This window comes from Streptomyces sp. CB03238, from assembly GCF_002099185.1.
GTDB lineage: Bacteria > Actinomycetota > Actinomycetes > Streptomycetales > Streptomycetaceae > Streptomyces.
Genome location: NZ_NBCN01000004.1, coordinates 113912 through 171369 on the forward strand (window position 1 = coordinate 113912; position 57458 = coordinate 171369).

The following is a 57458-nucleotide window of genomic DNA, read 5'->3' on the forward strand; positions in this document are numbered from 1 at the left end:
TCTTGTCGTCGACCCAGTACCAGGAGCCCGTGACGGCGGGCGTGGAGCGGACCTTGAGGGAGCGTTCGACGGCGGCGCGGCCCTCCCTGGTGGTGACCGGGGCGCTGAGTTCCGCCGTGAGGGGCTGCCCGACGCCGTACTTGCCCGCCTCCGGGCCGAATTTCACGTTCAGGAGCCGTTTGGCGGGCGCGGTCTCGAAAGTCAGCGTACGGGCGCCAGGAGCGCCCTTGCGGTCCTCCGTGGCGACCCTGACGGTGTAGCGGGTGCCGGCCACCAGAGGAGCCGTGGAGCGCCAGCGGCTGCCGTCGGCGGAGAGTTCGCCCGCGAGGTAGTGGCCGGCCGTGTCGACGGCTGTGACGTCCGTGATGCGGCCGTCCTTGCCCTTGGCGGTGACTTCGAGGGGCTTGTCGAGAGCCGCCTTGGCGGTGCCGGACGGGGTGTTGAACCCCACCTGGCGGGCCGCGTCGTACGGCTCCGCCGACAGGGGGTGGCCGTCCGGGCCGCCGCACGCGGTCGCGCTCGCGCCGGTGACGGCGACCAGCAGGATGCAGCTTATGGCGGTGCGCATGCGGGGCGTGTTGCTCATAACCACACCGTAGGAAGGTATGCCCACAGTGGCACGCGGGATGACTCCGAACGGATGACCACAAACGGGGGCCCGGCAACCTCCGTACGGAGGTTGCCGGGCCCCTGCGTCCGAGCGACGGACCTACTGGTTCTGGTTCTCGCCCCGGTAGTACTCGAAGACCCATCCCCACAGACCGATCAGGATCAGCGGGGCGGAGAAGTACAGGAGCCACCAGCCCAGCGCGATGGCCAGGAAGGCGAACGCACCACCGATCGCCAGGGAGAGCGGCTGCCAGCTGTGCGGCGAGAAGAAGCCGACCTCACCGGCCTCGTCCGCGACGTCGGCCTCCTTGTCGTCCTGGGCCATGGCGTCCACTCGCCGGGCCGTGAAGGCCAGGTAGTAGCCGATCATGATCGCCAGGCCGAAGGCCAGGAACAGCGCCGTCGTACCGGCCGGCTCCTTCGACCACACGCCATAGAGGATCGCCATGGCGAGGATGAAGATGCCCAGCCAGATGAACATCTTGCCCTGGATCTTCACTTGCCGACCTCCTTGCCACCGAACAGCGCGGTGTCCTTCTGCCCGTGGTTCTCGAGCTGGCCGACAGCGGCGATCTCAGGGTGATGCAGGTCGAAGGCCGGGGATTCCGAGCGGATGCGCGGCAGCGTGAGGAAGTTGTGCCGCGGCGGCGGGCAGGAGGTCGCCCACTCCAGCGAACGGCCGTAGCCCCACGGGTCGTCGACCTCGACCTTCTTGCCGTACTTGGCGGTCTTCCAGACGTTGTAGAAGAACGGCAGGATCGACAGGCCCAGCAGGAACGAGGCGATCGTGGAGATCGTGTTCAGCAGGGTGAAGCCGTCGGCGGCGAGGTAGTCCGCGTAACGGCGCGGCATGCCCTCGGCACCGAGCCAGTGCTGCACCAGGAACGTGCCGTGGAAGCCGATGAACAGCGTCCAGAACGTGATCTTGCCGAGGCGCTCGTCCAGCATCTTGCCCGTGAACTTCGGCCACCAGAAGTGGAATCCGGCGAACATCGCGAAGACCACGGTGCCGAAGACGACGTAGTGGAAGTGCGCGACGACGAAGTACGAGTCGGAGACGTGGAAGTCCATCGGGGGCGAGGCCAGGATGACGCCGGTCAGACCACCGAAGGTGAAGGTGACCAGGAAGCCGATCGTCCAGAGCATCGGTGTCTCGAAGGACAGTGAGCCCTTCCACATGGTGCCGATCCAGTTGAAGAACTTCACACCGGTCGGTACCGCGATCAGGAAGGTCATGAAGGAGAAGAACGGCAGCAGCACACCGCCTGTGACGTACATGTGGTGCGCCCACACCGTCACGGACAGACCGGCGATCGCGATGGTCGCCGCGATCAGACCGATGTAGCCGAACATCGGCTTGCGGCTGAAGACCGGGATGATCTCCGAGACGATGCCGAAGAACGGCAGGGCGATGATGTACACCTCTGGGTGGCCGAAGAACCAGAAGAGGTGCTGCCACAGCAGCGGGCCACCATTGGCCGCGTCGAACACATGGGCGCCGAACTTGCGGTCGGCCTCCAGCGCGAAGAGCGCGGCGGCCAGCACCGGGAAGGCGAGCAGGACCAGCACACCGGTCAGCAGCACGTTCCACGTGAAGATCGGCATCCGGAACATCGTCATGCCGGGCGCGCGCATGCAGATGATCGTGGTGATGAAGTTGACCGAGCCGAGGATCGTGCCGAAGCCGGAGAAGGCCAGACCCATGATCCACATGTCGGCGCCGATACCCGGCGAGCGGACGGCGTCCGACAGCGGGGCGTAGGCGAACCAGCCGAAGTCGGCCGCACCCTGGGGGGTGAGGAAGCCGGCCACCGCGATGATCGAGCCGAAGAGGTACAGCCAGTACGCGAACATGTTCAGCCGCGGGAACGCCACATCGGGCGCGCCGATCTGCAGCGGCATGATCCAGTTGGCGAATCCGGCGAACAGCGGCGTCGCGAACATCAGCAGCATGATCGTGCCGTGCATCGTGAACGCCTGGTTGAACTGCTCGTTCGACATGATCTGCGTACCCGGACGGGCCAGCTCGGCGCGCATGAAGAGCGCCAGCAGACCGCCGATGCAGAAGAAGGCGAACGACGTGACCAGGTAGAGCGTGCCGATCGTCTTGTGGTCGGTGGTGGTCAGCCACTTCACGACCACACCACCGGGGTGCCTGCGCCGCACGGGCAGTTCGTTCTCGTACGGCTCACGCGAGCCGTCGGCTGCCGTGGCGGCACCCTGAGGTTCGTTGAGGATGCTCACAGTTGGTTGCTCTCCGAGTTCCTGGCCGAGTCGGTGATCTCCATGCCCGCCGGGATGTAACCCGTCTGACCCTTCTCGGCCAGCTCCTTCAGGTGCTGCTGGTAGCGCTCCGGCGAGACGACCTTGACGTTGAAGAGCATCCGGGAGTGGTCGACGCCGCACAGCTCGGCGCACTTGCCCTTGAAGGTGCCCTCCTCCGTCGCGGTCACCTCGAAGACGTTCACGTTGTGACCGGGGAAGACGTCCTGCTTGAACAGGAAGGGGACGACCCAGAACGAGTGGATGACGTCACGGGAGGTCAGGATGAACCGGACCTTCTCGCCCTTCGGCAGCCACAGGGTCGGGCCGGGGTTGCCGTTCTGCGGATTCCGCGTGCCCGGGATGCCGTAGTCGTAGACGCCCTCGGCCCCCTGCGGGAACTGCTTCTGGTACTTGTCAGGAATGACGGCGAGTTCCTTGGCGGGCGCGGTGCCCGTGTCGGCCTTGCCGTCGACGTTCTCGATGTAGTTGAAGCCCCAGCTCCACTGGTAGCCGACCACGCTGATGGTGTGGGCCGGCTTGTTGGAGAGAGCCAGGAGCTTCGACTCGTCGCGCGCGGTGAAGTAGAAGAGCACCGAGACGATGATGAGCGGGGTCACCGTGTACAGCGCCTCGATGGGCATGTTGTACCGGGTCTGCGGAGGAACCTCGACCTTGGTGCGGCTGCGCCGGTGGAAGATGACGCTCCACAGGATCAGGCCCCAGACGAGGACGCCCGTGACGAGCGCAGCCGCCCACGAGCCCTGCCACAGGGAGAGGATCCGGGGAGCCTCCTCCGTCACTGGGGTGGGCATTCCAAGGCGGGGAAAGTCCTTGTATGTGCAACCGGTGGCGGTCGCCAGGATCAGGCCCGCAGTCAGCACCTGCGGCAGCTTCCGCCGCATCGGGCGCCGCGACGAGCGGTCGGAGCCGTTGGGACTCACGTAGCGCCTTCCCGAGAGTCTCGCCCGCGCGGTCGGCTGCGGCCGTCACGCTGGTCGGTCGCCGGCCCTGACGCGGGCAGGGGTTTGGATGTTTATGCGGACCAAACCCTACTGGACGCTATTTGGGGTCGCGCGGGGAGGGTGCCCAACGCGCCGCAGGGCCCCTCTTTCGGGGAAGCGGGCCCGGTTCCCGGGCGCCTGTTCGACGTGTCGGCGGCCGCCGGCCGCCGCGCGCTCCGGGGGCGGATGGGCCTCCGGGGCGGGGAGCCCTGGAGTCGGCGAGAGGTTCGGGAGTTGGCGGGGCGCCGTGGAGTCGGCGGGATGTCCCGGAGTTGGCGGGGCGCCGCGGAATGGGCGGGGTGCCCCGGCGTTGGCGGGGCGCCGCGGAGTTAGCGTGGAGGCGTGCCCTACTTCGATGCCGCTTCGTCCGCCCCCCTCCACCCGGTCGCCCGCCAGGCCCTGCAGGCCTCGCTGGACGAGGGGTGGGCCGATCCCGCCCGGCTGTACCGGGAGGGGAGGCGGGCGCGGTTGCTGCTGGACGCGGCGCGGGAGGCGGCCGCGGAGGCGGTGGGGTGCCGTCCCGACGAGCTCGTGTTCACCCCCTCGGGGACGCGGGCGGTTCACACCGGGGTTGCCGGGGCGCTCGCCGGGCGCCGGCGGGTGGGGCGGCATCTGGCCGTGTCGGCGGTGGAACACTCGTCCGTGCTCCACGCGGCGGCCGCGCACGAGGCGGACGGCGGGGCGGTGACCGAGGTGCCGGTGGACCGCGCCGGGCGGGTGGCGCCGGACGCGTACGCCGCCGCGCTGCGGGACGATACTGCGCTCGCCTGCCTCCAGTCGGCCAACCACGAGGTGGGCACCGAGCAGCCGGTGGCCGAGGTGGCCCGGGCGTGCCGGGAGGCGGGGGTGCCGCTGCTGGTGGACGCCGCGCAGTCGCTGCCCTGGGCGCCGGTGGCGGGCGATTGGTCACTGCTCACGGCAAGTGCCCATAAATGGGGCGGCCCCGCGGGGGTCGGGCTGCTGGTGGTACGCAAGGGTGTGCGGTTCGCACCCCAAGGCCCGGCGGACGAGCGCGAGTCGGGCCGGGCGGCCGGGTTCGAGAACATCCCGGGGATTGTGGCCGCGGCCGCCTCGCTGCGGGCGGTGCGCGCCGAGGCCGAGGCGGAGGCCGGGCGGCTGCGCGAGCTGGTGGAGCGGATCCGGATGCGGGTGCCGCAGCTGGTGCCGGACGTGGAGGTGGTCGGCGATCCGGTGCGACGGCTGCCCCATCTGGTGACGTTCTCGTGTCTCTATGTCGACGGGGAGGCTCTGCTGCACGAGTTGGACCGGTCCGGTTTCTCCGTTTCCTCCGGTTCGTCGTGTACGAGTTCCACGCTGACGCCCAGCCATGTCCTGCGCGCCATGGGCGTGCTGTCGGAGGGCAACGTCCGGGTGTCGCTGCCGTTCGGCACGGCGGAGGCGGACGTGGACCGGTTCCTGGAGGTGCTGCCGGGCGTGGTGGCCGGGATCCGCGAGCGGTTCGGCGCGCCGGCCGCCACGCCCACGACCGGGGGCGGGGAGTCGCTGGTGGTGGACGCGCTCGGCAGGCGGTGCCCGATCCCGGTGATCGAGCTGGCCAAGATCTTCGGCGACGTCCCGGTCGGCGGCACCGTGACCGTCCTCTCCGACGACGAGGCGGCCCGCCTCGACATCCCGGCGTGGTGCGAGATGCGCGGCCAGGAGTACATCGGCGAGCACCCGGTGGACCAGGGCACGGCCTACGTGGTACGCCGCCTGACCTGACACGACCCGACCCGGCGTCCGGCCCCACCCAGCCGGGGTCGCCGCCCGGCCCACCGACCCGCACCCGGGCTCGCCGAGAACAGGCACCGCCCCTGTCCCGTTGTGCCCACCCTCCCCCAAGCTCTCGGCTTCGCTCGAACAGGGGGGACCCCCACGCCCTGCGGGACGATTGCCCACAACGGAGGGTGGGCCCAGCGGGGCGGTGGGCCGCGACGGGGGGCCGGGCCGGTGGCCGGTGGCCGGTTACGCCAGGTGCGCCTGGACCTCGGCCGCGGCCTCGTGCCCGTACGCCTTGGTGAAGCGGTCCATGAAGTGGGCCCGGCTCAGGGTGTACTCCTGGGTGCCGAGCGTCTCGATGACGAGCGTGGCCAGCATGCAGCCGACCTGCGCGGCGCGCTCCAGGCCGACGCCCCAGGACAGGCCGGACAGGAAGCCGGCGCGGAACGCGTCGCCGACACCCGTCGGGTCGACCTTGGCCTCCTCCTCCGGGCAGCCCACCTCGATGACCGGCCCGCCGACGCTCTCGATGCGTACCCCGCGCGAGCCCAGGGTGGTGACGCGGTGGCCCACCTTGGAGAGGATCTCCGCCTCGGTCCAGCCGGTCTTGGACTCGATGAGCCCCTTCTCGTACTCGTTGGAGAAGAGGTACGTCGCCCCCTCCAGGAGCGTACGGATCTCGTCGCCGCCCATGCGGGCGATCTGCTGCGAGAAGTCGGCGGCGAACGGGATGGCGCGGGTCTTGCACTCCTCGGTGTGGCGGAGCATCGCCTCCGGGTCGTCCGCGCCGATCAGGACCAGGTCGAGGCCGCCGACCCGGTCGGCCACGGCCTGCAGCTCGATCAGGCGGGCCTCGCTCATGGCGCCGGTGTAGAAGGAGCCGATCTGGTTGTGGTCGGCGTCCGTGGTGCAGACGAAGCGCGCGGTGTGCAGGACCTCGGAGATCCGTACGGAGCCGGTGTCCACACCGTGGCGGTCGAGCCAGGCGCGGTACTCGTCGAAGTCGGAGCCCGCCGCACCGACCAGGACGGGGCGGGTGCCGAGCTGCCCCATGCCGAAGCAGATGTTGGCCGCCACCCCTCCCCTGCGTACATCGAGGTTGTCGACCAGGAAGGAGAGGGAGACCGTGTGCAGCTGATCCGCGACCAACTGGTCGGCGAATCGGCCGGGGAAGGTCATGAGGTGGTCGGTGGCGATGGAGCCGGTGACTGCGATACGCACGGCTGGGCGCTCCTGCGGGAAGGTGGAGTTGACAGTTCACGCTACCCGGTCGAGGGCCCCTCCACATGCGAAAACTACCCGATAGTAGGTCTTTTTCGGTCGGCTCTCGCGTGCGTACGGTGCGCTCATGGCGAAGTACAGCGTTCCACGTGAGCAGCACGAGTCCGAGTTGAGCCTGGTCCAGCTGCGCGGGGACAGCGCGCGCATGGTTCCGCACTGGGTGGCTCCGGCGGAGGCGGCGCCCGCGCCCGTGTCGCCGGCCCTGATCCATGGCGTGGTCGTTCCACCCGCCTCCGCCCGGCTGATCGACGCCACCCCGGAGTACGGCGTCTGAGGGAACCGTGCGCTCCCCCGCTCCGTCCCACGGGTGTCTCCCGTAAAGGGACCACGGCGTACGAAGGAGCATTGCGGTGAGCAGTACGGAGCCGGCCAAAGAGCCGACACAGGACAGCCCTCGCCGGAGGCGTTCGCCGCTCGTCGTCGCCTCGGTGGCGGCAGCGGTGCTGCTCGCCGGGGGCGGCGGCGCGTACTTCGCCACGGTGGCGTCGGACGGTGACGACCGGCCCGGCGGTGTTCCCGCGGCCGACGGCAAGCAGCCGCCGCCGCTGGCCCTGGACGGTCACACCGAGAGCGGTGCGGGGCCGGGGATCGCGCCCGGTGAACCGGACCCGAACGGGGTGGTCTACCGGGCCGCCGGCACGCTGCCGAAGGGCCCGGAGTCGGCGCACGTGTACCGGCCGGAGGGCGCGGTCGGCGCGGCCGAGGTGGCCCGGCTGGCCAAGGCGCTGGGCGTCGAGGGCACGCCCAAGGCGGCCGGTTCGGCGTGGAAGGTGGGGCCGGACAAGGACGGCTCGGGTGCGACCCTCCAGGTGGAGCGGCAGGCGCCGGGCGTGTGGACGTTCGGGACGGCGCCGGTCGGGGACAACTGCCTGAAGGGCAAGGAGTGCCCCACGGGCGGGCAGCCCCAGGGCGGCGGGCAGCCGGTGAGCGAGGCGGCCGCGAAGAAGGCGGCGGCCCCGGTCCTGGAGGCGCTGGACCAGCAGGGCGCCGAGCTGGACGCCACGCAGCTGATGGGTGCGGTACGGGTGGTCAACGCGGACCCGGTCGTGGGCGGGCTGCCGACGTACGGCTGGTCGACCGGCATCCAGGTGGACGCGGACGGCTCGGTCAGCGGCGGCAGCGGGCGGCTGAAGGCGCCGGCGGAGAGCCACGAGTATCCGGTGATCGGCGCGGCGGAGGCGCTGAAGCTGCTGAACGCCGGGGCCGGTGACGGCCGGGTCGGCATCGGCGGGGGCATCGGCGGGTGCGCCACGCCCGCGCCGCTGGAGGACTCCGGGACGAAGCCGGCCGCCCCGTGCAAGCCGGAGCCCGGCTCCACGGCGAAGGAGACCGTGACCGTCTCCAGGGCGGTCTTCGGGCTGGCGGCCCACTACACGGCGGGGCGCCCGGCGCTCGTACCGTCGTGGCTGTTCGAGGTGGCCCCGAAGGGCGACGCGCGGCCGTTCACGATCACGTACCCGGCGGTGGCGCCCAAGCACCTGGCGCCCGCACCGGCCCCTGCGACGCCGACGCCGGCTCCGACGACGCCGGGGGTCCCGGAGACGCCCGGGACCGGGAAGGCTCCGCGGCAGGTCGAGTCGTACAGCCTGGACGGGAAGATCCTGACGGCGCGCTTCTGGGGCGGGGTGTGCAGCAAGTACACCGTCGAGGCCGAGCAGAGCGGTACCCAGGTGAAGCTGAAGGTGGTGGAGACGCCGATCGAGCCGGGCCGGGTGTGCATCCTCATCGCGAAGGAGCTGACCGGGACGGTGACGCTGGACGAGCCACTGGGCGACCGGCAGGTCGTGGACGCGGCGAGCGGTGAGCGGGTGCCGCGGAGGTAGGTCCTGGACGCGGCGGTAGGTCCTGGACGCGGACGCGGAAAAAGGCGGCGGCCCCGGGGATGGTCCGGGGCCGCCGCCTTGCGTGTCCAGCCGCTGCTTCAGCTGAACGAGTCGCCGCAGGCGCAGGAGCCGCTGGCGTTGGGGTTGTCGATGGTGAAGCCCTGCTTCTCGATCGTGTCGACGAAGTCGATGGAGGCGCCGCCCAGGTACGGGGCGCTCATGCGGTCGGTGACGACCTTGACGCCGTTGAAGTCCTTGACGACGTCGCCGTCGAGCGAACGCTCGTCGAAGAAGAGCTGGTAACGCAGGCCGGAGCAGCCGCCGGGCTGAACGGCGACGCGCAGTGCCAGGTCGTCGCGGCCTTCCTGGTCGAGCAGGGCCTTGACCTTGGCCGCGGCGGCGTCCGACAGGAGGATGCCGTCGCTGACAGTGGTCTTCTCGTCCGATACGGACATCTGCTTCTCTCCCGGGTTGTACGGAGACTGCTTGCCGATGGTTGCAACCGGCGGTGCCGCGGATTCATTCCGGGGCACAGCACTTCTCTTTCGCTTTCATGCTCGCACACCGGGCCCCGGGCAAGCACCGGCCTGTGGAGAGGGGATGTGTCACATCGACACTATGGCCATCGTCAAAGTGACGTGAAGCGGTTATGATAGATAGCGTCATTTAGACGAAAAGGCTCTCCGCAGAAAAGAAAGGGTGCGTGACGTGACCACCGCCCAGCCCCTGGACGTCCAGCCGTCGCCCCTCGCCCTGCTGCTGCTCGGCCGCGAAGCGGACCCGAAGAGCGAGCGGGGAGTGGAGTGCCCCGGTGACCTGCCCTCGCCCTCGGATCCCGACCTGGTCGAGCGCGCCCGCGCCGCCAAGGAGAAGCTGGGCGACAAGGTCTTCGTCCTGGGGCACCACTACCAGCGCGACGAGGTCATCCAGTTCGCGGACGTCACCGGCGACTCCTTCAAGCTCGCCCGGGACGCGGCGGCGCGGCCGGAGGCCGAGTACATCGTCTTCTGCGGCGTGCACTTCATGGCCGAGTCGGCGGACATCCTGACCGGCGACGACCAGAAGGTCGTGCTGCCGGACCTGGCGGCCGGCTGCTCCATGGCCGACATGGCGACGGCCGAGCAGGTCGCGGAGTGCTGGGACGTGCTGACGGAGGCGGGCATCGCGGAGCAGGTCGTGCCCGTCTCGTACATGAACTCCTCCGCCGACATCAAGGCCTTCACCGGCAAGCACGGCGGCACGATCTGCACCTCGTCGAACGCCAAGCGCGCGCTGGACTGGGCCTTCGAGCAGGGCGAGAAGGTCCTCTTCCTGCCGGACCAGCACCTGGGCCGCAACACCGCCGTACGGGACATGGGCATGTCCCTGGACGACTGCGTCGTCTACAACCCGCACAAGCCGAACGGCGGGCTGACGGCCGAGGAACTGCGCGGCGCCAAGATGATCCTGTGGCGGGGGCACTGCTCGGTGCACGGCCGGTTCTCGGTCGATTCCGTCAACGACGTGCGGGAGCGGATCCCGGGCGTGAACGTGCTGGTGCACCCCGAGTGCAAGCACGAGGTCGTGGCGGCGGCGGACTACGTGGGCTCCACGGAGTACATCATCAAGACGCTGGAGGCCGCGCCGGCTGGGTCGAAGTGGGCCATCGGTACGGAGCTGAACCTGGTCCGGCGGCTGGCGAACCGTTTCGCCGGTGAGGGCAAGGAGATCGTTTTCCTCGACAAGACGGTCTGCTTCTGCTCGACCATGAACCGCATCGACCTGCCGCACCTGGTGTGGGCGCTGGAGTCACTGGCCGAGGGCAACCTGGTCAACCAGATCCAGGTCGACCGCGAGACGGAGAGCTTCGCGAAGCTGGCGCTCGAGCGGATGCTGGCACTGCCGTAGGGCTTTTCCGGTACGTAGGTGAGGGGCGCCCCGCTTGTTGCGGGGCGCCCCTCTCGTTGGGTCCGGGCTCGTGTGCGGTGCCGTGCCGGGGGTGGCCACCTCCGGTGAGTGGGGGCGTGGCCCCTCCGGGCTCACCTGACCCTGCACGGCCCCGCCCCGGCTGTACGCCGGGTGCGGCCAGGCGTTGGCCGGGGGTCGCGCAGTTCGGCCTGCCGACGCGTGCGGCGCGGTGGCCCCCCTGGATGGGGACGGCTCACCGCGCCGTGGGCGGCGTTGCTGCTAGGCGTTGGCCGGGGTCGGGGTCTTCTCCGGTGTGGGGGACGCCTTTGCCGCGCGCTTGGCGGCGCGCTTGGCGCGGCGGCGTTCCTTGCGGAGTTCCACCGTCGCGTAGAGCGTCGGGACCAGCAGCAGGGTCAGCAGGGTGGAGGTCACCAGGCCGCCGATCACCACGACCGCGAGCGGCTGGGCGATGAAGCCGCCCTCGCCCGTGATGCCCAGGGCCATGGGGAGCAGGGCGAAGATCGTCGCCAGGGCCGTCATCAGGATCGGGCGGAGGCGGTGGCGACCGCCCTCGATGACCGATTCGACGACCCCGAGGCCCTGCGCCCGGTACTGGTTGATCAGGTCGATCAGCACGATCGCGTTGGTGACCACGATGCCGATCAGCATCAGCATGCCGATCATCGCCGGGACACCCATGGCTGTTCCCGTGGCCACCAGGAGGCCGATGGCGCCGGTGGCCGCGAAGGGGATGGAGACCAGCAGGATCAGCGGCTGGACCAGTGACCTGAAGGTGGCCACGAGGAGCATGAAGACGATCGCGATCGCCGCCAGCATGGCCAGGCCCAGGCTGGCGAAGGCCTCCTCCTGGTCCTCGGAGACGCCGCCGATGGCGGCGGTGGCGCCGTCGGGGAGGTCCAGCGCGTTGATCTTCGACTGGAGCGCGGCGCTGACCGCGCCCGTGTTGTCACCGGTCGGCTTGGCCGTGATGGTCGCGGCGCGCGAGCCGTCGATGCGGGTCATCGATACCGGGCCGGGGACCAGCTTCACGTCGGCGATGGCGCCCAGCTTCAGGGGGCCGAGGGGGAGTTGTTGGAGCTGGGCCATCGTCCTGGCGGGTGTGGTGGAGGTGATGACGACGTCGCGCTCGGTGTCGTCCAGGATCGCCTTGCCGGCCGGGGTGCCGCGTACGGCCTGGGCGACCGCCATGCCGAGGGTGGCGTCGGTGAAGCCCGCCTCCGCCGCCTTCGCGTTGGCCTTGACCGAGATGCGCGGGACGGACTGCGACAGGTCGCTCTGGACGTCGGTGACGTCCTTGAGTTCGGCGACCTCCGCCCGTACCTGCTCGGAGGCCTGCTTGAGGGTGGTCGCGTCGGACGCCTTCACGATGACGCTCAGGTCCTGGTTGCCGAAGCCGTCGCCCGCCGCGATCGTCGTGTCGCCGATGCCGTCGAGCGTGCCGAGGGCCTCGTCGATGCGGTCGCGGGCCTTCTCGTACGAGGCCGAGTCGGTGAGCGTGACCTGGTACGAGGCCTGATTGGCGCCCGTACCGCCGCCGAAGGCCGCCATGAAGCCGGAGGAGCCGACGGTGACCTGGTAGTCCTTCACCTCGTCCGTGGAGGCCAGGACCTTTTCGACCTTCTTCGCCGCGGCGTCCGCCGCCTCCAGGCTGGTGCCGGCAGGCAGCTCCTGCCTGATGGAGAGGACTTCCTGCTCGCCCTGGTCGAAGAAGTTGGTCTTGAGCAGCGGGGCCATGCCGAAGGTGCCCACGAGGACGACGAGGGCGATGGCCACGCTGGTGAGGCGGCGGCGGGTGGCGAAGCGGAGGACGGGGACGTACAGGCGCTGGAGGCGGCTGCGGGACTCCTTGGCCTCGGCCTCGCGGCGGGCCTCGTCGGGGTCGGTGGACGTGCCCTTGGGGGCGCGCAGGAACCAGAAGGAGAGGACGGGGACGACGGTCAGCGAGACCAGAAGGGAGGCGAGGAGCGCCGCCGTGACGGTGAGGCTGAAGGAGCCGAACAGCTCGCCGACCATACCGCCGACCAGGCCGATGGGGAGGAAGACCGCGACGGTGGTGAGGGTGGAGGAGGTGACCGCTCCGGCCACCTCGCGTACGGCGGTGAGGATGGCCGCCTGGCGCTCCTCGCCGTAGCCGAGGTGCCGCTTGATGTTCTCCAGGACCACGATCGAGTCGTCGACGACCCGGCCGATGGCGATCGTGAGGGCGCCGAGGGTGAGCATGTTGAGCGAGAGGTCGCGGGTCCACAGGACGATCAGGGCGAGGACCACGGAGAGCGGGATGGAGACCGCGGTGACCAGGGTGGAGCGGAGGGAGGCCAGGAAGACCAGGATGACGAGGACGGCGAAGACGAGGCCCAGCGCGCCCTCGGTGGTGAGGCCGGAGATCGACTTGGAGACCGCCGGGCCCTGGTCGGAGACGATCGTCAGCTCGGCACCGGCGCCGAGGTCCTTGCGCAGGTCCGGGAGCTTCTGCCGGACGGCTTCGGAGATGGCGACGGCGCTGCCGTCGTTGTCCATGGTGGCCATGACGGCGAGGCTGGGCCTGCCGTTCGTACGGGTGAGGGAGACCCGCCGGGACTCCTCCTGCTTCACGGTGGCGATGTCGCCGAGGCGTACCGCGTCGCCCTTCTCGGGCTTGATCGTCAGGTCCTCGATCTGCTTCAGCGAGGTGAAGCCGCCGCCGACCTGGACCGTGCGGCTCTTGCCGGCCTCGGAGAAGGAGCCGGCCGGGACGGTCGCGCCGCCTGCCTTCAGTGCCTCGGACAGGGTCATGGGGTTCAGGCCGGCCGCGGCGAGCTTGCGCTCGTCGGGTGTGACGGAGACCTGGAGGTCCTGGACGCCGTCGATGGAGACCTGGCCGACGCCGTCGATGTCCTCGATGGCCGGGACGACGGTCCGCTCCAGCTGGTCGGCGAGGGCCTGCTGGTCCTTGTCGGACGTGACGGCGAGGACGACGGTGGGGATGTCGTCGGTCGAGCCGGCGACGACCTGCGGGTCGACGTCCTCGGGCAGCTGCGCGCGGGCGCGGTTGACGGCCTGCTGGACGTCGGCGACGAGCTGCTTGGTGCCCTCGTCGCCGTAGTCGAAGGTGGCCATGACGAGGGCGTTGCCCTCGCTCGCCGTGGAGGTGACGCCCTTGATGCCGTCGACGGCCTTGAGGCTGCTTTCGAGCGGTTCGACGACCTGCTTCTCGACCACGTCGGGGGAAGCGCCCTGGTAGGGGGCGAGGACCGACACCATCGGAAGTTCGATGGAGGGCAGCAGCTGTTGCTTGAGCTGCGGGATGGCGATCGCTCCGAAGACGATCGCCACGATCGACATCAGCCCTATCAGGGCCCGTTGCGCGAGGCTGAATCTGGACAGCCAGGACATGGGGTCTCTCTTCTGTGGCGGATCGGCAGGTATTCATACGATCAGCCACGGAGGGGAGGGTTCCGTCGCCCCCAGGTCCCGTTTGCTTATGGCCGGCATACACCGAATGGAGTACTCGGTCACTCCGCCCTGGGGCGTACCAGACCGGATTCGTAGGCCGTCACGACCAGTTGGGCGCGGTCCCGGGCGCCGAGCTTGGCCATGGCCCGGTTGACGTGGGTCTTGATGGTGAGCGGGCTGACCTCCAGGCGCTCGGCGATCTCGTCGTTGGAGTGGCCTCCGGCGACGAGGACGAGGACCTCCCGTTCGCGTACGGTGAGGGCCGCGAGCCGCTCCGAGTAGGCCTGGCCGTCCCCGGGGGCGGAGTCCGTATGGCCGCCCTGGGCGAGGAACGTGGCGATCAGGCCCTTGGTGGCGACGGGCGACAGCAGCGCCTCGCCGGCGGCGGCGATCCGGATGGCGTTGAGCAGTTCCTCCGGTTCCGCGCCCTTGCCGAGGAAGCCGGAGGCCCCGGCGCGCAGCGACTGGACCACGTACTCGTCCACCTCGAAGGTCGTGAGCATGACCACGCGGACGCCCGCGAGGTCCGGGTCCGCGCTGATCATGCGGGTGGCGGCGAGGCCGTCCGTACCGGGCATACGGATGTCCATCAGGACGACGTCGGCCCGCTGGGAGCGGGCGAGCGCGACGGCCTCGGCGCCGTCCGCCGCCTCCCCGACGACCTCCATGTCCGGCTCGGAGTCCACCAGGACCTTGAACGCGCTGCGCAGCAGGGCCTGGTCGTCGGCGAGCAGCACTCTGATGGTCATGTGTCCCCCTCTGTACGGGTGTTGACCGGCAGTATCGCCTGGACGCGGAAGCCGCCGCCGTAGCGGGGGGCGGCGGTGAGGGTGCCGCCGAGGGCGGCGACGCGCTCGCGCATGCCGATGAGGCCGTGGCCGCCGCTGTCGCTCTGGGGGGTGGGTACGCCGTTGTCGAGGACCGTCACCTCGACGGTCCGGCCCACCCGGACGACGCTCACCTCGGCCTTGGCGTCGGGACCGGCGTGCTTGCGCACGTTGGTGAGCGCCTCCTGGATGATCCGGTACGCGGCGAGGTCGACGGCCGCCGGGAGTGGGGTGCCCTGGTCGGTGCGGGCCAGTTCCACGGGGAGGCCGGCGTGGCGGAAGGTGTCCAGCAGCGCGTCGAGGACGGCGAGGCCGGGGGCCGGTTCGGTGGGCGCCTCGGGGTCGCCGGACTGGCGGAGCAGGCCGACGGTGGCGCGCAGCTCGTTGAGGGCGGAGCGGCTGGCCTCGCGGACGTGGGCGAGGGCTTCCTTGGCCTGGTCGGGGCGCTTGTCCATGACGTGGGCGGCGACGCCGGCCTGGACGTTGACCAGGGCGATGTGGTGGGCGACGACGTCGTGCAGGTCACGGGCGATGCGCAGCCGCTCCTCGGCGACCCGGCGGCGGGCCTCCTCCTCGCGGGTGCGTTCGGCGCGTTCGGCGCGCTCGCGGATGGCGTCGACGAAGGCGCGGCGGCTGCGGACGGCGTCGCCTGCGGCGGCGGCCATGCCGGTCCACGCGAAGACGCCCAGGTTCTCCTGGCTGTACCAGGGCGCGGAGCCGAACAGCATCGCGGCGCCCGTCAGTACCGTCATCGTCAGCAGACCGACCCGCCAGGTGGTGGGGCGGTCGGTGCGCGAGGCGACGGTGTAGAGGGCGACGACGGCGCTCATCGCGACCGGGGCCGGCGGGTCCTCGGCGATGTGCTCCACGAGCGTGACCGCGCCGGTGAACAGCAGGACGCCGAGCGGGTTGCGGCGCCGCGGGACCAGGGCCGCCGCGCCGATCAGCATGAGCAGCACGCTGCTCACCCCGGGGGTGCGCCCGCCGAAGTCGGGGCCGCCGTGCGGGCCGCCGTGCCGGTCGACGAACGAACCGGCGACCATGCACACCAGCACCGCGAGGGCCAGGGCGCCGTCGAACGCCAGGGGGTGCTCGCGCAGCCAGCACCGCCCGCGCGCGAGCGGGGTTCCGAGGGTGGTCACGGGAGGAAACGGTACGGCGTGGCAGGGCACACCGGCCCCCCGGTGTCCGTACCCACGGAGACACGGCGCGGCGCGCGGCCGGCATGCGTGCCGACCGGGGCCGGTTGCCGCCTGCGGAGGCGGGTCACGTGCTGGGGCGGTCCGAGTGCGGGCGTGCCCCGCGCCGGGGGCGGGCGGGGCACGGGGGTTGTTGGAGGCGGCGGCCCCGGGGCGTCAGCCGGGGATGAGGCCGTCGTCGGAGAGCATGTCGCGGACCTCTTCGAGCGTCGCGTCCGGCGCCGGCAGGATCAGTTCCGAGGGTTCGAGCGAGTCGTCCGGCAGCGGCTCGCCCAGCTGGCGCACCGTGTCCAGCAGGGCGTGGAGCGTGCGGCGGAAGCCTTCGCCGTCGCCGCCCTCCATCTCCGCGAGCAGTTCGTCGTCCAGCTTGTTGAGTTCGGCGAAGTGGCTGTCCGCCAGCCTCACCTGGCCCTCCCCCATGATCCTGACGATCATGACGCGCCGTCCTTAGCTCTTGTCGAACCGGGTCTGGGACTGCTGCTGGGACTGGTCCTGCGGCGTGGCGCCGCCGCCCTCGATGGCCTGCTGCGGGGTGGTGCCCCCGGCCAGCTCGGCCTTCATGCGCTGGAGCTCCAGCTCGACGTCCGTACCGCCAGAGAGGCGGTCGAGCTCGGCCTGGATGTCGTCCTTCTGGAGGCCCGACTGGTCGTCCAGCGCACCGGAGGCGAGCAGCTCGTCGATCGCGCCGGCCCGCGCCTGGAGCTGCGCGGTCTTGTCCTCGGCCCGCTGGATGGCGACGCCGACGTCGCTCATCTCCTCCGAGATGCCCGAGAACGACTCGGCGATCCGGGTCTGCGCCTGGGCGGCGGTGTACGTGGCCTTGATCGTCTCCTTCTTCGTACGGAAGGCATCGACCTTGGCCTGGAGGCGCTGCGCGGCGAGCGTCAGCTTCTCCTCCTCGCCCTGGAGGGTCTGGTGCTGCGTCTCCAGGTCGGTGACCTGCTGCTGGAGCGCGGCCCGGCGGGACAGTGCCTCGCGCGCCAGGTCCTCACGGCCCAGCGCGAGCGCCTTGCGGCCCTGGTCCTCCAGCTTGGCGGACTGGCCCTGGAGCTGGTTCAGCTGCAACTCCAGGCGCTTGCGGGAGGTCGCCACGTCCGCGACGCCACGGCGCACCTTCTGGAGCAGCTCCAGCTGCTTCTGGTACGAGTAATCGAGGGTCTCGCGCGGATCCTCGGCCCGGTCAAGGGCCTTGTTTGCCTTCGCGCGGAAGATCATCCCCATACGCTTCATGACACCGCTCATGGGCTTCGCGCGCCCCCTTCTGACGGAACTCGGCTGCAGCACTCCAACAGAACCCACAGTACGGGCCCTGCATCCATTACCGCACTGTTCGAGCGCGGATGCGCTCATCCCCAAGGACGACTGCGTACGCCTCCGATCCGGCGCAAGGAGTAGGGGCCCTTGCCGGGGTGGACGCATGCTGTTGCCGGATCGTTCCCCGCGGGGGTGTGGTCCATGCGGCGTACCCCGTACCCTTGGGCTTTGTGTTCCGTAGCCGTTCGAAGGATGAGAAGGCCCCCACCGACAAGGTGACGGCGGACCTCTCCAAGCAGCCCCGCGACCCCGAGGCCCCCAAGGGCCGCCCGACCCCGAAGCGGAGTGAGGCCCAGACCCATCGCCGCCGTGCGCAGACCGTGCCGACCGACCGCAAGGAGGCCATGCGCCGCCAGCGCGAGGCCCGCCGCGCGGACCTGGCCAGGCAGCGCCAGGCCCTCGCCAGCGGCGACGAGCGTTACCTGCCGGCCCGGGACAAGGGCCCGGTCCGCCGTTTCGTGCGCGACTTCGTCGACTCCCGCTTCTGCGTCGCCGAGTTCTTCCTGCCGCTGGCGGTCGTGATCCTGGTCCTGTCCAGCCTGCCCAACACGCAGCTGAAGAACATCGCCCTGCTGCTGTGGCTCGCCGTGATCGCCCTGATCGTCGTGGACTCCGTCGGCATCTGGATCCGGCTGAAGAAGCAGCTCGCCACCCGCTTCCCGAACGAGCCGAAGCGCGGAGCCGTGGCGTACGGCCTGATGCGTACGCTCCAGCTGCGCCGGCTGCGGCTGCCCAAGCCGCAGGTCAAGCGCGGAGAGCGGCCCTGAGCACCCTGGTCTCCGGTTTCGGAGGCGCGTCGGGGGACTGGCTGGACGGGCTCGGCGGACTGCGCAACATGGTCCGCCAGGAGCTCGTCGCCCGCCAGCTGGACGAGCAGATAGCCGCCCGCTACCCGGTGGGACAGCGGCTGCGGATACTCGACGTCGGTATGGGGCAGGGCACGCAGGCGCTGCGCCTGGCCCGTGCCGGGCACACCATCACGGGCCTGGAGTCCGACCCCGAGATGCTGAAGGTGGCCCGCGAGGCGCTGGCGTCCGAGCCCGCCGGCATCCGCGAGCGGGTCCGGCTGATCGAGGGGGACGGCCGGGAGACCGGCGTGCACTTCCTGCCGGGCAGCTTCGACGTGGTGCTCTGCCATGGCGTGCTGATGTACGTGGAGGAGCCGGACGCCATGCTGGCGGGGCTCGCCCGGATGCTCGCGCCGGGCGGTCTGCTGTCCCTGCTCGTACGGAACGGGGACGCGCTGGCCATGCGGCCGGGGCTGGCCGGGGACTGGTCGGGGGCGCTGGCGGCGTTCGAGTCGGACGCCTATGTCAACCGGCTGGGGCTGCCGGTGCGGGCCGACCGGCTGGAGACGCTGACGGCGACGCTCGCGGGGATCGCGGCGCCGCTCCAGGCCTGGTACGGGGTGCGGGTCTTCACCGACAACGTACCGAACGAGGAAGGGCTGCCCGCCGCGGAGGAGCTGGAGCGACTGCTGGCGGCGGAGGACCGGGCCGGGCGTACGGAGCCGTACCGCCGGGTGGCGGCGCTGCTGCACCTGTGCGGCGTGCGGGGCTGAAGCCCGGAGCGACCCCCTGATCGGGTGCGCAGCGGGCGCCGCACCCGGGGGCGAAAGGGATACTCCGGACATGGATGCCCTTCGTGTGCTCGCGCCCCTGACTTCCGTGGTCTGCGCGGCCGCCCTGGTGGGCGGCTGTACGGCCGGTTCGCCGCCCACCGGAAGGGCCGCGGCCGAGCCGCAGGAGCCCCGGGTGGCCGGAAACGCGCGGGCGGCCGAGTTGGAGGACGACTACCGGACCGCCATCAGGAACGTCCTGCCGTCGGTCGTGCAGATCGACGCGCGGGCGAGCCTCGGCTCCGGCGTCGTCTACGACGACCGGGGCCACATCGTCACCAACGCGCACGTCATCGGCCGGGAGAGGACCTTCCGGGTCACCGTGGCGACGGGCGAGGAGCCCCTCTCCGCCAAGCTGGTCTCCAGCTATCCGGAGCAGGACCTGGCCGTCATCAAGCTGGACCGCCCCCCGGACGGGCTGAAGCCGGCGACGTTCGGCGACTCGTCCAAGGTGGAGGTGGGCCAGATCGTCCTGGCCATGGGCTCACCGCTCGGCCTGTCCGGCAGCGTCACCCAGGGCATCGTCTCCGCGACCGGACGCACCGTCAGCGAGAGCCGGTCGGGCGGCGGCACGGGCGCGACGATCGGCAACATGGTCCAGACGTCCGCGGCGATCAACCCGGGCAACAGCGGCGGCGCGCTGGTCAACCTGGACAGCGAGGTCATCGGCATCCCGACGCTCGCGGCGGCGGACCCGGACCTGGGCGGCAGCCAGGCGCCGGGCATCGGCTTCGCGATCCCCGCCTCCATGGTGCGGACGGTCGCCGACCAGATCGTGAGGACGGGCCGCGTCACCGACTCGGGCCGGGCGGCGCTGAACATCACCGGCCGTACCGTCCTGACCGACGACTACCAGCCGGGCGGCGTCGCGATCGTCGAGGTGGCCCGGGAAGGCGCCGCGGCGGACGCGGGCCTCAGGGCGGGCGACATCATCACCAAGCTGGACGACGCGGCGATCACCACCATGACGTCCCTGCTGGAGGCGCTGGCGTCGTTGAAGCCGGGCGACGAGGTGACGGTGACGTACACCCGTGGCGGGCGCCCGGCGACGGCGCGGGTCACGCTGGGCGAGATCTGACCGGCCTGCGGCGGCCGGTCAGGACCGGCCGCCGGGCCCGGTTACGCCTCTCCCGCCGCGCGGAGGCTCATCACGTAGATCTCCGTACCGTCCTCGAAGAGGGTCACCTGTTCGGCACCGCCCTCCAGGAGGTCCTTCCAGTACTCGCCGACCCACGATTCCGCGTCGCCCTGGGTGGTGAACTCCTCCGGCTCGACCGCCGGCTGGACCTCCGTGCCGTCGGACCGCTCGAACCGCCACGTCCATGCCATGTGGGCCTCCAGATGATCGGTTTCCTGCCCGCAGCGTAGCCGGGCGCGCAGCCCGCGCGGGGACGCGGGAGGATCGTCCCGTGGAAGTGACTCTGCTCGGCACCGGCGCCCCCGACGGCCTGCCCCGCCCCGACTGCCCCTGCGCCTCGTGCGCGACCGCCCGCGGCTCCCGGGCGCGCGCCGCCACCGCGCTGCTGGTGGACGGGGCGCTGCTGCTCGACCTGACGCCCGGGGCCGCGCTGGCCGCCGCCCGGGCGGGGCACTCGCTGACCGGCGTACGGCAGGTGCTGCTGACGCATCCGCACGACGGGCCGGCGCTCGAACTGCCGGCCGGGCTGCCGGCGGCGGGGCGGGTACCGGACGGGCGGGAGCTGACGCTGATCAGCGGTCACCGGGTGCGGGCCGTGCCGATGGACTCCCCCGGCACCGGGTACGAGGTGACGTCGCCGGAGGGGCTGCGCCTGCTGTACCTGCCGCCGGGCGGCGCTCCGGCCGGGGTCGCCGAGGTGCGGCGGCCCTACGACATGGTGGTCGCCGACGTGGTGGCCCGGCCCGACGGGCTGGCCCGGCTGCGGGCCGCCGGAGGCGTCGGGCCGGCGACCGACGTGGTCGCGGTGCACCTTGACCACGACGTGCCGTCCTGCGGCGAGCTGGACCGGCGCCTGGCCGCCGCGGGGGCGCGGGCCGTGCCGGACGGGTCGACGCTGATCGTGGGCGAGTACCACGAGGTGCCGGACGTCCCCCGGCGCACGCTGGTCACGGGCGGGGCGCGGTCGGGCAAGTCCCTGGAGGCCGAGCGGCGCCTGGAGGCGTTCCCCGACGTGGAGTACGTCGCGACGAGCGGCGCCCGGGACGGCGACACCGAGTGGGCGGCCCGGGTGACCGCCCACCGCGACCGGCGGCCCGGGTCGTGGCGTACGGAGGAGACGTGCGAGCTCGCCCCGCTGCTGCGGCAGGACGGGCCGCCGCTGCTCATCGACTGCCTGTCGCTGTGGCTGACCGACGCCATGGACCGGGTCGGTGCCTGGGACGACGACACCTGGGCCAAGAGAGGGGAGCGGGAGCTGCGCGAGCGGGTGGCGGAACTGGTCGCGGCGGTGCGCGCCACACCGCGTACGGTCGTCGCGGTGACCAACGAGGTGGGCGCGGGAATCGTGCCCGCCGACGCGGGGAGCAGGCGGTTCCGCGACGAGCTGGGGCGGCTGAACGCGGCGTTCGCCGACGAGTGCGAGCACGTGCTCCTGGTGGTCGCCGGGCAGGCTCTTGTGCTGCGGGGATGACCGGTACTGTTCCTCGAATGAGCAGGCTGAATCTCGACGACTTCTCCGATCTGATCGAGCGCCCCGACAGTGGTACGCGGCAGGACGCCGAGGAACGCCGGGAGCGCCTCACCGTGCCGCCCGGTGCGCTCGGGCGTCTGGACGAGCTGGGCGAGTGGCTGTCGGCCGCCCAGGGGGCCGTTCCGGTGCGGCCCATCGAGCAGCCGCGCGTGGTGCTGTTCGCCGGTGACCACGGGGTGGCGAAGCTGGACGTGTCCGGGCGGCCCGCCGGCGGCACGCACGAGCTGGTGCGCGCCGTGCTGGACGGGGCGAGTCCGGTCGCGGTGCTGGCGCGGCGGATGGGCGTTCCGGTGCGTGTCGTGGACGCGGGGGTGGACTGCGACCCGGAGCTGCTGCCCGCCGACGTGGTGCGCCACCGGGTGCGGCGCGGCAGCGGCCGTATCGACATCGAGGACGCCCTGACGCCCGAGGAGGCCGAGCAGGCCGTACGCCTCGGTATGGCGATCGCCGACGAGGAGGCCGACTCGGGCACCGACCTGGTCGTGCTCGGCGACCTCAGCGTGGGCGGTACGACATCCGCCGCCACGCTGATCGCCGCCCTGTGCGGCACGGACGCCTCGGTGGTGACCGGCCGGGGCGGCGCCGGGATCGACGACCTGGCGTGGATGCGCAAGTGCGCGGCGATCCGCGACGCGCTGTGCCGCGCCCGGCCGGTCCTGGGCGACCAGCTGGAGCTGCTGGCGGCGGTCGGCGGGGCGGACCTGGCGGCGACGACCGGGTTCCTGCTGCAGAGCGCGGTGCGGCGGATGCCGGTGATCCTGGACGGCGTGGTGTCGGCGGCGTGCGCACTGGTCGCGCAGCGCGCGGCGTTCCGGGCGCCGGACTGGTGGCTGGCCGGCCAGGTGAGCGGCGAGCCGGCGCAGTCGAAGGCGCTGGACCGGATGGCGCTCAACCCGCTGCTCGACCATGGCGTCACTGTGGGCGAAGGAACCGGGGCACTGCTGGCACTTCCCCTCGTCCAGGCGGCCGCGGCGTTCGCGGCCGAGCTGCCGGAGAAGGACTGAGGCACCCACGGGTACGGCCACCGCCACCGGGAGGTGGCGGTGGCCGCACCGCTGGACCCGCCATGTCACGCGATGCCCCATATGATCGCGTTTCATGGGAGATGCCCGGTTGTCCGACGAAGCCCCCGGCAGCACCGTCCGTTCGCGCCGCAGCGCCGCGTTCGCCGTCTGGTACCTGCGTGTCGTCGCGTTCCTCAACGTCCTGGGCGCCGTGTGGGTCTCCTTCGGCCAGGACCTGCGGCGCCACAACACGGACGACTACTTCACGCCGTACCTGCTCACCGCCGGCTTCTTCTCCGGCGCGTTCACGCTCTTCCTGGCGATCACCATGCGCCGCCGCAAGCGCGCCGCGTGGATCCTCAACCTCGTCCTCGCCGGGCTGTTCCTGCTGCTGTTCGCCGTCGCCATGTCCTTCCCGGAGATCCGGCAGCACGCGCAGAACTGGATCTCCCTGATCCTGACCGCCGCCTTCGTCCTGGCGCTGCTGCTGGGCCGCCGGGAGTTCTACGCCAAGGGCGACCGCTCCAACCCGGCCCTGGCCACGGCGGTCGCCGTCGGCGGGCTGCTGGTCACGTCACTGCTCGCCGCGCTGCTGGTCACCGCCACCGACACCGCCCGCGCCGGCTTCCCCGAACGCTGGCGGTACGGCGTGCTGCGCCTGGTCACGCTGGCCACCGACACCTCGCCGGACATCCGTACGCCCGGCTGGGTCGACGTCGTCATCAACATCATGTCGACGCTCCTGCTCATCGCCGTGCTGTACGCCGCGTTCCGCTCCCGCCGGGCCGTCGACCCGCTGAGCGAGCGGGACGAGGAGGAGCTGCGGGCGCTGCTCGAACGGCACGGTGAGCGCGACTCGCTCGGCTACTTCGCGCTGCGCCGCGAGAAGAGCGTCGTGTGGTCGCCCAGCCGCAAGGCCGCGGTCGCCCACCGTGTCGTCGGCGGCGTCTCGCTCGCCTCCGGCGACCCGATCGGCGACCCCGAGGCGTGGCCGGGCGCGATCGAGCCGTGGCTCGCCCAGGCGCGCGAGCACGGCTGGATCCCGGCCGTGATGGGCGCGAGCGAGGAGGCGGGCACCGTCTACGCCCGGCACGGCATGGACGCCCTGGAGCTGGGCGACGAGGCGATCGTCGACACGGCCGAGTTCACCCTGGAGGGGCGGGCGATGCGGACCCTCCGCCAGGCGTACAACCGGGTCAAGCGCGCCGGCTACCGGGTGCGGATCCGCCGCCACGAGGACATCCCGCCCGACGAAATGACGGAGCTGCTGCGGCTGGCCGACGACTGGCGCGACGGCGCCACCGAGCGGGGCTTCTCGATGGCGCTGGGACGGCTCGGCGACCCGGCCGACGGGCGGTGCGTGATGCTGGAGTGCACCGACGGCGACGGCGTACCGCGGGCCCTGCTGTCCTTCGTGCCGTGGGGGCCCCGGGGCCTGTCGCTGGACCTGATGCGCCGCGACCGGACCGCCGACAACGGCCTGGTGGAGTTCATGGTCATCGAGCTGCTCCAGCGCGCCGGAGAGATCGGGATCACGCAGGTCTCACTGAACTTCGCGATGTTCCGGTCGGTCTTCGAACGTGGCGCGAGGCTCGGGGCGGGCCCCGTGCTGCGACTGTGGCGCTCCCTGCTGAGCTTCTTCTCCCGCTGGTGGCAGATCGAGTCGCTGTACCGCGCCAACGCCAAGTACCGACCGATCTGGGAGCCGCGATTCATGCTCTTCGAGAAGAGTTCCGACCTGCTGCGCATCGGCGTGGCCGCGGGCCGCGCGGAGGGGTTCCTGGAGGCACCCGGCCTGCCCAAGTGGATGCACCGGCACCTGGAAGGCAGACGCCGTTGAGGCGGTTCGCGCGCCGCGAATGGGGGGCGCTGTACGCGGCCGTACGCACGGCTCTGGTGACGCGCAAGTGGCGGGCTCTCGCCATGACGCTCGGCGCGGTGTGCCTGACGGCCGTCTTCCAGCTCGTACAGAACCAGCCCTGGGGGTACGGGCCGGTGCAGAACATCGGCTCGGTGCGGGCCGAGGACCCGCTGTGGCTGGCGCTGCTGCGTACCCCGCTGTCGCTGTTCGTCCCGGCGCTCGACCTGCCGGTGTGGGGCGCGCTGGCGCAGATCCTGCTGGTGTTCGGCATCGCGGAGATCTGCCTGGGCCGGCTGCGTACGCTGCTGATCGCGTACGCCGCGACGCTCGCCGGGACGTTGTACGCGCGCCTCGGCATCGCGCTCGGCCCGGACGCCCCGCTGGGGCTGGGGCTGCCGGCCTCGGACGCGCAGGTCGTGGACACCGGCCCGTCGGCCGCGGTCGTCGGGCTCGCGGTGTACGTCTGCTGGCGCCACCGGGCGTGGGTCACGGGCGCCCTGGTGGTCGTGGCGATGGTGGTCGAGGTGCTGGTGAAGTGCAACCTCGCGGGCAAGGAGCATCTGGCGGCGATCGCCGGGGTGCTGGTGGTGTGCGCGGTGGTGTCGTGGCGTCAGCGCCGGTCGGGCCGGTCGTCCGGTGGACCTTCGTCGGGCGGGTGGCGCGAGGGCAGTACGCGGTCGGGGGCGCCGGCGATCAGGTCCTGAAAGCGGCGTCTGGCCGTGTCCCAGCGCCGGTCGTGGTGGAACGCCCGCAGCCCGGCCTTGGCGCGTGCCCTGGGCCTGTTGCGGTAGAGGCGGCGGGCCCACAGCGAGCCGGGGCGGGCCAGGCGCAGCGCGCCGAAGACGGCGACGGGCCACACGAACAGCCCGATGATCGCCATCCGGAACTTGCCCTTGAACAGGGCGACGAGCACGAAGACGAAATTCAGGGCGATGGTGAGGATGAGGCTGCCCCGGCCCTGCCGCTCCTCCGGGGTGACCTCGTCGACGCCCAGCGGCGAGAAGCCGCCGAGGACCAGCAGCAGCAGCGCGGTGGTGAGGACCACGACCTCCACGCTCTTGCGGCCCTGCTCGGTCCAGTAGACGTCGTCGAGATGGAGGATCAGCGCGAACTCGTCGAGCACCAGCCCGGCGCCCATCCCCAGCAGCACCGCGCAGACGATGGCCCCGGCCTCGTGCCGTCCCACCGCGACGGAGCCGAAACCACCGATCAGGGTGAGGACGACGCCGGGGACCACATGGTGGATGTGCATCCCGCCGGGCCTGACGTTGCGGAAGGGCCCCTTGCCCGCCCGGATCAGCCGGGTGACGGTGCGGGTGGCCAGGAAGGTCAGCACGAAGGAGGCGAGGGCGACGAGCAGCGGCAGCTTCCCAGGTTCGACGATGTTGCGGTAAAACCAGTGCCCCATGCCACCCGCTCCAGGTTCGTGCGTTCTACCGACTACCCTGCGCGCGGTGACCACTTCCCGCACCCGTACTCGCGCCCGTACGAGCGTCGACGGCATACGTTTCGCCTTCGGGACCCTGACCGTGCTGCCCGTGCGGGTGACCCGCTGGGACCGGGAGGCGGCCCGCGCCGGAATGCTGTGGGCGCCGCTCGCCGGCCTGGTGGTGGGCCTCGCCGCGGCGGCCGCCGGCGGGCTGCTCCTGCTGCTCGGCTCGGGCCCGCTGCTCGCCGCCGTGGCGTCGGCCGCCGTACCCGCCGTACTGACCCGGGGCCTGCACCTGGACGGGCTCGCGGACACGGCGGACGGGCTGGGCAGCGGGAAGCCCGCCGAGGACGCGCTGCGGATCATGAAGCAGTCGGACATCGGTCCGTTCGGGGTGATCACGCTGCTGCTGGTGCTGTTCGCCCAGGTGGCGGCGTTGTACGAGCTGTACGGGTCGGAGGGCTGGGCGCACGGGATGACCGGCGCGGCCGTCGCCGGCACGGTCGCCCGCCTCGCGCTCACCCTCGCCTCCCGCACCCCCGTCCCGGCGGCCCGCCCCGAGGGGCTGGGCGCGGTGGTGGCGGGCACGGTCCCGGTGCGGTCCGCGGTGGCGGTGGCGGCGCTGGTCCTGGTGTGCGCGGCCGGGGCGGGCGGCGCGCTGGACGGCCCCTACGACGCGCTGCGGTACGCCGTGGCGGCGGTGGCGGCCCTGGGGGCGGCGCAGTGGCTGCTGGGCCGCTGTGTGCGCCGTTTCGGCGGGGTGACGGGCGATGTGTTCGGGGCGGTGGAGGAGACGGCGGCGACGGCGGCGCTCGTCTTCCTGACTTTCGGCTGAAGGTGTTTGAGTGGCGCGGGTCCCGGTAGTCGGCGTGGTGAAGGAAGAAGGAGATCGATCACCATGGCTACTGGCACTGTGAAGTGGTTCAACCCGGAGAAGGGCTTCGGTTTCATCGAGCAGGACGGCGGCGGCCCCGACGTGTTCGTGCACTATTCGGCCATCGCTTCCACCGGTTACCGGGAGCTCCACGAGGGCCAGAAGGTGCAGTTCGACGTCACCCAGGGGCCCAAGGGCCCGCAGGCCGAGAACGTCAGCCCGTCGTAGGGCTCAGCAGGGCTCGCGCCAGGCGCCCAGCTCGTACCGCTTCAGTATCGAGCTCATCCTCAGCCGCTCCGCCTCCGGGCAGAACTCCGGCGTCGCAAGCTCGTACTCCACATGGAACACCGCCTTGCCCGCCTCGATGAACGGGCTGAGGGCGGCGCACTCATCGTGCTCCGCGCACTGTTCGTTGACGGCGAAGTCGAAGTCGTCCACCAGCTGCGGGATCTGGTCCAGGTCGTTCTTGAGGCCCACGGCGAGGCCGCGCTCGTGCGCGAGGCGGGCGATGAGGCGGTTGTAGCGCAGCTGGTGCGCGGCCGTCAGGGCGAAGCCGGTGCGGTTGGCGTAGCCGTCCATGTTGTCGGGCTCCACCGCGTCGAAGCCCTTGTCGCGGCACATGTCGAGCCGGGCCGCCATCAGCGGTTCGAGGACGTCCGTGCGGCGGATGTCCAGCCACCGCTCGCCCTCCCAGCCGTTGCCCTTCCCGATCACGGACTTGGGGAACTCGGCGGCGTCGGGGCGCCAGTCCTCCCACGCCCCGGTGGACAGGTAGCAGATCACCTTGCGGCCGCGCCGGTGCAGGTCGGCGACGGTGGACGCCGGGTGGTCGAAGCCGTCGATGTCGTACACCGGTACGTCCACGGCCGGATCGAGGCGGCCGCTGAGCTGCCACTGCCAGGCCTGGCCGGGCCGGGGCTGCCAGCGGTCCCGCCGGGGGCCCGGTTCGTCGTCGGAGGTGCTCGTGCAGCCGGCCAGCACCAGGACCAGGGCGGCGACGAGGAGGGGGACGCGGCGGATCACGAGCGGCACTCCAGTACGTGGGGCAGGGTTCCCCAGGGGTGTGCCCCGGCGCCGGGGACCGCGCACCGCACGCGGGTGGTGACCCGGGCGTCGGGCGGGGCCGCGTAGACCAGGTGGCAGTAGTGGTCGGCGACCGGCAGGTCCAGGTCGCGGTAGGTGTCCCAGGGGCCCTCGAAGGTGACGAGCAGTTCGGCCAGTTCGGCGTACGCGGGGTGGGGGTGGGCCCCGTGGTTGAGGACGACGGTGGCGGCGCCCGCCGCGCGGGCGGCCACCGCCAGGCGCTGGTAGTGCGGGGCGGCTCCGGGCTCGGTCGGCACCTGGTCGAGGAACGCGCCGTCGGCGCCGTACCAGTCGCGGTGGCGGACCAGGTCGGTGAGGACGTCGGCGTGCGGGCGGCGGCCGTAGTCGGTGTCGGTGTAGCCGAGGACGCACACCCCGGCCGCCCGCAGCCGGTCCGCGACGGTCACGAACGCGGGGTCGGGCGCCCGGCCGGCGCCGCTCGCGGGGTTGAGGATCACCCCGTACAGCAGCGGCGCGGAGGCGATGATCGCGTCCCATTCGGCGGGGCGGGCGGCGGGGTGCTCGTAGTAGGGCACCAGCAGGTCCACGTGCGCATCCTTCGTCTGTCTACGTACGGTGTGCGGTCGCCCGCCCGAGCAGGACGCCGCCCAGCACGGCCAGCACCACGGCGGCCGCCCCGGCGACGCCCGCGCCGACCAGCCGCGGGTCACCCGCCCCGGTCGCCAGTGCCACCGTCTGCGCCCCGGCCGCCGCCCCGCACACCAGCGCCGCGCTGAGCACCGCCCCGAACGACTGGAGCAGCAGGGCCGCCCACAGCACCGTACCGATCAGGAGCAGTGACGCGAGCCGGATTCCGCCGATGTCCGGCGCACCCGGCCACAGCAGCGTGCCGGTCACGGCCAAAGCGAGCAGGACCGCCAGGTAGACGGTGAGGCACAGCGCGAGCGTGCTGGCCGTGGCGCGGCGGAAGGCGCGGGAGCTGGTGGAGGCCCGCAGTCCGGCGAGGCTCTCGCTGCGGAACCGGTGCAGCAGCCACTCGGCGGGCCCCATGGACAGGGTGAGCGCCACGGCGGTGGGCCCGGCGACGGAGGCTCCCGCCACCGGGGACCCGGCGCCTTTCGCGAGGACGTCGCCGATCGCGGCGTACAGGACGAGCCCGCCCGTGCCGAGCCCGAACAGCCCGTACGGCACGGACGCGGCGAGCCGGGGCGCGGCCCTCCCCCGCTCCACGGCATGTCCCCGCCCGGGCCGCAACTCCCGCCACGCGAGGGCGACCGCCACGGCCAGGGAGGTGCCGAGCAGGGCCGCCCGCACCGGGTCGGGGAGACCGAGCCAGTAGGCGGCGGGCGTGCCGGCGATCAGCGGCGCCAGCGCGCCCAGCAGCGCCCGCTCCCGGTCCAGGACCAGCAGTACGGTCGCGGCGCCCAGGTACACGGCCTGGCCGGCCGCGAACACGGCGCCGCCCCACTCCCCCGGCCCGGCCGCGGCCACCGCCACCAGGGCGCCGAGCAGGGCGCCGGCCGAGGCGCCGCGCAGCAGCGTGCGGGCGGCGGCGCGGCGGTCGCCCAGGCCCAGCCAGGAGTAGGCGCGGTGGGACAGGGCCTGGTTCCACACCCAGCCGGCGACCGCCCCGGCGAGCAGCGGGACCGTGCCGGCGGGCAGCCCGAGCGCGCCGGGCGGGCCGGCCAAGAGCGGGGCGCCGAGCACATAGGCGAGGCCGGGCAGGGCGAAGACGAGGCCGCGCAGGAGGCATCCGCCGACGCCGGTGTGCCAAGGGTCGGTGGGCGGGCCGTCGGGTTCGGTGAAACGCCGCTCCACGCGCGCGTAGAGGTCCTCGGCGAGGGCGAAGGAGTCCTCCCGGCCGTAGGTGAGCCGTATGTGATCGTCCGTCATGCCGTCGGATTCGAGGATGGCGGCTATCTCGTCGGGGTGGACGGCGGCCGCGATCACCTCCTCCAGCCGGGTGGTCAGTTCGTCGATGGGGTCGGCGGCCGCCCAGCGGGGCCGGGGGCGGGGGACGGCGGGCAGGGTGTCGAGTCCGGCGGACTCGGACTTCAGCCACAGGGAGCCGCTCATCAGGCCGCCTCCTCGGTGACGAGGTCGTCCTCGGTGACGAGGTCGCGCCAGGGGTCGGTGATCCGGAGCTGGAGGGTCCAGTCGTCGACGTCGATCCGCTGAGGCTCCGGCTGGGGGTGTCCGGCCAGCTCCAGGTAGATGCGGCGGAAGCCGTCGACGGAGCGGCGCAGCGTGAACTGGTCGACGACCCGCTGGCGGGCCCGCCGTCCCAGTCCGGCGCGCCGCTCGTGGTCGCGCAGCAGGGTCAGCACGGCCTCGGCCATGACGGCCGGTTCGCGGGGCGGCACCACGAGTCCGGTGTCGCCGACCGCCTCCCGGACGCCGCCGACGTCGGTGGAGACGGTGGCCCGGCCGCACGACATGGCCTCGATGAGCGAGAAGGGGAACCCTTCGCTGATGGAGGAGAGCATCACCAGGTGGCCCGCCGCGTAGGCGCTCGCCACGTCGGAGACCCGGCCCTCGTAGCTGATGCCGTCGGTGACGCCGAGTTCGGCGGCGAGCTTCTCCAGCTTCGTCCGGTAGTCCTCGTTGCCGGCCGGGACGGGGCCGAACAACCGCAGCCGCAGTTCGGGGAGTTCGGCGCGGGCGATGGCGTACGCCCGGATGAGCGTCTCCAGGTCCTTGATGGGGTCGATGCGGCCGCACCAGCTGAGCGTGGGCAGGGCGGGTTCGGGTCCGGCGAGGGGGAAGGCGTGCGGGTCGACGCCGTTGTAGACGGTGCGGATGCGGTCGGTGGGGGCGCCGCCGCGCTCCTCCCAGCGCCGGTTGTACTGGTTGCAGGGGGTGATGAGGTCGGCCTTGCGGTAGCCGAGCGTGTTGAGCTCCCGGTAGAACCCGAGCATCAGGGCCTTGACGGGCCAGCGCTGGGCGGCGCTGCGGTAGCCGAGGTAGCGCTCGCGCAGGTAGATGCCGTGTTCGGTGAGCAGGAACGGTACGCCGTCGAAGTGCTGGGCGGCGAGCGCGGGGAGGGTGGCCAGGCCGCTGGAGACGGCGTGGGCGACGCAGTCGTCGGGTATGCGGGCGGCGAGCGGGCGCAGCGCGTGTTCGAGGAGGTCGGTGGCGGTCAGGGCGTCGTGGACGGTGGGGCGGGCGGCCGCCGTCTGGAGGTGCGGCATGGTCCATATCCACATCAGCGAGCGGAGGACGGACTCGGAGCGGAGGGCCGCCGAGAGCCTGCCGCGCCGGGCGAGTAAGGCGAGGGTGTACAGGTTCTCGGCGAAGTCGCAGCCGGCGGACGGGTCGAGTATCGACAGCAGGAAGCGTTCACAGGTGTCGGTGAAGCGGCGCCGCTCGCGGCCGATGAGGGGCCGGGAGCGCCCCTGGGCCGGGCCCCACAGGGGGAACGAGGTGTGCCGGTAGAGGTTGGGCGGCAGCTCCCAGGTGACCGGTTCGCGGCCGCTGCCGGTCAGCGCCAGGACGTGGAAGTCGACCTCGGGCATGCCGCGGACGAGCTGGTCGCACCAGGTGCTGACGCCCCCGTGGACGTGCGGATAGGTGCCTTCGGTGAGCATGGTGACATGGCGGCCTGTGGTCGGCGGCATCGGTTTCCCCCCGGAAGTGAGCGGGTCAGGCGGTCGGCAGCGTGAGGGTGACGGCGGTCTGGAGCACCTCGGGCGCGGTCCAGGCGGAGCGCGCTCCGGCGTACGGGGTGCCGAACGCCGTCGTACCGAGCAGCTGCTGTTTGCGGGTCCCCTCGGGTGCGGTGACGGGGGTGGTCACTCCGGCAGGCGCCCTGACGGTGACGGTGGTGCCGATGCGGTACGCGGTGACCTTGCCGTCCGCGAGGGCCTTGTCCCAGGCGGCGCGGCGGGCCAGTTCCGTACCGGCGTCGCGGTGGCGGGGGTTGATGAGCGGGGTGTTGTCGGCGAACAGGCTGCGGTAGTCGGCGAGGACCTTGTCGAGGACGGGGTAGAGGAGGCGGTCCTCGGCGAGGTTGGACTGGTGGACGTAGTGCGGGCGGGGGTCGTTGGCGATGACGTGGCCCAGGGCGATACGGGCCTCCTGCGGCACGATGTACGAGGCGTAGCCGGTGGTGACGTCGAGCGGCTCGTCGAGGCAGGTGGAGGCGGGGTTGGTCGCGCAGACGCCGCTGCCGCCGTCCTCCTTGGACGTGTAGATCCAGTTGTACTCGTCGGTCATCTCGGCGGCGGTGCCGACGTTGTAGTACACGTTCATCGGGTGGCGCGGGACGGTGTTCGCGGCGCCGACGGGGCGCTGCCGGGGCTCGCGGGAGTTGTCGCTCGCGATCCACTTCACTCCGGTGTCGGCGAGGGCGCCGGCGAGGTTCGGGTTGTCGGCGGGCTGCTGCGGGAGGGTCTTGAGGCCGGAGTGCTCGCCGGTGACCAGTTCGGTGCGGTCGACGGCGATGCCCCGGTTCACGGCCCAGGTGTGGTTGTCGCGGATCTGCGCGGCGATCTCGGCGCGGCTCATCCAGCGGGTGTTCCCGTACGCGTCCTTGGCGCAGGTCCACGGGACGGTGGAGGTGTCCTGGACGCAGCCGAGGAACGGGTGCGTGTAGGTGTGGTTGACCCAGCGGTACTGGGCGCGGTCGGCCACCAGCCGGGCGGTGAGCGGGTCACTGCCGCCGTTCTGGGCCTTCCACTCCTCGCCGGAGCCGGCGTTGTAGACCATGTCGAGGGTGAAGCCGGCGGAGCGCTGCCACTGGGCGGCGTACTCGGCGTCGGCCGCGGTCATCCGGATCGGCTCGGTGCCTTCACCGTCGCCGCCGGCGCAGTCGAAGTCGCCGGGCGTGCAGTTGCGTTCGGTGTCCCAGCGGGCGTCGGGGGCGAAGACGTCGTCGACGTGGACGGACAGGTAGTTGCGGTTCTGCCCGAGGTGGACGCCTCCCGTCAGCCACTCCACGATGCCGCGGGCCAGGGCCCGGAACTGCCGCTGGTGCTGGTTGTAGGCGAAGGTGACGACCAGTTCGCGCCGGCCGTCGCGGGCGTACTCCCCGATGAGGCCGGCGCGTCCGCCGTCCTCGGTGGGGACGTCGAGGTAGCTGGTGAAGCCTTCGCGGGGCCGGCCGGCGTACCCGTAACTCTCGGCGATGTCCGGGTCGTTGTCCTCGAAGGTGACCGGCCCGTCGAGGTACCGGAAGGGGCCCGCCTTCCCGGCGGGGGTGAGCTCGGCGCGGACCCCGTCCATGACGCCTGAGCGGCCGCCTTCACTGGTGTAGTCGAGGCCGACGCCCGGGTGGGCCCAGGTGTGGGCGTCGACCTGGGGGATGGCGTACGTGCGCTCGTACGCGGTGAGGGCGGCCCGCTCCGCCGCCGCCAGGCCCCCCGGCGCCTCGTCCGGCAGCACCACGCCCTGGTACTTGGCGCGGGGCCGCCCGTCGACCGTGTCGGCGAGGAACGCGGCGTCGATGACGGGGCGCGCCGGGTCGGTGAGGCGGACCGTGCGGTACGGGACGCCGGAGCCGTTCAGTTCGGAGGTGATCGCCCCGACCGCGCTGCCGCCGTCGTCCACGACCAGCACCCTCAGGTCGATCCGCGGCGCGAGTGGGGCCGCCACGGCCGGACCGGCCGGCACGGCCGTGGCGAGCAGGGCCGTGGCCAGCAGCGTCACGACCGGCAGCGTCCCCGCCGCCCTGCCGCCCCGGAGTCCGAATGTGTGCATATGCGTTCCCCCCTTGTGGGTCCTCCGCGCGCGTGCGGGCACAGGGAGGGTCTGTGGAGATGATGCAAAGGGGTACGTTGCTCCCTTGTGCGATTGCAGGGAGTGTGACGCAGCTCTCATCGGTTGACGTAGCAAACGTTGAGGAGACGCCACGGATGAGTGAATTGCCGCCGCCGTGAGCGAAACGGGGCGGCACGCGTAGGCTCGTTCCCGGTGTTTCCCGGGCGCGACTTACGATGCCGCAGGACCCGGTCGTCCCACCCCTCGACCGCCTCAGAACTCAATCGGAAGCGAGATTTCACCACCGTGACTGCTCTCACTCTCAGCACCGCCGGCGCGGCGACACTGCGCGCCGACGCTCTCGTCGTCGGCGTCGCCAAGAGCCCGGGGGGCGGCAAGGGACTCGTTGTCGCAGCGGGCGCCGAGGCCGTGGACAAGGCGTTCGGCGGAAAGCTCGCCACCGTCCTGGAGACCCTCGGTGCCTCGGGCGCCGAGGGTGAGGTGACCAAGGTGCCCTCGCCGTCCGGGCTGAAGGCCCCGGTCGTGCTCGCGGTGGGGCTCGGCACGGCACCGGAGAAGGACGAGGCGTACGACGCCGAGGCGCTGCGCCGTGCCGCGGGCTGCGCGGCCCGCGCGCTGAGCGGCACGAAGAAGGCCGCGTTCGCCCTGCCGATCGAGGCGGTCGAGGACGCCGAGGCGATCGCCGAGGGCGCGCTGCTGGGCGCGTACGCCTTCACCGCGTACCGGTCCGCCAAGAACGGCAAGGCGGCCCGGGACGCCAAGGCCCCGCTCGCCGAGGTGGCGCTGCTGGGCGCCAAGCCGCGCGACAAGGCGTACAAGGCGGGGGCCGAGCGCGCGATCGCGCTGGCCGAGGAGATCAACCGCGCCCGCGACCTGATCAACACCCCGCCGAACGACCTCTACCCGGAGTCCTTCGCTGCCATCGCCACCGCGGCCGGCAAGGAACACGGCATCAAGGTGCAGGTCCTCGACGAGAAGGCGCTCGTCAAGGGCGGGTACGGCGGCATCCTGGGCGTCGGCCAGGGCTCGGAGCACGGTCCGCGCCTGGTGAAGCTCGCCTACACGCACCCCAAGGCGGAGAAGACCCTGGCCCTGGTCGGCAAGGGCATCACGTACGACTCGGGCGGCATCTCCCTGAAGCCGGCCGGCCACAACGAGACGATGAAGTGCGACATGAGCGGCGCGGCCGCGGTGTTCGCCGCCGTCGTCACGGCCGCCCGCCTGGGCCTGGCGGTGAACGTCACCGGCTGGCTGGCGCTCGCCGAGAACATGCCGTCCGGTTCCGCCGTCCGCCCCGGTGACGTGCTGCACATGTACAGCGGCAAGACGGTGGAGGTCCTGAACACCGACGCCGAGGGCCGGCTGGTCCTGGCCGACGCCCTGACCCGGGCGTCGGAGGAGAACCCGGACGCGATCGTCGACGTGGCGACGCTGACCGGCGCCATGGTGCTGGCGCTGGGCAACCGCACGTTCGGCATCATGGCCAACGACGACGCTTTCCGTACCTCCCTCCACGAGATCGCGGAGGAGGTCGGCGAGGCGTCCTGGCCGATGCCCCTCCCGGCCGACCTCCGCAAGGGCATGGACTCCCCGACCGCCGACATCGCCAACATGGGCGAGCGGATGGGCGGCGGCCTGGTGGCCGGCCTGTTCCTGAAGGAGTTCGTGGGTGAGGGCATCGCCTGGGCCCACCTGGACATCGCGGGCCCGGCCTACAACGAGGGCGGCCCCTTCGGCTACACCCCGAAGGGCGGCACGGGCTCGGCGGTCCGCACCCTGGTGAGGCTGGCGGAGCGCACGGCGGCCGGGGATCTCGGCTGATCCACGCGTGAGACCCACGGCCCCGGACGGACGATCCGGGGCCGTGGTGCGCCCGGGCGAGTGAGCCGAAGGGGCGCGCGGGTGTCGAAAGGGAGAACGCGCGGAGGGTCGTGAGGAACGAGCGACCCGAGCACGATCGACCGTCGACGCACGCTGAGGCGCCCCGGAGGTGAACCGAGCCACAAAAAGGGCGGCTCGGCCGTCTCACACCCCGGCCCCGCGTCCCGCGCTCCGGCAACAAGTGCGAAGATGGGTTCTCGGCAGGACAGGGCCCCCACCACAGGGCCGAAAAAACAGCGGCCGAACACCAGCCGCCGCCCGGTCGTCGACGACCGGCGACCGGCGCACATGCATGGAGGACGTGACGTGGCGAACGACGCCAGCACCGTTTTCGACCTAGTGATCCTCGGCGGTGGCAGTGGCGGGTACGCCGCGGCCCTGCGGGGTGCGCAGCTGGGCCTGGACGTCGCACTGATCGAGAAGAACAAGCTCGGCGGCACCTGCCTGCACAACGGATGCATCCCCACCAAGGCCCTGCTCCACGCCGGTGAGATCGCGGACCAGGCCCGCGAGGCGGACCAGTTCGGCGTCCTCGCCTCCTTCGAGGGCATCGACATCAAGGCCGTCCACAAGTACAAGGACGACGTGATCTCGGGCCTCTACAAGGGCCTGCAGGGTCTGGTCGCCTCCCGCAAGGTGACCTACATCGAGGGTGAGGGCCGGCTGTCCTCCCCCACCTCCGTCGACGTGAACGGCCAGCGGGTCGAGGGCCGCCACGTCCTCCTCGCCACCGGTTCCGTACCGAAGTCCCTCCCGGGCCTGGAGATCGACGGCAACCGCATCATCTCCTCGGACCACGCGCTGACCCTGGACCGGGTCCCGGAGTCCGCGATCATCCTGGGCGGCGGCGTCATCGGCGTCGAGTTCGCCTCCGCGTGGAAGTCCTTCGGCACGGACGTCACGGTCATCGAGGGCCTGAAGCACCTCGTCCCGGTCGAGGACGAGAACAGCTCGAAGCTTCTTGAGCGCGCCTTCCGCAAGCGCGGCATCAAGTTCAACCTCGGTACGTTCTTCCAGAGCGCCGAGTACACCGACAACGGGGTCAAGGTCACCCTGGCGGACGGCAAGACCTTCGAGGCCGAGGTGCTGCTCGTCGCCATCGGCCGCGGCCCGGTCTCGGCCGGTCTCGGGTACGAGGAGCAGGGCGTCGCGATGGACCGCGGCTACGTCCTCGTCGACGAGTACATGCGCACGAACGTGCCGACCGTCTCGGCCGTCGGCGACCTCGTCCCGACCCTCCAGCTCGCGCACGTCGGCTTCGCCGAGGGCATCCTGGTGGCGGAGCGTCTGGCCGGTCTGAATACCGTTCCGATCGACTACGACGGCGTGCCCCGGGTGACGTACTGCCACCCCGAGGTCGCCTCCGTCGGCATCACCGAGGCCAAGGCCAAGGAGATCTACGGCGCGGACAAGGTCGTCGCCCTGAAGTACAACCTCGCGGGCAACGGCAAGAGCAAGATCCTCAAGACCGCGGGCGAGATCAAGCTCGTCCAGGTCAAGGACGGTGCCGTGGTCGGCGTCCACATGGTCGGTGACCGCATGGGCGAGCAGGTCGGCGAAGCGCAGCTGATCTACAACTGGGAGGCGCTGCCGGCCGAGGTCGCGCAGCTCATCCACGCCCACCCGACGCAGAACGAGGCGCTCGGCGAGGCCCACCTGGCGCTGGCCGGCAAGCCCCTCCACTCCCACGACTGACGCCTTCAGTCCGGGCGCGACGACCACTTTCCGCAATTCGTTAGGAGCAACCGAAACCATGTCGGTTTCCGTAACCCTGCCGGCGCTCGGCGAGAGCGTCACCGAGGGCACTGTCACCCGCTGGCTGAAGGCCGAGGGCGAGCGCGTCGAGGCCGACGAGCCGCTGCTGGAGGTGTCGACGGACAAGGTCGACACCGAGATCCCGGCCCCCGCCTCCGGTGTCCTGGCGTCCATCAAGGTCGCCGAGGACGAGACCGTCGAGGTCGGCGCCGAGCTGGCCGTCATCGACGACGGCACGGGCGCCCCGGCCGAGGCTCCGGCTCCGGCCGCCGAGGCCCAGGCCGCCCCGGCCCCGGCGCAGGAAGCCCCGGCTCAGGAGGCCGCGGCCCCCGCTCCGGCCCCGGCCGCCGAGGCTCCGGCTCCGGCCGCCGCCCCGGCCGGTGGTGCCGAGGGCACCGACGTCGTCCTGCCCGCGCTGGGCGAGTCGGTCACCGAGGGCACCGTCACCCGCTGGCTGAAGGAGGTCGGCGAGGAGGTCACGGAGGACGAGCCGCTGCTCGAGGTCTCCACGGACAAGGTCGACACCGAGATCCCGGCCCCGGCTTCCGGTGTGCTGCTGGAGATCGTGGTCGGCGAGGACGAGACCGCCGAGGTCGGCGCCAAGCTGGCCGTCATCGGCGCCCCGGGTGCGGCCCCTGCCGCGGCTCCCGCCGCTGCCCCGGCCCCCGCCGCCGAGGCCCCGGCCCCGGCCGCCCCGGCGCCCGCCCAGGCCGCCCCCGCCGCTCCGGCGCCCGCTCCGGCGCAGCCCGCGCCCGCCGCCGCTGCTCCGGCTCCGGCCGCTCCGGCTCCCGCCCCGGCCGCTCCGGTCACGCCTGCCCCCGCCCCCGCTGCCGCACAGCCTGCGGAGGACGGCGCGTACGTGACCCCGCTGGTCCGCAAGCTCGCCGCCGAGAACGGTGTCGACCTGGCGTCCGTCAAGGGCACCGGCGTCGGCGGCCGTATCCGCAAGCAGGACGTCATCGCCGCCGCCGAGGCCGCGAAGGCCGCCGCCGCTGCCCCGGCTCCGGCCGCTGCCGCCCCGGCCGCCGCCGCGCCGAAGGCTCCGGCCCTGGAGGCGTCCCCGCTGCGCGGCCAGACGGTCAAGATGACCCGGATGCGCAAGGTCATCGGCGACAACATGATGAAGGCGCTGCACTCGCAGGCCCAGCTGACCTCGGTCGTCGAGGTCGACATCACCAAGCTGATGAAGCTGCGGGGCCGCGCCAAGGACGCGTTCGCCGCCCGCGAGGGCGTCAAGCTCTCCCCGATGCCGTTCTTCGTGAAGGCGGCGGCCCAGGCGCTGAAGGCCCACCCGGTCATCAACGCCCGGATCAACGAGGACGAGGGCACGATCACGTACTTCGACTCGGAGAACATCGGCATCGCCGTGGACGCCGAGAAGGGTCTGATGACCCCGGTCATCAAGGGCGCGGGCGACCTGAACATCGCCGGTATCGCCAAGAAGACCGCGGAGCTGGCCGGCAAGGCCCGTGGCGGCGGCCTCACCCCGGACGACATGTCCGGCGCCACCTTCACGATCAGCAACACCGGCTCGCGCGGTGCGCTGTTCGACACGGTCATCGTGCCGCCGAACCAGGTCGCCATCCTGGGCATCGGCGCCACCGTCAAGCGCCCGGTGGTCATCAACCACCCGGACCTGGGCGAGACCATCGCGGTGCGCGACATGACGTACCTGTCGCTCTCCTACGACCACCGTCTGGTGGACGGCGCCGACGCGGCCCGCTACCTGACGGCCGTCAAGGCGATCCTGGAGGCGGGCGAGTTCGAGGTCGACCTCGGCCTGTGAGCCTCTGAGGCGTACGACAGCGGCGCCCCCGGCCGGAGCACATCCGGCCGGGGGCGCCGTCGCGTGACGGGCGTCTCCCGCACGGGGCAGCCGTACGGGCTGACCGGGCGGAATAATGGCGATCGACCGCCGCAGCAGCGAAGGAGCCCCCATGACCCCGCCCGTCGTCCACTCGCTGCGCGAGCAGATCCGCGAGCACATCGTGGAGGGCATCGTCAGCGGCCGCTGGAAGCCGGGGGAGCGGATCGTCGAGCGGCGCATCGCCACCGAGCTGGCGGTCAGCCAGACGCCCGTGCGCGAGGCGCTGCGCGAGCTGGAGAGCCTCCGGCTGATCGAGTCGGCGCCCAACAAGGGCGTACGGGTGCGCAACCTCACCGCGGCGGACCTGGAGGAGAGCTATCCGGTGCGGGCCGGCCTGGAGCAGATCGCCGCCGAGCTGGCGGCGGACCGGCTCGGTGAGGACTGCTCGGCCCTGGAGCCGCACGTGGCGGCGCTGTACGAGGCGGACGCACGGGCGGACGGTACGGCGCAGGTGCGGCACACGGTGGGCTTCCACCGGGAGCTGGTGCGGGCCGCCCACAACAGCGTGCTGCTGCACACCTGGGAGGGCCTCGGTATCGAGGTCTTCACGGCACTGTCGATCCGCTGGCTCGGCACCGTACAGAAGTCGTACGCGGAGGAGCACGAGGAGCTCGTGCAGGCCTTCCGCCGCCGGGACCCCCGGATCGGGGTGCTGGTGAAGGAGCACGTCCTCGGCTGTGCCCCCCGCGCCTGACTGCGCGCCCCCGCGCACGCCCCCCCGCTCATCGGGCGCCACGCGCGCTCATTCGGCGTCCCCACCTGCGAAAACAAGGCACCGGGTGCCCATTTTTGTGGCACCGAATGCCGACTTTGGCCTTTGGGGAAAGATTTTTGCCTCAACACTTTGATCGATCATCGATCACGGTCGTACAGTCGTCCGCGGACTTCAACAGAGGTCCCCTCGCCCTGTCCTGCCAAGACCAAGGGCTCCACACCCCTTCGACTCCGGAAGGCGGCGACTATGACCGACCCCACCCGCATCCAGCCGAGCGAGCTCGACCAGCTGCCGGACCGCGACCCCGAGGAGACCGCCGAGTGGCAGGCGTCCCTCGACGCCGTCGCCAAGGCCGCCGGGCCGCACCGCGCCGCGTACCTGATGCGACGCACCCTGGAGCGCGCCGAGGGCGCCGGTCTGGCGCTGCCCAAGCTGCTCGAAACCGACTACGTCAACACCATCCCCACCGCCGCCGAGCCCGCCTTCGGCTTCGACGGCGACGAGGAGATGGAAGCGAAGATCACCGCCTGGAACCGCTGGAACGCGGCCGCCATGGTCTCCCGCGGCTCCAAGTACGGCGTCGGCGGCCACATCGCCACCTTCGCCTCCGCCGCCTGGCTCTACGAGACCGGCTTCAACCACTTCTTCCGGGGCAAGGAGCAGGACGGCTCCGGCGACCAGCTCTACATCCAGGGCCACGCCTCCCCCGGCATCTACGCCCGCGCCTTCCTCGACGGACGGCTGAACGCGCAGCAGCTGGACAACTTCCGCCAGGAGTCCGGCGGCAACGGCCTGCCGTCCTACCCGCACCCGCGCCGCCTGCCCTGGCTGTGGGAGTTCCCGACGGTGTCGATGGGCCTCGGCCCGCTCTCCGCGATCTACCAGGCGCGGTTCAACCGCTACCTGACCAACCGCGACATCAAGGACGTCTCCAACTCCCACGTGTGGGCGTTCCTCGGCGACGGCGAGATGGACGAGCCCGAGTCGACGGCGGCCCTCGCGCTCGCCGCCCGTGAGGAGCTCGACAACCTCACCTTCGTCATCAACTGCAACCTCCAGCGCCTCGACGGCCCGGTCCGCGCCAACTTCAAGATCGTGCAGGAGCTGGAGGCCCAGTTCCGCGGCGCCGGCTGGAACGTCGTGAAGTCGCTGTGGGGCAACGCCTGGGACGAGCTGTTCCAGCTCGACACCACGGGCGCGCTGGTACGCCGGCTGCGCGAGGTACCGGACGCGCAGATCCAGACGTACCAGACCCGCGACGCCGCCTACATCCGCGAGGACTTCTTCGGCAAGGACCCCGCACTCGTCGAGATGGGCAAGCTGCTGTCCGACGACAAGATCATCGAGTGCTTCCAGTACTCGCGCGGTGGCCACGAGCCGCGCAAGGTCTTCGCCGCGTACAAGGCGGCCCTGGAGCACAAGGGCGCGCCGACCGTGATCCTCGCCCAGACGGTGAAGGGCTTCACCCTCGGCAAGGGCTTCGAGTCCAAGAACGCCAACCACCAGATGAAGAAGCTCTCGGTGGACGAGTTCAAGGACATGCGGGACCTGCTGGGCCTGCCGATCCCGGACTCCGCCTTCGTCGACGGCCAGGTGCCCTACGGCCACCCCGGCGCCGACTCCCCCGAGGTCCGCTACCTCCAGGAGCGCCGCGCGGCCCTCGGCGGCCCCGCCCCGGCGCGCCGCATGCACGCCCTGGACCCGCTGCCGGCGCCGGCCGACAAGACGTTCGCCGCGTTCGACAAGGGCTCCGGCCAGCAGTCGGTCGCGACGACCATGGCCTTCGTACGCCTGATGAAGGACCTGATCCGCGACAAGCAGACCGGCAAGCGCTGGGTGCCGATCGTCCCGGACGAGGCCCGCACCTTCGGTATGGAGTCGCTGTTCCCGTCGCTCGGCATCTACTCGCCGAAGGGCCAGACGTACGAGCCGGTCGACCGCGACCAGCTGATGTACTACCGCGAGGCCAAGGACGGCCAGATCCTCAACGAGGGCATCACCGAGGCCGGCTCGATGGCCGACTTCATCGCCGCGTCGACCGCGTACTCGACGCACGGCGAGCAGATGATCCCCTTCTACATCTTCTACTCGATGTTCGGCTGGCAGCGGACGGCCGACCAGATGTGGCAGCTCGGCGACCAGCTCGGCCGCGGCTTCCTCGTCGGCGCGACGGCCGGCCGCACCACCCTGACCGGTGAGGGCCTCCAGCACGCCGACGGCCACTCCCCCGTCATCGCGGCGACCAACCCGGCGGCGCTGACGTACGACCCGGCGTTCGCGTACGAGGTCGCGGCGATCGTCAAGGACGGTCTGCGCCGGATGTACGGCGAGACGGCCCCGGGCGAGGACCCGAACGTCTTCTACTACCTGACCGTCTACAACGAGCCGATGCCGCAGCCGGCCAAGCCCGAGGGCGTGGACGAGGGCATCATCAAGGGCCTGTACCGCTTCAAGGAGGGCACCCCGGTCACGGCCGACGCCCCGCGCATCCAGCTGCTGTCCTCCGGTACGGCGATCCACTGGGCGCTGAAGGCCCAGGAGCTGCTGGCCGCCGAGTGGGGCGTGACCGCCGACGTGTGGTCCGCGACCTCGTGGACCGAGCTGCGGCGCGACGCGCTGGAGGCCGACGCGGCGCTGCTGCGCGGCGAGGAGCGGGTGCCGTACGTCCGCCAGGTGCTGGCCGACGCGCCCGGCCCGGTGCTCGCGGTCACCGACTACATGCGCCAGGTCCCGGACCAGATCGCGCAGTGGGTCGAGCAGGACTACAGCTCGCTCGGCGCGGACGGCTTCGGCCTGTCGGACACGCGTGAGGCGGCGCGCCGCCACTTCGGCGTGGACGCCGAGTCGGTCGTGGTCGCGGCGCTGGCGCAGCTGGCCAAGCGCGGTGAGGTCCCGGCCTCCGTGGTGAAGGACGCGCGCGAGCGCTACGGCCTGTAGGGCCGGTGTTGTCGGGAGGCCCCCCGCTTCGGCGGGGGGGCCTCCTGCATCATGTGGGGATGCGCGCTGCCCGGCTGATCAAGATGGTGCTCCTGCTCCAGTCCCGGCCGTCCATGACGGCCGCCGAGCTGGCGCGTGAGCTGGAGGTGTCGGAGCGGACCATCACGCGGGACGCGCTGGCCCTGTCGGAGGCCGGAGTGCCGGTGTACGCGGACCGGGGCCGCGCGGGCGGCTACCGGCTCATCGGCGGCTACCGGACGCGGCTGACGGGCCTCGCGCGCAGTGAGGCCGAGGCGCTGTTCCTGTCCGGGGTGCCGGGCGCGCTGCGTGAGATGGGCCTGGACGACGCGGCATCGGCGGCCCGGCTGAAGGTATCGGCCGCCCTGATGCCGTCGCTGCGGGACGCGCCGGTGGTGGTGGCGCAGCGGTTCCACCTGGACGCCCCGGGCTGGTACCAGGAGCCCGAGACGCCGGAACTGCTGCCGGCGATCGCGGAAGCGGTGTGGGACGACCGGCTGGTGTCGGTGCGCTACCGCCGCCGGGACGGCGAGGTGGAACGGGACCTGGCGCCGTACGGGCTCGTCCTCAAGGCGGGCGTTTGGTACGTGTGCGCCCGCGCCGGCACGTCGCTCCGCGTGTACCGGGTGGACCGGTTCACCGCCGTCGCACTCGGCGACGAGCGTTTCGTACGGGACGAGGACTTCGACCTGCCGGGGTTCTGGGAGGAGCGGGCGGCCGAGTTCGCCCGCTCCCTGCTGCGTACGGAGGTGGTGGTCCGGCTGACGGAGGCCGGCGCGCGCGGCCTGCCGTACGTGACGGACCGGTCCGCCGCCCGCGAGGCGCTTCGGGCGGCCGGTCCGCCGGACGCGGAGGGCCGGGTGACGGTGACCCTGCCGGTGGAGTCGGACGAGGTCGCGTACAGCCAGCTCCTCCAGCTCGGGCCGGAGGCGGAGGTGCTGGAGCCGGATTCTCTGCGGGCGCTGTTCGCGGAGGCGGCGGACCGGATGGCCCGGCTCTACCGGTAGTCGTCGGCGGTCGCCTTCTTCCCGCCGTGGACGACGTCGAGGAAGTAGCCCCAGGCGTCCGGCTGGGAGCCGTCGGCGTCGGTGAAGCCGTACTCCTCGGCGAGCTGTCCGCTGGAGAGGGACCGGCCGTTCCAGCGGTGGCGGTCGGGGTCGGCGGCGAGCGCGGCGACCGCCCGGCCGACGTAGACCGGCGATTCGGCGATCGCGAAGTGCGGGTCCTTCTTCGTCCCGTCGCGCCAGTTGTCCTCCCGTACGCCGAAGGCGTCGAGCATCTCCTCCGAGCGCAGGAACCCCGGGGTGACCGCGACCGCCGTGCCTCCCACGTGCTTCAGGTCCTCGGCGAGAGCGAAGGCCATGCGGATGGGAGTGGTCTTGGCGAGGTCGTAGAAGAAGTTCTCGCGGAAGTGGGCGGTGTTGTACTCGGCCGTTCCGTCGGTCATCTCGACGACCAGCCCGCCCGGGTGACGCACCAGCAGCGGCAGTGCGCAGCTGCTGGTGATGGCGTGGCTGCGGATGCCGAGGTCCAGCATGCGCAGTCCGGCCTCCAGATCCGTGTCCCACATCGTGACGCCGAACTTCAGCAGGTGGTCGCCGCCCCAGAGGCTGTTGACGAGGACGTCGAGCCGTCCCCGCTCCTCGTCGATGCGGGTGACCAGCGCGCGGACCTGGTCGGGTACGAGATGGTCGGTCGGTACGGCGATCCCCTCGCCGCCCGCCGCGGTGACCAGTTCGGCGGTCTCCTCGACGGTCTCGGCCGGTCGGCCGACCTCGCTGACGCGGGTACGGGTGGTGCGGCCGGTGACGTACACGGTGGCTCCGGCGGCGCCGAGCTGGACGGCGATGGCGCGGCCCGCGCCGCGCGTGGCGCCGGCGACGAGGGCGGTCGTGCCGGCGAGGGGCATAACGCGGGTCTTGGCGTTGGTCATACGACCACCATGCCCGTCATATAAGACATCCTCTGTCCGGTTTCATTTTGGCCGCTCCGCGTGCACTGTCACCCCTGACCCAGGATGCTTGTCCCGTGATGGACGAGACGGAGTTCTGGGAGATCATCGACACGACCCGCGAGGCCGCCGAGGGCGACCCCGAGGACCACGCCGAGCTACTCGTCGAGCGGCTGCTGCAGCTCGATCCGGACTCCGTGCTGGACTTCGCCCGGCACTTCGAGGCCCGCTACAACCGTGCGTACACCTGGGACCTGTGGGGCGCGGCCGCCGTGCTGCTGGGCGGCGCGAGCGACGACGCGTTCGACTACTTCCGCTGCTGGCTGATCGGGCAGGGGCGGGAGGTGTTCGAGGGGGCGGTGCACGACCCGGACTCGCTCGCGGAGCTGCTGGAGGACTTCGACGAGGAGATCGACGGGGACGGCGAGGAGCTGGGGTACGCGGCGGACGAGGCGTACGAGCAGCTGACCGGCACCGTCGCGCCGGACCTCGGCATCCCGCCGCAGGCCCCGGAACCGGAGGGCACGCCCTTCGACTTCGACGACGACGCGGCGCTGGAGGAGCGCTTTCCGCGGCTCTGGGACCGTTTCGGGGTCTAGGCGAACCTAGGCGTACCGGAGGCTGCGCCCCATGAGGACGTCGTCGACGTACCGCCCGTCCAGGTAGAACTCCCCCGGCAGTACGCCCTCGACGACGAACCCCTCCGACGCGTAGAGCGTGCGGGCGGGCTTGTTGTGGCCCAGCACGCGCAGCGTGACGCGGGTGGCGCCCTGGCGGGCGGCCTCGTCGAACGCCGCGCGCAGCAGGGCCCGCGCGAGACCCCGGCCGCGCGCCCAGTCGGCGACGGCGAGGCCCTGGATCTGCCGCACATGTGCGTTGCAGGCGAGGCGCGTGGGAGGCACGAGCCGTATGTATCCGGCCGGCCGGCCGCCGTCTTCCGCCACCAGGTAGTCCTGCGGGCCGTGGGTGGAGTCGAAGAACGGGTCGTACGGCGGCTGCGGCTTCGGCACGACGGCGTGCAGCGGCGACCAGGTGTCGCGGTCGATCTCCGCCAGGGCGGGGCCGTCCTCGGGGCGTGCCGGACGTATGAGCGGGGTGGTCATGCCCGACACTGTGCCACGGGGCAGGATGGGCTCATGAAACGTTCTGGCATCGCTCGTATCGCGGTCACCGGTTCCACCGGCCTCATCGGTACGGCCCTGGTCCGCTCGCTGCGGGCCGACGGCCACGAGGTGGTCCGGCTCGTACGGCGCCCGGCGCGGGCCGGTGACGAGGCCGAGTGGGACCCCAAGCGGCAGTACGTGGACGTGGCGGGGCTCGTCGGCTGCGACGCCGTCGTCCACCTCGCGGGCGCGGGCGTCGGCGAGCGCCGCTGGAACGAGGCGTACAAGAAGGAGATCCGGGACAGCCGGGTGCTCGGCACGGCGGCGATCGCGGAGGCCGTCGCCTCCCTGGACACCCCGCCGAAGGTCCTGCTGTGCGGGACGGCGCTCGGCTACTACGGTGACACCGGGTCGCGCGCGGTGGACGAGACGGCTCCGGCCGGGGACGGTTTCCTGCCGTCGGTGTGCGTCGAGTGGGAGGACGCCGCGGCGGCCGCGGAGGAGGCGGGCATCCGTGTCGCGTACGCCCGCACCGGGCTGGTCGTGGCGCGCGAGGGCGGCGCGTGGGGGCGGCTGTTCCCGCTGTTCCGCGCGGGGCTGGGCGGCCGCCTGGGCAACGGCGAGCAGTACTGGAGCTTCATCTCCCTGCACGACGAGGTGGCCGCACTGCGCCACATCCTCGACACCGAGTCCCTGGCCGGCCCGGTGAACCTCACCGCCCCCGAACCGGTCACCAACCGCGAGGTCACCGCCGCCATGGGCCGCGTCCTGCGCCGCCCCGCCTTCCTGCACGTCCCGGCCCCGGCGCTGCGGATCGCGCTGGGCGACTTCGCCTCCGACGTCCTGGGCAGCCAACGCGTCCTCCCGGCCCGCCTCCTGAACTCCGGCTTCCGCTTCGCCTTCCCCACGATCGACACGGCCATCGCCTCCGCGAGGTGAGCACCCGGGGCGTGCCCCTTACGCGGCGCGAAGCCGCCGCGTCCCGGGGGTGCGGGGGCGTCAGCCTCCGTCAGGGGGCCGGGGCGGAGCCGCCGGGGTCGGGGAGCCGCCCACGGGGGTTCGTGCGACCCCGTGCTTCGGTGACCCCCCGCACGCGCGTCTGACCCGCCCCGCCACTCGCTCATACGCTCGGAGCCCGAACTCGGGTATTCCACCGCCCTCTCAAGGGCATGAGCCCCCCACGCACCCCCACGCACCGAACCGCCACCCCGGGGAGGACACGTGCTCAAGCACGCACGCCACGCGGACGTCGTCATCGTAGGAGCCGGAATCGCGGGACTTGCCGCGGCTCATCAGCTGACCAGTGCGGGAGTGACCGTCAGCGTCCTGGAAGCCGCCCCTCACATCGGCGGCCGCATGGCCACCGAGCACATCGACGGGTTCCGGCTCGACCGGATCGGGCAGTTGCTCAGCACCTCGTACCCCGGCCTCGGCGGCGCCGATCTGCGGCTCTTCCAGCCGGGTGTCCTGGTGTACGGCGACGGCCGGCTGCACCGCACCGGTGAGGTCGGCAGGGCCGCCCGGTGGGCCAGGGCCCGCGCCCTGGCGAGCGCGCCGCGCCCGCTGGACCAGGCCCGGCTCGGCGCCGCGCTGGCGCGGCTCGCCGCGACCGGGGACGCCCGGCTGCTGGCCCGCCCCGAGCGCCCGGCGCTGGACGCGCTCGCGGGGCGCGGCCTGCCGGCGCGAACCGTCAGCGGGTTCGTCCGCCCGCTGCTGTCGGCGCTGCTGTGCGACCCGGACCTGACCACGTCCAGCCGCTGCGCCGACCTCGCGCTGCGCGACTACGCGCGCGGCCGGCTGTGCGTCCCGGCGGGCGGCGCGGCCACGCTCCCGGAACGGCTGGCGGCGACGCTGCCGCCCGGCACGGTGAAGACCGGCGTCCACGTCAAGGACGCGTCGATCAACAAGGTCGTCACCGCCGAGCACGGCGAGCTGAGCTGCCGTTCCCTGGTCGTGGCGACCGGCGCCCGCGCGGCCGCCGAGCTGCTGCCGGGGCTGCGCGTACCGGGCTTCCACCCCGTGACGGTCCTGCACCACACCGCGCCCGCCGCCCCGCTGCCGGACGCGGCGCTCGTCCTGGACGGCGACCGCACCGGCCCGGTGTCGCACTCCGCCGTGATGAGCCAGGTCGACCCGTCGCGGGCTCCGCACGGCCGCGTACTGATCAGCTCGACGGTCCTGGGCGCCCCGCCGGACCGGCTCGACCAGCGGGTCAGGACGCAGCTGGCCGCCCTGTACGGCACGGGCACCGACGACTGGGAGCTCCTGGCCGTCCACCACGACCCGGAGGCGGTCCCGGCGATGCCGCCGCCGCACGACCCGCAGCGGCCGGTACGGCTGCTGGGCGGGCTGTACGTGTGCGGTGACCACCGCGACACGAGCACCGTGCGGGGCGCGTACCGGTCGGGCCGCCGCGCCGCGGACGCGGTTCTCCGTGACCTCGGTGTTCCGACCGTGTGCGAGGCACCCTCTCTGCGGGCCGCCGCCTAACCGATGGCGCCGACCCGGTCCCGATAGTTCCGTACCGCGCTCGCGTCCCGGTAGGGCTCCAGTCGACGCTCGAAGTCCCGGACGTAGTCCACCGCGCGCGCCGAGCGCATTTCGGAGGCCTGCTGGGCGGCCTCCGCGCCCAGCGCGCACGCCTGGTCCAGTTCGCCGAGGCCCAGGCGGGCGGTGGCGAGCACGATGCGGCAGAAGAGGCGGCTGCGCGCGAAGGCGGGCGCGCGCAGTTGGAGGGAGCGTTCCGCGTGCTGCGCGGCGGCCCGGTACTGCTGCAGGTCGCGGTGGCAGTGGCCGAAGTCGTCGGCGAGCTGCGCCTCGTCGAAGAGCCGGGCCCAGTACGGCACGTCGTCGCCGGGCCGGGCGGCGTCCAGTGCCCGCTCGGCCCGTACGAGGGAGGAGGTGCACGCCCGCACTTCGCCGAGGACGGCGTGCCCGCGCGCCTCGACGGAGTGCAGCATCGCCTGGACGACGGGTGGCGCGGACGCGCCGACGCCCTGCTGGGCGACGCGCGCCAGCTGCACGGCCTCACGCCCGTGCCCGAGGTAGACGGCCTGGCGGCTCATGGTGATCAGTACGTAGGAGCCGTAGGCGCGGTCACCGGCGGCCTGTGAGAGCCGCAGCGCCTGCACGAAGTACCGCTGGGCGAGGCCGTGGGCGGCGATGTCGTACGAGGTCCAGCCGGCCAGCCGGGTCAGGTCGGCGGCCGCGGCGAACAGCCGGCGCCCGACCGTCTCGCCGTACACGCCGCGCAGCATCGGCTCGGCCTCGTGCTCCAGGTACCGGACGAGGGCCTGGCGGGCGTGCCCGCCGCCGTACGCGTGGTCGAGGGTGCGGAACAGCTCGCCGACCGAGCGGAGGGCGGCGATGTCGCCGCCGGTGACGCGCTGGCCGGGCCCGCGGTCGGTGGCGCGCTGGCGCGGTACGGAGGCGGGAGTGGAGGCGGTCGCCCGGCCCTGGGCGGGGACGCGGGCCTCCGGGGTCGAGGGCGGGGGTTCACCGCGGCCCACGCGTTCGTCGGCGCGGCCGATCAGCCAGTCGCGGCTGGGGACGACGAGCCCCGCCGGGGTGAAGGCGATCTTGCGGAGCTCGGCGTGGCTGCCGGAGTCCTTGCGCCACAGCCCGCTGACGATGTCGACGGCCTCCTCGGGGGTGGCCGCGAATTCGAGCCCGGCGTACACCGGCGCGCACGCGTCCAGGCCCAGGTCCTGGGCGGACAGCCGTCGCCCCAGGCGGCGGGTGAAGACCTCGGCGATCAGCGCGGGCGTGGTGCCGCGCGGCTGCTGCCCGCGCAGCCAGCGGGTCACCGATGTCTTGTCGTACCGGAGGTCGAGGCCGTGTTCGAGACCCAGTTGGTCGACGCGTCTGGCCAGGCCGGCGTTGGAGAACCCGGCTTCGGCGATGAGGGCGGCGAGCTGGCGGTTGGGGGTGCGCTGCGGGGGGCGATCCGTCATCGGCTGTGCGGTCTCCTGCCTTGCCTTCTGGGCCGGGGTGCAGACCCCCTTGGAACGGCGCGAATTTAACCGCCCGTGACGCCCGGACCGCCACCTTCGCCCCAGATTCATCCGATCGTGTGAGGATTGGCGGCGCCGCTGACGGGCGTCGGCGGGGTGCGTCGGGGGACGCACCTGCCCGTCCGGGATCCCCGGCGCCGCCGTACAGTGGCGTGGGGCGCGAACAGGTTCTAGGGAGGCGTTGCCGTGAGTGAGCTGCGATTCGTCCATGCGGGCTTCGGCGCGGATGCGGTGGACTACCAGCGGGCGTGGGACATGCAGCGCGAGGTCCACGCCGCCCGGTTCGCGGACGAGGTCCCCGACACCTGCCTGCTGCTGGAGCACCCGCCCGTGTATACGGCCGGGCGGCGCACGGAGGACAGCGAGCGGCCCCTGGACGGTACGCCGGTCATCGACGTGGACCGCGGCGGCAAGATCACCTGGCACGGTCCCGGCCAGCTCGTCGGCTACCCGATCATGAAGCTTCCGCGCCCGGTGGACGTGGTGGCGCACGTGCGCCGCCTGGAGGAGGCGCTGATCCGTACGGCGGCGGAGTTCGGCGTGGAGACCACGCGGGTCGAGGGCCGCAGCGGGGTGTGGGTGCTGGGCGACCCGGTGGAGCAGCGCCCGTCGCTGGGCGGGCTGTCGCTGGACTTCGACCCGCGCCTGCACGACGAGGAGTTCGACGCGCGCCTGAACGGCCCCGAGTACGCGCCGTCCAACGCCGGCCAGCGCCGCGAGGACCGCAAGCTGGCGGCGATCGGTATCCGGGTGGCCAAGGGCGTCACCATGCACGGCTTCTCGCTGAACGTGAACCCCGACAACACCTGGTTCGACCGGATCGTGCCGTGCGGCATCCGGGACGCGGGCGTGACGTCGCTGTCGGAGGAGGCGGGCCGGGAGGTGACCATCGCCGAGGTGCTGCCGGTGGTGGAGCGGCACCTGCGCGACGTACTGGAGAACGCGGAGCTCAAGCCCCGCGAGATCGTGCGCGAACCGGACCCCGCCGCCCCGGCCGAAGCCGTCGCGTCCGCCTAGGAATGCGTACGTCTGGCCAGAGGTTTGCCAGGCGTAACGACAGCCGCCGAGAAGGCCACACTTTTATCGGGCGTACCCTGGTGTTCGCCGAGGAATCGAAGCCGTAGGAGCCAGCCGTGTCCGCAGTCGCACCCGACGGACGCAAGATGCTGCGCCTGGAGGTCCGGAACAGCCAGACCCCCATCGAGCGCAAGCCCGAGTGGATCAAGACCCGGGCGAAGATGGGCCCCGAGTACAACCAGCTCCAGCAGCTCGTCAAGAGCGAGGGACTGCACACGGTCTGCCAGGAGGCGGGCTGTCCCAACATCTTCGAGTGCTGGGAGGACCGCGAGGCGACCTTCCTCATCGGCGGTGACCAGTGCACCCGGCGCTGCGACTTCTGCCAGATCGACACGGGCAAGCCGCAGGCGCTGGACCGTGACGAGCCGCGCCGCGTCGGCGAGTCGGTCGTCACGATGGATTTGAACTACGCCACGATCACCGGCGTCGCGCGCGACGACCTGGAGGACGGCGGCGCCTGGCTGTACGCGGAGACCGTGCGGCAGATCCACGCGATGACGGCGGACCGCGAGGGCGGCCACACCAAGGTCGAGCTGCTGATCCCCGACTTCAACGCGGTGCCCGAGCAGCTGGCCGAGGTCTTCTCCTCCCGCCCCGAGGTGCTGGCGCACAACGTCGAGACCGTCCCGCGGATCTTCAAGCGCATCCGCCCCGGTTTCCGTTACGAGCGCTCCCTGGAGGTCATCACCAAGGCCCGCGAGGCCGGTCTGGTGACCAAGTCGAACCTGATCCTCGGCATGGGCGAGACCCGCGAGGAGGTCAGCGAGGCGCTCCAGCACCTGCACGACGCGGGCTGCGAGCTCATCACGATCACCCAGTACCTGCGCCCCTCGGTGCGCCACCACCCGGTGGAGCGGTGGGTGAAGCCGCAGGAGTTCGTGGAGCTGAAGGAGGAGGCCGACGAGATCGGCTTCTCCGGTGTGATGTCGGGCCCGCTGGTCCGCTCCTCGTACCGGGCCGGCCGGCTGTTCCAGCAGGCGATGGAGCGGCGGAGCCAGGCCACTGTGTGAATCGCCGCACAAGCGGTGGTGGGCGTGACGACGCGGCCCGTGCATGCGCCCAGGTGAGGGGCGCGCACGGGCCGCGTCGGCATGTCGGCGCCCGCACCGGGGTTTCATCGGCGTTTGACCGGTCGGTCACGCCCTGGTAACACCAATCAGTGACGATGCTTGTACGCCCCGCGCACACGCCGCCGCGTGCGCCGTGCGCGCGTCACTCCCCCACTCCCGCCGAACCCGCTCCCAGGGAGGACCCCGACATGCAGGCCGCCACTCAGCAGGTACGCAAGGCAGACCGGACGCGCCGGACACACGCCGTACCCGATCTCCGTGAGGTCCGGGCCAACGCCTTCCCGTCCGTCACCGACGCCCTGCGCGCCGTGGAGTCCCTGCTCCTCAGCGGTGGCCAGCGCACCGCCCGCCGCAATGCCTGGACGTCCGTCCTGGAGGACCGGCGCCGGGCGAGGGACAGGGTCGAGGCACAGCACGTACTGGAGGCCGCGGCCGACCGCACTTCCTCGGCCACGTAAACTTCACAGCATGGCGAGGAAGGCAAAATCAGACAGCGGTGACGCCGCTGCGAACCCCGGGCGACTGAAGCAGATCGCTCTGACGTACAAGATGACCCGAAAGGCCGATCCGAAGGTCGGTCTTGTCGTCGCGGGCGTGGGAATCGTCGTCTTCGGCGTCCTCCTCGCGATCGGCTTCCTGGTCGGGCACCCCGTTTACCTGGGCATCCTGGGCTTCCTGCTGGCCTTCCTCGCGATGGCGATCGTCTTCGGGCGCCGCGCCGAGCGGGCGGCCTTCGGGCAGATGGAGGGCCAGCCGGGCGCGGCGGCCGCCGTCCTGCAGAACGTGGGCCGCGGCTGGACGACCACCCCCGCGGTGGCGATGAACCGCAACCAGGACGTGGTGCACCGCGCCGTCGGCAAGGCCGGCATCGTGCTGGTCGCCGAGGGCAACCCGAACCGGCTCAAGACGCTGCTGGCGGCCGAGAAGAGGAAGATGGCCCGCATCGTGGTGGACGTGCCGGTGCACGACATCATCGTCGGCAACGGCGAGGGCCAGGTGCCGCTGAAGAAGGTCCGTACGACCATGCTGAAGCTGCCCCGGGTGCTCTCCGGCCCGCAGGTGACGGCCGCCAACGACCGGCTTCGGGCGATGGGCGACCTGATGAGCAATATGCCGCTGCCGAAGGGCCCGATGCCCAAGGGCATGCGGATGCCGCGCGGCGGAAAGATGCGCTAGGAGTACGCGTACGAAGAGGGGCGCCCCGCCGTCGTGGCGGGGCGCCCCTCTTCGCGTACCGCTAGCCGCGCACCTGCACGGCGCCCGCGAGACGGTCGTGCAGTCCACGGCCGTCGCGGTCCCAGATGAGCGCGGGGATGGCCAGGCACAGCAGCACGCTGCGCACCGCGACGCGGCCGAAGCCCAGCCGCTCGCCGTCGACGGAGATCACCCGCAGCCCGAGCAGCCGCTTACCCGGCGTACTGCCGACCGTGCCCACGGTGAGCACGTTGAGTACGAACAGAACGACCACGGCCCAGTTGCCCGCCGCCGCCTGGTCACCCGGTGCGATCAGGCCGTATGCGATCACCATGCACAGGATCCAGTCGATGAACAGGGCGCCGAAGCGCCGTCCGAGGGGGGCGATGGAACCCGGCCCCTCCTGCGGCAGGCCGAGCCGCTGACCCCGGTAACCGAAGTCGGCGCCCATCTCCTCGGCGGCCGCGCGCGGCCCGGAGAGCCACGATCCGATTGCTTGCCTGTTGTCCACCCGACCACCGTACTGTGCCCGCTTTCGATCACTTCGACCCGGGTCTGGTCGGGCGCGCGAGCCCTCGCGCCGGTTAACTTGGTCGAAACAAATGGGTCACGCTTGAGAAATCCCGCGTCCCTAGGGTCAGAACCAGCGTGTGCCACCGCACTGGCGCACGACCGAGCTACAACCCCGCCCTCCCCCGGGTGGGAGTAGGAGGAGTTGGATGTTCCAGAACGCCGACGACGTCAAGAAGTACATCGCGGACAACGACGTCAAGATGATCGACGTCCGCTTCTGCGACCTTCCCGGCGTGATGCAGCACTTCACGATTCCGGCCACGGCGTTCGACCCGTCCGAGGAGCTGGCCTTCGACGGCTCGTCGATCCGCGGCTTCCAGGCGATCCACGAGTCCGACATGGCGCTGCGCGCGGACCTGTCGACGGCGCGCCTGGACCCGTTCCGCCGCGACAAGACGCTGAACATCAACTTCTTCATCCACGACCCGATCACGGGCGAGCAGTACAGCCGCGACCCGCGCAACATCGCCAAGAAGGCCGAGGCCTACCTCGCGTCCACCGGCATCGCGGACACCGCGTACTTCGGCCCCGAGGCGGAGTTCTACGTCTTCGACTCGGTCCGCTTCAACACCTCGGCGAACGAGGGCTTCTACCACATCGACTCCGAGGCCGGCGCCTGGAACACCGGCGCCCTCGAGGACAACCGCGGCTACAAGGTCCGCTACAAGGGCGGCTACTTCCCGGCCCCGCCGGTCGACCACTTCGCCGACCTGCGCGCCGAGATCTCCCTGGAGCTGGAGAACGTCGGCCTCCAGGTCGAGCGCCAGCACCACGAGGTCGGCACCGCCGGCCAGGCCGAGATCAACTACAAGTTCAACACGCTGCTGGCCGCGGCCGACGACCTGATGCTCTTCAAGTACATCGTGAAGAACGTCGCCTGGCGCAACGGCAAGACCGCGACCTTCATGCCCAAGCCGATCTTCGGTGACAACGGCTCCGGCATGCACGTCCACCAGTCGCTGTGGCAGGGCGGCTCCCCGCTCTTCTACGACGAGCAGGGCTACGCCGGCCTCTCGGACACCGCCCGCTACTACATCGGCGGCATCCTGAAGCACGCCCCGTCGCTGCTGGCGTTCACCAACCCGACGGTGAACTCCTACCACCGCCTGGTCCCCGGCTTCGAGGCCCCGGTCAACCTGGTCTACTCGCAGCGCAACCGCTCCGCCGCGATGCGCATCCCGATCACGGGCTCCAACCCGAAGGCCAAGCGCGTCGAGTTCCGCGCCCCGGACCCGTCCTCGAACCCGTACCTGGCCTTCTCGGCCCTGCTGCTCGCGGGCCTCGACGGCGTCAAGAACAAGATCGAGCCGGCCGAGCCGATCGACAAGGACCTCTACGAGCTCGCCCCCGAGGAGCACGCGGGCGTCCCGCAGGTCCCGACCTCCCTCCCGGCCGTCCTGGACGCCCTGGAGGAGGACAACGAGTACCTGCAGGCGGGCGGTGTCTTCACGTCCGACCTGATCGAGACGTGGATCGACTACAAGCGCACCAACGAGATCGCCCCGATCCAGCTGCGTCCGCACCCGCACGAGTTCGAGCTGTACTTCGACATCTAAGAGTCGGGGTCGGGCGACCTGGGCTGAAGCCCTGGAAACAGGCTGTGACCTGCGAAAACTCTTCTCAGTAGTTCTCACTGTCACCGCTTGCTTTCCGCCCCCTTGTGCACCGAGTGTGCACCGGCCGGCCAATACTCTGACTTGATGCCAGACAGCCCGCCGCGAGGGCCGCTACCCATAGCCGGGTAGCGGCCCTCGCCGGTTTGTCCAGGGCCTGTGTACGGCGGCAGCCTTCTAGCTAAGGGTTGTCCCGTAACTGATCTTTGGCATGAGGGTGGTGGTCGGGATTGGATCCTGGCCCCCACCGGTGGGCTACGCCGCCGGCGACGCGTCGTTCTCTCGGGCCGTCCGGTTCGATCACCCAATGCCCAAGGTGGCCAAGGGCCTGACGGAGTTCCGGGCGTGCACGGCTCGGAGCGAGTGCGGTACCGGTCCTCGCTCGGGAGGAGTCTGGGCGCTGCCGGGAAGGCCCGCGAACGATTCACAAGCGCTACCAGCTAGCCGCGTAAGACTCACGCACCTACTGACCGCCGTCCGGCTACGCGCGCCCTGGCCTGAGGCTGGGGACGATGTGATCCTCGGACAGTGCCAGCACAGGGGTGTGGCCGTCTGCGGCGGTGTCGGTCCGGCGTGCGAAAGACCCACTTCCCCCTTGGTTGTGAAGCACCCGTCAAAGGTCCTACACCGCATGGTTACACTTGCGCCCTGTTTTTAAGAATTCTTTAAGGGGAGGGTTTTCTTGCAGGGCATACGTATGTCCAGATTCAGACGGTCCGTCGTGACCTCACTGGTGCTCTCAGGACTCTTCGCCGTCGACGTGGCCGCGCCGAGCGTCGCCCTCTCGGCTGGCATCGCAGCCGCCGCTGCCGGGCGCCCGACAGGGACGCCGCAGCCCAAGGGCGATGTCACATCAGCGCTGCTCCGGGCGCGGCTGGCGGGCAAGCGGGCCGAGGTCACCGACGCCCGGACCGAGACCCGCACGCTGTGGGCGAACCCGGACGGCACGGTGACGGAGGAGCAGGCCGCCGGCCCTGTCCGTTTCCGTGCCGACAACGGGGCATGGACCCCCGTGGACGTCAGCCTCACCAAGGCCGCCGACGGCACCGTCGTGTCGAAGGCGCACCCGCTGGACCTCACGCTCGGCAGGCCCACGCCCGCCCGGGCGGATGCAACGGCCGCCCGTCGGCTGCGCACCTCGGCTCCAGTCCCCGCCGCTTCGCCGCTGGTGTCGCTCACCTCGCCCGAGGGCAAGCACGTTGAGCTGGGCTGGCGGGGCGCCTTGCCTGAGCCGCGCATTGACGGCACTCGGGCGACGTATCCGGGGGCGCTGCCGCACGCCGACCTCGTCGTCTCCGCCACCCGCACGGGATTCGAGCAGTTCCTCGTACTCAACTCGCCCCAGGCCGTGAAGGGTGCGGGCACCCTCCGAATGACGCTCACCGCAAAGGGCCTGACCGCCAAGGCCGTCGCGGACGGCAGCGTGACCTTCACCGACACACGCACCGGCAAGCAGGCGGGCACCCTTCCCGCGCCCGTGATGTGGGACGCGCGCACCGACGCACGCTCCGGTGACAACACGCACCGCGCCCCCGTCGCGCTGTCCGCGGCCCAGCAGGGCGACCGGATCGACCTGACCCTCACCCCGGACGCAAAGTTCCTGGCAGATCCGGCCACACGATTCCCCGTCACCGTCGACCCGGCAGTCGGTCTGCTGACCACGTTCACCACCTTCGTCCAGGAGGGCTACACCACCGACCAGTCCACCGCCACCGAGCTGAAGCTCGGTAACAACGGCTCTGACCAGGTCGCCCGTTCCTTCCTCCGCTTCGACACCCGGGCGGTGAAGGGCAAGGACATCAAGTCAGCCACGCTGAAGCTGTGGAACTACCACTCCTGGTCCTGCCAGGCGCGTGACTGGGAGGTGTGGGACACCAGCACTCCCAGCACGGCGACTCGCTGGACCGCGCAGCCCTCCTGGAACCGCAAGTGGGCGAGCTCCGCGCAGACCGCAGGGGGCTCCGGTTGTGCGGACGGCTGGGTGACCGCCGACATCACCACGCTGACCCGCGCCTGGGCCGGTAACGCGTACGACCAGAACGCCTTGGGCATCCGCGCCACCGACGAGACGGACCCTTACGCCTGGAAGCGGTTCA

At 71.8% G+C, this 57458-nt stretch carries 50 protein-coding genes (2 of these 50 running past the window's edge); 28 read left to right on the plus strand and 22 right to left on the minus strand.

What is annotated here, in order from left to right; genetic code table 11:
* The 4 genes from BKD26_RS07810 to BKD26_RS07825 all read right to left on the minus strand — a co-directional run.
* Positions 1–586: the 5' end (the start) of an Ig-like domain-containing protein gene (locus BKD26_RS07810; protein ID WP_084897094.1), read on the minus strand. The gene continues 656 nt to the left of window position 1, outside the view; 586 of the gene's 1242 nt are visible here — the first part of the coding sequence; its start codon is at positions 584–586; the stop codon falls past the left edge of the window.
* A 123-nt stretch (positions 587–709) separates the two neighbouring features.
* The gene (locus tag BKD26_RS07815; RefSeq protein WP_084897095.1) at positions 710–1108 is read right to left on the minus strand and encodes a cytochrome c oxidase subunit 4; all 399 of its coding nucleotides are present in this window, start codon (positions 1106–1108) and stop codon (positions 710–712) included.
* Positions 1105–2853, minus strand: coding sequence for a cytochrome c oxidase subunit I (gene ctaD, locus BKD26_RS07820; RefSeq protein WP_084897096.1), 1749 nt, complete (start codon positions 2851–2853; stop codon positions 1105–1107). Before ctaD ends, BKD26_RS07815 begins: the two co-directional genes overlap by 4 nt.
* Positions 2850–3815 carry a cytochrome c oxidase subunit II gene (locus BKD26_RS07825; RefSeq protein WP_084897097.1) on the minus strand — a complete coding sequence of 322 codons (966 nt, stop codon included), beginning with the start codon at positions 3813–3815 and terminating at the stop codon, positions 2850–2852. The genes ctaD and BKD26_RS07825 overlap by 4 nt, the downstream gene beginning before the upstream one ends.
* Positions 3816–4217: 402 nt before the next feature.
* On the opposite strand from BKD26_RS07825, the gene BKD26_RS07830 reads away from it, so the two are divergent.
* On the plus strand, positions 4218–5597 hold the full coding sequence (locus BKD26_RS07830) for a cysteine desulfurase/sulfurtransferase TusA family protein (protein WP_084897098.1): 1380 nt from the start codon (positions 4218–4220) through the stop codon (positions 5595–5597).
* Between the two features lie 243 nt (positions 5598–5840).
* Here BKD26_RS07830 and BKD26_RS07835 read toward each other — a convergent pair whose 3' ends face one another.
* The gene (locus tag BKD26_RS07835; protein WP_084897099.1) at positions 5841–6815 is read right to left on the minus strand and encodes a carbohydrate kinase family protein; all 975 of its coding nucleotides are present in this window, start codon (positions 6813–6815) and stop codon (positions 5841–5843) included.
* A gap of 127 nt (positions 6816–6942) precedes the next feature.
* On the opposite strand from BKD26_RS07835, the gene BKD26_RS07840 reads away from it, so the two are divergent.
* On the plus strand, positions 6943–7149 hold the full coding sequence (locus tag BKD26_RS07840; protein WP_084897100.1) for a hypothetical protein: 207 nt from the start codon (positions 6943–6945) through the stop codon (positions 7147–7149).
* Positions 7150–7225: 76 nt separating this feature from the next.
* Entirely contained in the window at positions 7226–8698 is a 1473-nt protein-coding gene (locus BKD26_RS07845; protein WP_084897101.1) for a hypothetical protein, read from the plus strand.
* A gap of 98 nt (positions 8699–8796) precedes the next feature.
* Here the strand turns inward: BKD26_RS07845 and BKD26_RS07850 are convergent, their stop codons facing one another.
* The gene (locus BKD26_RS07850) at positions 8797–9153 is read right to left on the minus strand and encodes an iron-sulfur cluster assembly accessory protein (protein ID WP_084897102.1); all 357 of its coding nucleotides are present in this window, start codon (positions 9151–9153) and stop codon (positions 8797–8799) included.
* Positions 9154–9397: 244 nt separating this feature from the next.
* Here BKD26_RS07850 and nadA point away from each other — a divergent pair, with 244 nt between their 5' ends.
* Positions 9398–10585, plus strand: a complete 1188-nt coding sequence (gene nadA, locus BKD26_RS07855) for a quinolinate synthase NadA (protein WP_084897103.1) — start codon at positions 9398–9400, stop codon at positions 10583–10585.
* A gap of 279 nt (positions 10586–10864) precedes the next feature.
* On the opposite strand, the gene BKD26_RS07860 is transcribed toward nadA, so the two are convergent.
* From BKD26_RS07860 to BKD26_RS07880, 5 genes are all read right to left on the minus strand, one after another.
* Positions 10865–13978, minus strand: a complete 3114-nt coding sequence (locus tag BKD26_RS07860) for an efflux RND transporter permease subunit (protein ID WP_084897104.1) — start codon at positions 13976–13978, stop codon at positions 10865–10867.
* Positions 13979–14097: 119 nt separating this feature from the next.
* The gene (locus BKD26_RS07865) at positions 14098–14787 is read right to left on the minus strand and encodes a response regulator transcription factor (RefSeq protein WP_084897105.1); all 690 of its coding nucleotides are present in this window, start codon (positions 14785–14787) and stop codon (positions 14098–14100) included.
* Positions 14784–16007, minus strand: coding sequence for a sensor histidine kinase (locus BKD26_RS07870; protein WP_084897106.1), 1224 nt, complete (start codon positions 16005–16007; stop codon positions 14784–14786). The genes BKD26_RS07865 and BKD26_RS07870 overlap by 4 nt, the downstream gene beginning before the upstream one ends.
* Positions 16008–16220: 213 nt before the next feature.
* The gene (locus BKD26_RS07875) at positions 16221–16499 is read right to left on the minus strand and encodes a hypothetical protein (RefSeq protein ID WP_084897107.1); all 279 of its coding nucleotides are present in this window, start codon (positions 16497–16499) and stop codon (positions 16221–16223) included.
* A 12-nt stretch (positions 16500–16511) separates the two neighbouring features.
* Positions 16512–17306 (minus strand): PspA/IM30 family protein, encoded by a 795-nt coding sequence (locus BKD26_RS07880; protein ID WP_073752091.1) that lies wholly within the window; start codon positions 17304–17306, stop codon positions 16512–16514.
* Positions 17307–17548: 242 nt separating this feature from the next.
* On the opposite strand from BKD26_RS07880, the gene BKD26_RS07885 reads away from it, so the two are divergent.
* From BKD26_RS07885 to BKD26_RS07895, 3 genes are all read left to right on the plus strand, one after another.
* Positions 17549–18145, plus strand: a complete 597-nt coding sequence (locus tag BKD26_RS07885; RefSeq protein WP_084897380.1) for a DUF3043 domain-containing protein — start codon at positions 17549–17551, stop codon at positions 18143–18145.
* Positions 18146–18213: 68 nt separating this feature from the next.
* The gene (locus tag BKD26_RS07890; protein WP_084897108.1) at positions 18214–18939 is read left to right on the plus strand and encodes a methyltransferase domain-containing protein; all 726 of its coding nucleotides are present in this window, start codon (positions 18214–18216) and stop codon (positions 18937–18939) included.
* A gap of 70 nt (positions 18940–19009) precedes the next feature.
* Positions 19010–20074, plus strand: a complete 1065-nt coding sequence (locus tag BKD26_RS07895) for a trypsin-like peptidase domain-containing protein (protein ID WP_084897109.1) — start codon at positions 19010–19012, stop codon at positions 20072–20074.
* 41 nt (positions 20075–20115) lie between these two features.
* Here BKD26_RS07895 and BKD26_RS07900 read toward each other — a convergent pair whose 3' ends face one another.
* Complete coding sequence (locus tag BKD26_RS07900; protein WP_084897110.1) at positions 20116–20325, minus strand: hypothetical protein; 210 nt, start codon at positions 20323–20325, stop codon at positions 20116–20118.
* 80 nt (positions 20326–20405) lie between these two features.
* Between BKD26_RS07900 and BKD26_RS07905 the strand changes: the two genes are divergently transcribed.
* From BKD26_RS07905 to BKD26_RS40155, 4 genes are all read left to right on the plus strand, one after another.
* On the plus strand, positions 20406–21605 hold the full coding sequence (locus tag BKD26_RS07905) for a bifunctional adenosylcobinamide kinase/adenosylcobinamide-phosphate guanylyltransferase (protein WP_084897111.1): 1200 nt from the start codon (positions 20406–20408) through the stop codon (positions 21603–21605).
* A gap of 26 nt (positions 21606–21631) precedes the next feature.
* Positions 21632–22669: a nicotinate-nucleotide--dimethylbenzimidazole phosphoribosyltransferase gene (gene cobT / locus BKD26_RS07910; RefSeq protein ID WP_179166484.1), complete on the plus strand. Its 1038-nt coding sequence runs from the start codon at positions 21632–21634 to the stop codon at positions 22667–22669.
* 94 nt (positions 22670–22763) lie between these two features.
* Positions 22764–24509 (plus strand): phosphatidylglycerol lysyltransferase domain-containing protein, encoded by a 1746-nt coding sequence (locus tag BKD26_RS07915; protein WP_084897113.1) that lies wholly within the window; start codon positions 22764–22766, stop codon positions 24507–24509.
* A complete protein-coding gene (locus tag BKD26_RS40155; RefSeq protein WP_179166459.1) occupies positions 24506–25234 on the plus strand; it encodes a hypothetical protein in 729 nt (242 codons plus the stop codon). The genes BKD26_RS07915 and BKD26_RS40155 overlap by 4 nt, the downstream gene beginning before the upstream one ends.
* On the opposite strand, the gene BKD26_RS07925 is transcribed toward BKD26_RS40155, so the two are convergent.
* Complete coding sequence (locus tag BKD26_RS07925) at positions 25141–25938, minus strand: hypothetical protein (protein ID WP_084897114.1); 798 nt, start codon at positions 25936–25938, stop codon at positions 25141–25143. The two genes, BKD26_RS40155 and BKD26_RS07925, sit on opposite strands and share 94 nt — an antisense overlap.
* Positions 25939–25975: 37 nt before the next feature.
* Between BKD26_RS07925 and BKD26_RS07930 the strand changes: the two genes are divergently transcribed.
* Both BKD26_RS07930 and BKD26_RS07935 read left to right on the plus strand, forming a co-directional pair.
* Positions 25976–26794 (plus strand): adenosylcobinamide-GDP ribazoletransferase, encoded by an 819-nt coding sequence (locus BKD26_RS07930; RefSeq protein ID WP_241518588.1) that lies wholly within the window; start codon positions 25976–25978, stop codon positions 26792–26794.
* 63 nt (positions 26795–26857) lie between these two features.
* Positions 26858–27061: a cold-shock protein gene (locus BKD26_RS07935; protein WP_073752079.1), complete on the plus strand. Its 204-nt coding sequence runs from the start codon at positions 26858–26860 to the stop codon at positions 27059–27061.
* A gap of 3 nt (positions 27062–27064) precedes the next feature.
* Here the strand turns inward: BKD26_RS07935 and BKD26_RS07940 are convergent, their stop codons facing one another.
* From BKD26_RS07940 to BKD26_RS07960, 5 genes are read right to left on the minus strand one after another with little or no spacing between them, the layout of a single operon-like run.
* Positions 27065–27853: an endo alpha-1,4 polygalactosaminidase gene (locus BKD26_RS07940; protein WP_084897381.1), complete on the minus strand. Its 789-nt coding sequence runs from the start codon at positions 27851–27853 to the stop codon at positions 27065–27067.
* Positions 27853–28464 (minus strand): spherulation-specific family 4 protein, encoded by a 612-nt coding sequence (locus BKD26_RS07945; RefSeq protein ID WP_084897116.1) that lies wholly within the window; start codon positions 28462–28464, stop codon positions 27853–27855. The genes BKD26_RS07940 and BKD26_RS07945 overlap by 1 nt, the downstream gene beginning before the upstream one ends.
* A gap of 19 nt (positions 28465–28483) precedes the next feature.
* Positions 28484–29953: a hypothetical protein gene (locus BKD26_RS07950; protein WP_084897117.1), complete on the minus strand. Its 1470-nt coding sequence runs from the start codon at positions 29951–29953 to the stop codon at positions 28484–28486.
* Positions 29953–31494 carry a GT4 family glycosyltransferase PelF gene (pelF, locus tag BKD26_RS07955; RefSeq protein WP_084897118.1) on the minus strand — a complete coding sequence of 514 codons (1542 nt, stop codon included), beginning with the start codon at positions 31492–31494 and terminating at the stop codon, positions 29953–29955. The genes BKD26_RS07950 and pelF overlap by 1 nt, the downstream gene beginning before the upstream one ends.
* A gap of 25 nt (positions 31495–31519) precedes the next feature.
* Positions 31520–33574, minus strand: coding sequence for a hypothetical protein (locus tag BKD26_RS07960; protein ID WP_084897119.1), 2055 nt, complete (start codon positions 33572–33574; stop codon positions 31520–31522).
* A 306-nt stretch (positions 33575–33880) separates the two neighbouring features.
* On the opposite strand from BKD26_RS07960, the gene BKD26_RS07965 reads away from it, so the two are divergent.
* From BKD26_RS07965 to BKD26_RS07990, 6 genes are all read left to right on the plus strand, one after another.
* Positions 33881–35416, plus strand: coding sequence for a leucyl aminopeptidase (locus tag BKD26_RS07965; protein ID WP_084897120.1), 1536 nt, complete (start codon positions 33881–33883; stop codon positions 35414–35416).
* Between the two features lie 366 nt (positions 35417–35782).
* Complete coding sequence (lpdA, locus tag BKD26_RS07970; protein ID WP_084897121.1) at positions 35783–37171, plus strand: dihydrolipoyl dehydrogenase; 1389 nt, start codon at positions 35783–35785, stop codon at positions 37169–37171.
* A 58-nt stretch (positions 37172–37229) separates the two neighbouring features.
* Positions 37230–39017 (plus strand): 2-oxoglutarate dehydrogenase, E2 component, dihydrolipoamide succinyltransferase, encoded by a 1788-nt coding sequence (gene sucB / locus BKD26_RS07975; RefSeq protein ID WP_084897122.1) that lies wholly within the window; start codon positions 37230–37232, stop codon positions 39015–39017.
* Positions 39018–39168: 151 nt separating this feature from the next.
* Positions 39169–39792: a GntR family transcriptional regulator gene (locus BKD26_RS07980; protein WP_073752070.1), complete on the plus strand. Its 624-nt coding sequence runs from the start codon at positions 39169–39171 to the stop codon at positions 39790–39792.
* Positions 39793–40059: 267 nt separating this feature from the next.
* Positions 40060–42750: a pyruvate dehydrogenase (acetyl-transferring), homodimeric type gene (gene aceE / locus BKD26_RS07985; protein ID WP_084897123.1), complete on the plus strand. Its 2691-nt coding sequence runs from the start codon at positions 40060–40062 to the stop codon at positions 42748–42750.
* A gap of 59 nt (positions 42751–42809) precedes the next feature.
* Positions 42810–43775: a YafY family protein gene (locus BKD26_RS07990; protein WP_084897124.1), complete on the plus strand. Its 966-nt coding sequence runs from the start codon at positions 42810–42812 to the stop codon at positions 43773–43775.
* Here BKD26_RS07990 and BKD26_RS07995 read toward each other — a convergent pair.
* Positions 43766–44701 (minus strand): SDR family oxidoreductase, encoded by a 936-nt coding sequence (locus tag BKD26_RS07995; RefSeq protein WP_084897125.1) that lies wholly within the window; start codon positions 44699–44701, stop codon positions 43766–43768. The genes BKD26_RS07990 and BKD26_RS07995 overlap by 10 nt on opposite strands.
* 98 nt (positions 44702–44799) lie before the next feature.
* Between BKD26_RS07995 and BKD26_RS08000 the strand changes: the two genes are divergently transcribed.
* The gene (locus BKD26_RS08000; RefSeq protein WP_073752066.1) at positions 44800–45318 is read left to right on the plus strand and encodes a DUF4240 domain-containing protein; all 519 of its coding nucleotides are present in this window, start codon (positions 44800–44802) and stop codon (positions 45316–45318) included.
* A gap of 6 nt (positions 45319–45324) precedes the next feature.
* Here BKD26_RS08000 and BKD26_RS08005 read toward each other — a convergent pair whose 3' ends face one another.
* Positions 45325–45822 carry a GNAT family N-acetyltransferase gene (locus tag BKD26_RS08005; protein WP_084897126.1) on the minus strand — a complete coding sequence of 166 codons (498 nt, stop codon included), beginning with the start codon at positions 45820–45822 and terminating at the stop codon, positions 45325–45327.
* 33 nt (positions 45823–45855) lie between these two features.
* Here BKD26_RS08005 and BKD26_RS08010 point away from each other — a divergent pair, with 33 nt between their 5' ends.
* On the plus strand, positions 45856–46761 hold the full coding sequence (locus BKD26_RS08010; protein WP_084897127.1) for a TIGR01777 family oxidoreductase: 906 nt from the start codon (positions 45856–45858) through the stop codon (positions 46759–46761).
* Positions 46762–47043: 282 nt separating this feature from the next.
* Positions 47044–48312, plus strand: a complete 1269-nt coding sequence (locus BKD26_RS08015; protein WP_084897128.1) for an NAD(P)/FAD-dependent oxidoreductase — start codon at positions 47044–47046, stop codon at positions 48310–48312.
* Here BKD26_RS08015 and BKD26_RS08020 read toward each other — a convergent pair.
* Positions 48309–49775 (minus strand): regulator, encoded by a 1467-nt coding sequence (locus BKD26_RS08020; RefSeq protein WP_084897129.1) that lies wholly within the window; start codon positions 49773–49775, stop codon positions 48309–48311. The two genes, BKD26_RS08015 and BKD26_RS08020, sit on opposite strands and share 4 nt — an antisense overlap.
* Before the next feature lie 246 nt (positions 49776–50021).
* Between BKD26_RS08020 and lipB the strand changes: the two genes are divergently transcribed.
* The 4 genes from lipB (at position 50022) to BKD26_RS08040 (ending at position 53158) form a co-directional block, all read left to right on the plus strand.
* A complete protein-coding gene (lipB, locus tag BKD26_RS08025; protein WP_084897130.1) occupies positions 50022–50852 on the plus strand; it encodes a lipoyl(octanoyl) transferase LipB in 831 nt (276 codons plus the stop codon).
* A 116-nt stretch (positions 50853–50968) separates the two neighbouring features.
* Positions 50969–51922, plus strand: coding sequence for a lipoyl synthase (lipA, locus tag BKD26_RS08030; protein ID WP_084897131.1), 954 nt, complete (start codon positions 50969–50971; stop codon positions 51920–51922).
* Between the two features lie 248 nt (positions 51923–52170).
* Positions 52171–52440 carry a hypothetical protein gene (locus BKD26_RS08035; protein WP_073752059.1) on the plus strand — a complete coding sequence of 90 codons (270 nt, stop codon included), beginning with the start codon at positions 52171–52173 and terminating at the stop codon, positions 52438–52440.
* Positions 52441–52450: 10 nt separating this feature from the next.
* Entirely contained in the window at positions 52451–53158 is a 708-nt protein-coding gene (locus BKD26_RS08040) for a DUF4191 domain-containing protein (RefSeq protein WP_084897132.1), read from the plus strand.
* Between the two features lie 61 nt (positions 53159–53219).
* Here the strand turns inward: BKD26_RS08040 and BKD26_RS08045 are convergent, their stop codons facing one another.
* Entirely contained in the window at positions 53220–53687 is a 468-nt protein-coding gene (locus tag BKD26_RS08045; protein ID WP_084897133.1) for an RDD family protein, read from the minus strand.
* Between the two features lie 208 nt (positions 53688–53895).
* Between BKD26_RS08045 and glnA the strand changes: the two genes are divergently transcribed.
* Together glnA and BKD26_RS08055 are read left to right on the plus strand one after the other, a co-directional pair.
* Entirely contained in the window at positions 53896–55305 is a 1410-nt protein-coding gene (gene glnA, locus BKD26_RS08050; protein WP_084897134.1) for a type I glutamate--ammonia ligase, read from the plus strand.
* A gap of 754 nt (positions 55306–56059) precedes the next feature.
* Positions 56060–57458, plus strand: the 5' portion of a protein-coding gene (locus tag BKD26_RS08055) for a DNRLRE domain-containing protein (RefSeq protein WP_084897135.1). 2930 nt of this gene lie beyond the right edge of the window; 1399 of the gene's 4329 nt are visible here — the first part of the coding sequence; it begins with the start codon at positions 56060–56062; its stop codon lies off the right edge, out of view.

Excerpts from the sequence above, each read along its gene's own strand:
- BKD26_RS08005 (WP_084897126.1), bottom strand. The coding sequence starts at position 45,822 with ATGACCACCCCGCTCATACGTCCGGCACGCCCCGAGGACGGCCCCGCC.
- sucB (WP_084897122.1), top strand. The coding sequence starts at position 37,230 with ATGTCGGTTTCCGTAACCCTGCCGGCGCTCGGCGAGAGCGTCACCGAG.
- BKD26_RS07990 (WP_084897124.1), top strand. The coding sequence starts at position 42,810 with ATGCGCGCTGCCCGGCTGATCAAGATGGTGCTCCTGCTCCAGTCCCGG.
- BKD26_RS07960 (WP_084897119.1), bottom strand. The coding sequence starts at position 33,574 with ATGCACACATTCGGACTCCGGGGCGGCAGGGCGGCGGGGACGCTGCCG.
- BKD26_RS07995 (WP_084897125.1), bottom strand. The coding sequence starts at position 44,701 with ATGACCAACGCCAAGACCCGCGTTATGCCCCTCGCCGGCACGACCGCC.
- BKD26_RS07915 (WP_084897113.1), top strand. The coding sequence starts at position 22,764 with ATGGGAGATGCCCGGTTGTCCGACGAAGCCCCCGGCAGCACCGTCCGT.
- BKD26_RS07900 (WP_084897110.1), bottom strand. The coding sequence starts at position 20,325 with ATGGCATGGACGTGGCGGTTCGAGCGGTCCGACGGCACGGAGGTCCAG.
- BKD26_RS08000 (WP_073752066.1), top strand. The coding sequence starts at position 44,800 with ATGGACGAGACGGAGTTCTGGGAGATCATCGACACGACCCGCGAGGCC.
- BKD26_RS07875 (WP_084897107.1), bottom strand. The coding sequence starts at position 16,499 with ATGATCGTCAGGATCATGGGGGAGGGCCAGGTGAGGCTGGCGGACAGC.
- BKD26_RS07950 (WP_084897117.1), bottom strand. The coding sequence starts at position 29,953 with ATGAGCGGCTCCCTGTGGCTGAAGTCCGAGTCCGCCGGACTCGACACC.
- BKD26_RS07860 (WP_084897104.1), bottom strand. The coding sequence starts at position 13,978 with ATGTCCTGGCTGTCCAGATTCAGCCTCGCGCAACGGGCCCTGATAGGG.
- BKD26_RS08040 (WP_084897132.1), top strand. The coding sequence starts at position 52,451 with ATGGCGAGGAAGGCAAAATCAGACAGCGGTGACGCCGCTGCGAACCCC.
- BKD26_RS07925 (WP_084897114.1), bottom strand. The coding sequence starts at position 25,938 with ATGGGGCACTGGTTTTACCGCAACATCGTCGAACCTGGGAAGCTGCCG.
- BKD26_RS07840 (WP_084897100.1), top strand. The coding sequence starts at position 6,943 with ATGGCGAAGTACAGCGTTCCACGTGAGCAGCACGAGTCCGAGTTGAGC.
- BKD26_RS07890 (WP_084897108.1), top strand. The coding sequence starts at position 18,214 with ATGGTCCGCCAGGAGCTCGTCGCCCGCCAGCTGGACGAGCAGATAGCC.
- pelF (WP_084897118.1), bottom strand. The coding sequence starts at position 31,494 with ATGCCGCCGACCACAGGCCGCCATGTCACCATGCTCACCGAAGGCACC.
- BKD26_RS08020 (WP_084897129.1), bottom strand. The coding sequence starts at position 49,775 with ATGACGGATCGCCCCCCGCAGCGCACCCCCAACCGCCAGCTCGCCGCC.
- BKD26_RS07865 (WP_084897105.1), bottom strand. The coding sequence starts at position 14,787 with ATGACCATCAGAGTGCTGCTCGCCGACGACCAGGCCCTGCTGCGCAGC.
- aceE (WP_084897123.1), top strand. The coding sequence starts at position 40,060 with ATGACCGACCCCACCCGCATCCAGCCGAGCGAGCTCGACCAGCTGCCG.
- BKD26_RS07880 (WP_073752091.1), bottom strand. The coding sequence starts at position 17,306 with ATGAGCGGTGTCATGAAGCGTATGGGGATGATCTTCCGCGCGAAGGCA.
- glnA (WP_084897134.1), top strand. The coding sequence starts at position 53,896 with ATGTTCCAGAACGCCGACGACGTCAAGAAGTACATCGCGGACAACGAC.
- BKD26_RS08035 (WP_073752059.1), top strand. The coding sequence starts at position 52,171 with ATGCAGGCCGCCACTCAGCAGGTACGCAAGGCAGACCGGACGCGCCGG.
- BKD26_RS08010 (WP_084897127.1), top strand. The coding sequence starts at position 45,856 with ATGAAACGTTCTGGCATCGCTCGTATCGCGGTCACCGGTTCCACCGGC.
- BKD26_RS07980 (WP_073752070.1), top strand. The coding sequence starts at position 39,169 with ATGACCCCGCCCGTCGTCCACTCGCTGCGCGAGCAGATCCGCGAGCAC.
- BKD26_RS07850 (WP_084897102.1), bottom strand. The coding sequence starts at position 9,153 with ATGTCCGTATCGGACGAGAAGACCACTGTCAGCGACGGCATCCTCCTG.
- BKD26_RS07895 (WP_084897109.1), top strand. The coding sequence starts at position 19,010 with ATGGATGCCCTTCGTGTGCTCGCGCCCCTGACTTCCGTGGTCTGCGCG.
- BKD26_RS07935 (WP_073752079.1), top strand. The coding sequence starts at position 26,858 with ATGGCTACTGGCACTGTGAAGTGGTTCAACCCGGAGAAGGGCTTCGGT.